Here is a 56,252-nt window from a genome sequence, read left to right as displayed (position 1 = left end):
GATTGTCCGCCGTGCGGAAGTTCTGAGCGTTACCGTCGTGGTTGGCAGGAACGCGCAGCCACCCGGTGTTCGGGTACGTGGAGATCTTCTGCGGCTCGCCGTCCCAGAACAGTTCGGGCAGCGTGGCGGAAGTCGTCGTGTTCATCGCACGCTTTGCGAGTCGGAAGTTCTTGATGCGAAGCGAGCGGAGGCTTGCACGGACCACTTTGTCGCGAGCCTCCGGCTTGAGAAAGCTCTGCATGCTCGTGGGGACCTTGCGCCACGTCGTGAGGATACGCCCTCCGTCGATGATCGCCTTGCCCGGGTTGTCTGCCTTCCAGATGATCGGGGCGGTTGCCGTGCCGCTGTCTTCGACCTTCAGGTCCAAAGAACCGCGAAGGTTGTAGGTCCCATCAAGGATGATGACTTGTGCGCCGTTCGGGCTCAACCTCCCGGCTTGCTTCATCGCGCGGATCGTGGCTTGCGCCTTTTCGAGGTTCCGGAACGGGCCGGTCCGTTCTCGGGCGTTCACGGTTCTGCTCAGACCATCGTAGCGGTCCGACCCCCGTGGAGATACGAAAATTGTGGTTTGTGCACTCGCGAATGCCGAACCGACCAACAAGAGCAATGCGCTCAATCCCATTCCATTCAGTCGTGAAGTTTGCTTCTTCATAGTGATACACCTGCTGAAGGAACTGGTTCCGCGCAGCAGGCGGGAGGGTCTTATGCACGATTGCCGGGGGCAGTGCAAACCTGACACCATCACCGTCAGGAAGAGTGCGGGCTAGTACGTGGACGAGGGAGCATCAGAAATTCTTCAGGCCCCAGGTTTGCAACATGGCGTTCCAGACGAACCGGGGATTGTGCTTGGCATAGCGTGCGAACAGGCGCTTGGGCTCGGCGAGCAGGCGGTACAGCCACTCCAGGCCGTGGTCCTGCATCCAGCGTGGCGCGCGCTCCAGCAAGCCTGCGTGGAAGTCAAAGGCGGCACCTACGCCGAGCATCATCGTCCCGATCCGCTCCGCGTGGGAGTGCATGAAGTTCTCTTGCTTGGGGCAGCCAAGGCCGATGAAGAGGAGGTCCGTCTGCGAACTGCGGATGGTCTCCACGAGTTCGGCGTCTTCCGCGGGCAGAAGCTGGCGGAACGGAGGTGAGTAGGAATACGAAATCTTGAGCCCGCTAAATCGAGCGGTCAACTTTTCGGCGAGCAGTTTCAAGCACTCATCGCTACTGCCGTAGAAACCCACGGTCATGCCACGTCGGGCAGCCTCTTCACACACCGTGAGCGTAAGGTCTGGACCTGGAACGCGGGATTGGTTGGGGAAGCCGCGTCGGCGCAAGGTCTTGGCGACTGGCGCGCCATCGGGCACCACCATGAACGCTTCGTTCAGCACCATTCGGAATTCGGGAGCGTCGTAGGCCTCCATGATGCTGTGGACAGGGGCTGCGCACACGTAACCACTCTGCTTCCTTGCGGCGGCATCGCAGATGATGCGGGTCGCATCCGCTAGCGTGGTAGCGGCTACTTGCACCCCGAGCACGTTGCCCGTCGCAAACTCCTTTGCGGGAAGGTCAGTCGATCCGTCCGAGATAATGCCTCCGTCGCGCTGCTGCGGCAACGCGTAGCGGTCAGTTTACCGAACGGGGAACTCCCACACGCGATAACCGAGTTCGTACGCCGCTCGCTTCACGGCTTCGGCGGCATCGCGGGTGAGTTGCTTGACGGTGTGGTCGGTGCCGACGGCGTCCTCTTCAGTGACTTGAAAGAGGTTCTCGCCCTTCCCCTCGATCGAGTCGATTCCGTACAGCCGGACTTCGTGGACTTTGGGCAGATCATCAAAGAAGGCGTCAAGTCGCTCCTTCGCTTGCTGGGCGCGCTCGGCGGCATTGTCCCCGCGGAACGTGAACAGACTCTGCTTCAAAAATGTGATTGAGACGGACCCGTCGGGTTGAGGGTGCACGGTCGTCGAGAGGGTCTTTGTCACTTCGCTCCGGCGGATCGGAATCTTGGCCGTGACCAGGCGCTCTCGTAGCGATTGTGCACGTTCCATTGAGGGCGGGTGAGTGCGGTAGATTCCAAGGTCCCAATGTGCGCGATACCGGTCGTCAAAGGCAAGACGCTCCATAAACGTGAGCATGCCGACCGGGTTGAAATTGCTTTGCTGGATGTACTGCAGACCTGCGTAGTCGGCGGCCTGCTCGGCCTTGACGCTCCAGCCGCTGCCGGTCGCTTGCTGCAACAGCTGAGCCCCACCTACTGCTTCGACGCTGCCGGTGAGGATGCCTACGAGGATCAGCGGGATGGTGACGATATCGAGTTTGCTGGATTCGCGGCGGAGCGTGGCAATATGCCGAAGGCTGGCATGGGCGATCTCGTGCGCGATGACGCCTGCGAGTTCGTCATCCGACTCGGCGTAGTCGAGCAGCCCTTCGTAAATGTAGATGAAGCCGCCTGGGAGTGAGAACGCGTTCACGTCCTTACCTTCCACGACCTTGAACGTGTAGTTGAATGGGTTCAGCCGCCGGTCGCCCCAACTCACGTTCACGAGGGTCTTGTTGGCGATGTCGGCCATGGTGCGCCCGATCGCTTGCACCCGCTCGATCTCCTCGGTGCGGGTGCTGATCTTCAGCTCCTTCTCGACTTCTTTGGCGTAGCCAGAGCCGAGTGCGACATCGTCCTTCAGTTCTCGGGCGTGGCGCTCATCTTGCGCATCGGTCAATGTGGGTGCGGCCGCTGCTGCCGGTGCTGATGCAGTGGGGTCCTGGGCAAAAGCCGCCCACGCCCGGTCGATCTTCGCTTGTAACCGCGAAGGGCCGTCGCCATGTGCAGACGCACTGACGCTGCACCAGGCAAGCAGGGCCAGAACCGTCCATCGTTTGATCATCTGTCTAATTCAACGCCTCGGCCGGGCTCTCGTTCCCAAGGAGTTCGGGCACATCTCGCTGCCGATCGACGATACACAGAATGCCTAATTGGAAACCGTCATCGGCGGCGAATTGGTGGGGGGTGCCGGAGTGGATGCGGACAAGCGTTTCGGCGCAGATCTCGGACCAGGTGTCGCCAATGCGGACCCGACCGCGGCCACTCAAGATGAGGACGCAGTGCTCGTGCTGGTGACGCTCGTAGCTGGTGTATCCGCCCGGCGCGACCTCGAAAAACCGAACCTCGAACTGGCTGGCATCGGAGCTGAATAGCACCTGCCGGGTGACGTGCATCCACGTACCGGGCTCGTTCTTGTAAGAGGTGACCTCGACGCCTTCCCAGCCAGATCCGGTGCGCGCGCTGATCGGAGCGTTACTGCTCATGGGATCATTGTGACTCAGAAGAAGACCATGGGCTTAAGGATTTCGCCCCGCTTCATGCGCAGATAGGCGTCGGGGAGTTCGTCGAGTGTGATTCGGTGGCTGACGAGCTGGTCGGCACGGACCAGACCCTGCTCGATGCTCTGCATCGCCGCGCGAGTGTCTTCGGGGCCGCACGAGTAGCACGTGATGATCTCCAGATCGCGGAAGTAGAGCGCGTCGAGGTCGAGCGGCATGGGCCGTTTCGGGGGGAGCGGCGCAAACAGGACGATACGCGCTCCGGGTGCCGCCAGCTCGAGCGCTCGCTCGATAGCTGCTTGGGAACCCGGGCAGACGAAAACTACATCGTATTGCCCATCAGACTCCGCAGCGATTCCCAGGGATTCTGCGTGCGATCGGCGGTCTGGGTTTAGCTCGAAGCCGATCGCGCCCGGGCAGAGGAGCGCATGCATGAGCCCCATGACGCCGAGGCCGATGACCGCGGTCCGATCTTCGGGAGCCCAACGCGCTCGGCGTTTCGACTTCTCGACGCATGCAAGTGGCTCGATCAACGCTGCATCGCCGGGCGCGATGTGATTGACTCCGAGCGTGTCGTTGAGATTCTCTGCGCTTACCTGGAATCGCTCAGCCATGCCGCCGGGGACGAGTTTGGTCCGCTTCCACTGCGGGCAGTGAACGGTGTGTCCACGGCGGCAGAGGTCGCAGTTCAAGCAGGGAGCATGGTGGTGGGGAAAGACGCGTGCACCGACGGAGAATCTGTCGTCTTGCGATTCGATGACTCGACCGCAGACTTCGTGCCCGAGCACGTGGGGGACCTTGCGGTCCATGTACCAGTCCATGAGTTCTCCGGAGCAGAGCCCACATGCCTCGGTTTGAATCAGCAGACCACGGGGTGGACAGATCGGTTCCGGCTCATCCTCGATGCGCACGACCCCCGCGCCGTGATACCGTGCGAGCTTCATGGACGGAAGATGTACTTCAGACCGCGGCCCGTGCGCAGTCGCTCAAAGATCTCACCGGCGTCGCTGAGTTCGCACTCACCCGAGAAGATGGGCTCGACGACGAAGTTAGGATCGAGCAGCCAATTGCGGGCTTGTTGCACCGCGCCAGTGCCGAAGTGGAACGGCGAAAGTAGCGTGATCTGATCGTAATGCAATCGGTGGGTGTCGAAGGCAACGTGCGTACCCTTAGGGCAACCTCCGAACAGCACCACTTTTCCGCCACGACGGACGTAGTTGACGGTCGATTCCCACACCTCCACGTTGCCGGTGCACTCAATGACGGCGTCGTAACCCTGCCCGAGCTTCGAATCGATATCGTTCATGCTCACGGTGCGTGCGCCCAGTTGCTCGCCAATCGCCAGACGCTCGCGATTACGCCCTGCGAGCGTGACGTCGTGAATTCCGAGCCCACGCACCGCGGCGACAAAAAGCATGCCGATGGCACCGGGCCCGATGATCAAGACGCGGTCAGTGGGGACTCGCGGTTGGAGTAGCCGAAGAGCCTCGGCGACGCACGCGAGTGGTTCGAGAAGGCTCGCGCGTTCAAAGCTTACGTGCTCCGGCTTGGGGAAAACGTTCAGACGCGCGATGTGGGCGGGGATGCGTAGGTACTGCGCGTACGAGCCCAGAACCTTTGTCGCCATGATGTGCTCGCACAGGTTCTCTTGGCCCACGAGGCACCAGTAACACTGCTGGCAGGGGGCGGAGTGCACACCCATGATGTCGTCTCCCACTGCGAACGGTGCGCCCTCGCCGACACGCACCACGGTGCCGCTGTATTCGTGACCAAATCCGCCAGGCATCGGGATCTGTGGGTGGCCGCGCAGAAAGGCCTTGAGGTCGGTTCCGCAGGTTGTAGCCGCGCGCACTCGGATGAGGAGTTCGCCGGGGCCGAGTGCGGGGACCGGCACTTCGCGCATTGTCATGCTCCCCGGCTGCTCAAGGATGAGCGCTTGCATGGTGGTGGCGATGGCTTCGGTTACGGCTTGAGCTTTTGGCATAACGGGGTTAGTTAAGCCAGAATGTACCCGCTCAAGGGCCGTTGTAGGCTCGAATCAGTCCATCGGCGAATGCCTCTAGTGAGTACTGATCGTGCGCGATCACGCGCGCTGCGCTCCCCATTGCTTCCAGTCCGATCCGCATTTGCAGCGCCCCGGCGAGTGAATCGGCCAACGCCTCCTCGGAGTGGAAGAACAGACCGCTGATCATGTGATCGGCCATGAAATTCAGGTTGCCAGAACGGAAGAGGCACGTGCGGGAAGCCGCCATTGCCTCCAGTGCCAGAACGCTGAATCCCGCGCTTGGCCGATTGATGACGATGACGTCGCTTGCTGCCAGGGCCATCGGGATGGACATATTCTCGTCCGGACCAAGGAGGAGTGCATTCGGGACTCGTTCGCGAACGCGACTCATGGCATCGGCGATGGATGTCAGTTCTGAACCGTCGCGCGAGGGAGCGGCGAATGCGATGGCGGCGTCGGCGGGGAGGCCGAGTTCCTTACGTGCAAAGAGCTTGTCCATCGGCTCGGGTAGCTCAATTCCAGGTGCGAGCCGAGCGACGGGACTTACGCCCGCATCGAAGAGCGCCGCGCGGACCGGGGCGGAAAACGTCATCGTTAGACGACTTCGGTTGAGCCTGTCGATCAGAGCGGGGTGGCGTGTCCGCGGAGGATCGACGACGGTCGTCCACCATCGGGTCCGCTTCGGGAGCGCTTCTGCGCACGCCCAAGCGGGTCGGTATCCCCAGGCGTGGACGAAGTCGTAGCGACTGGCCGTTTCGGTCAGGCGTGCGCTGACCTCTCTATCGACCTGATTACCGGTCTCCTTCGGCATCCAGTGGGCGGCGTCCACGATCTCCGCGCTGACTCCTCGCTCGGCGAGGGTTGGCAGTACGCGCCGCGCACACGCAAGCATGCCCGGCGCGGGCTCTCGCATTAGCCAGAGGAGTCTCACCGATTAGCGACCGTAGGGTCGGCAGAGCGGATCGCCGACGACGACGTCTTTCCACTTGATGACCGGCGAGGCGGCGTAGAAGCTCTCGGCGAGATTCCAGCCTGCGGTGTAGCGATCGAAGATGATCTGAGGTTGGGCAAGCGCAAACGTGTACGGCTCACTCACGTACCCCTTGATGCCCGTCACCCCCTGAGAAATCAGATCGGCGATAAGGCTTTGGCCACCGGTGGCAGGCCGGAACGTGCGGCCGCTCGTACTCACGAACGTCTCGCAGAGCGCTCCGGGTTTGAAGCGAATCTTGCGGTAAGTGTCCAAGTCAAACGCTCCATCGTTGCTGCCCCAGCTGGCATAACCGGCGACCGGAGTGCCGGGGTCAATGAATTTCTCAGACCGGTCAATCACGGCTTGAAAACCCTTCCGCTTGATCACGTCGTAAGCGGCAACGAGCGTTTGCTGCATGCCTCCGTAACCGCCCGTGTTTCGATTGCCCGCGAGGTCGAAGAAGAACGGTCCGGATTCGGGCTTGGCGTTGACCGAGTTGTCCACAAGCTTCTTGGCATCGGCGATGGTGTAGCCATCCAGCCGAGTGACGAGGACCATGTTGTACTTCTTGCGGCTGAATCGCCCAACGGCATTCAGATAGGGATTACGCGCTCCCTCGATGGCTTGCTCCTTGTTCTTAGTCTCCGGCGCGAGCACTTCAGGGATCGGGGTGTTGGAAAGGTACATCGCCGCGATGGCGGCATCGGTGCCGTATCCGTTCGCGTGTGTCATTCGGATCGGCATGCCCTTTGTGAGCACGACGAAGTCGATGTCGGTTCGCTTGCGCAGCAGATCCTGAAGTGGGTACTTGACGGCGTAGTTAAACTCGCTGGCGCTGACTTCTTCAACGGCGCTGATGTCAACGGGGAAGATATTGGTTGCGGGAATGTTGCGTTTAGACGCGTAATACCGCGCGATCTCGATGCTGTCGGGCGATCCGGTGTTGACCACTACGAGAACTCGCTTGGAGTCAGCCGACGCTTTGTTGTCGGCGACACCGATCCCAACGATCTTCTGGGTATTGCCTACCCGGAGCGCGCTGGCAGGGGGCATCCCCGGGGTGTGCTGCTTGGCGCAGCCCATCAGGACAAGTGCCGTCAACACGAGGCTACCGAGCCCTCTTCGGACGTTTTTTTGTGGTCCTTCGGCGTATGCGGACCATGGCGCGTCCGATTTCGGCATACATTTTTGCTCTTGCGGCAGTCCCTTTGACAAGTCCAAGTTTGCGCTCCTTGAGGTTGTTACTGAGTCCGTGCAGCACGACCCGTGCCACTCGGATTTTCTGGCGTCGCGCAAAGGTATTCAATGTGACTTCCACACCGAAGCGGATTTCCGCCAGGTAGGGAATCGACTCGAAGAATTCTCTGCGCAAACACCGCTGGCCACTCAGATAGGGAGAGATCCGCTGGGCAGAGTCGCTGAGGAACGTTCCGCCGCGAAAGACCCCGATGGCCATGTCGCATTTGTTTAGAAGTACAGGCGTAATGATACGTTCAAAATGTTCGGGGCGCAGCCCTTGGAGGTCGGCATCGACGAAGCAGATGACGCCGCAGGAGCAGTTCGCAACTCCCATCGACATTGCGCCGCCCTTACCGATATTGGTTTTCAGGTCAACGACCTTGACTTTCGCGTAGAGGCTGGCGACTTCGGCCGTGTGGTCCGTGCTGCCGTCGCAGACGACAACGATTTCGTCGGCCAAGTTGCAGCGGGTAGCCGCGTCGAGGACGCGGCTGATGCGCGGTTCCTCGTTGTAGGCCGGGATGATGATCGCAACCCTATTGTTGAGCGGGCGGGATCTCATCGAAGCAAGCCCTTGCCTTCAAGCCGCCGTCGGAGAGAGAGCTCAACGCGGGCCTCCCATGAGTTCATTCTTCGGCCCATCTCGCCGCGCACACGGTTTAATCGGCGGAGAATTCGGACGTTTGGCACGACGATTTGGGGTTTCCAGCGGAGTTTGTACGGTTCGTCCCCGCGCAAGAAATTGAACTCGGTACAGCCCTGGTCGATGGCGCATCGGATTGTGTGGGCGATGAGGGTCGTACCGGGATTAAGTCCCTTCGCCTCGGGGTCAAATCCGCTCTGGTAGAAGAACATCGACCGGCCAGCGCGCAGCCCATAGAGCGTGCCAACTGGTCGTCCTTCATGGCGCAAGACGGCCAGGTGAAGCATGCCCGACTCGACCGCGCGCACGACAAAGCGACGGTGGAATTTGCGCGCCCGGGGCAGGCTGAAGGCTCCAGGCATGCCGCGTTTACGCCAGCGACGACCGTGCAAGTCGAAGAAGATTGCGAGGTGCTCGTGCGCCTCTTCCGGTGTGGAGGCCACTTGAATGTCGGGGTTCGAGCGCATGGCCTTGCTAACGTCGTACCGTAGGCTCTTGCTGAGGGTCTTGGTGTACTCCTCGAATGTCTGCGGCAGGGTCAGTACGGGACATGCGGCTTGGACGGCGCCGTCTTCCATGGCGATGGCGAGCGGGTTCTGCTCGGGAACCTGGTGAAGATCAAGCAGATCGACATTTGATTGGCAGAGATGGTCGGCGAGCTCGAGACCGCGGGGCTCGGTCGCCAAAGGCGTGAGATAGTCCGAGTGCCCTGTGCCCATGCTTCGGAGTGCGCGCCAAGGAGCGGCGGTGCGCATCATGGGAAACAGTACATTTAGTTCGTCACCCTGTCGGCCAGTCACGATGTGCGGCTGTCTCACCCCACGATAGACTTCCCACCAAGTTTGAATCCAAGCTGGCGACTGGAAGGGGTTCGCAGACGCCGTCGTCCGAAAGAGCTCTTGCCATTCCGTCTCGATCGTCTGAATCCAGTTTTCGGATTCCAGCACCTCCCACCGCAGCACGTTTCATTATAACGGGGAGGCGTGCAAGTGAGTTTCCAAGAGAGTCATAGAAAAGCCCCATCGGATCTCCGATGGGGCTTTTGGCGCGAGCCGGAGGGCGAGCTTAGCGCGAGCCGAAGATCTTGCGCAGAAGTCGCAGGATTTCGAGGTAGAGCCATACGATGGTCACGGTCATACCGAACGCCGCGTACCACTCCATGTATGCCGGTGCCTGGTTCTTCACTCCGCGTTCGATCAGGTCAAAGTCCAGCAAGAAGTTGAACGCAGCGAGGCCGATGACGAAGATACTGAAGGCGATACCGATCGGCCCGCCGTTGAAGATCGCCAACCCGCCGACAAACGACGGAAAGATGAAGCTGGCGCAGAATGCGAGCACGTAAGTAATCGCGACCGCCGCTGTTGCGCCGATGATAATGCTACGCATCGTGTCTGTGACGACGATGATACGCTTGGCAAAAAGGAACAGCATGACCCCGAGCGTCACGAGCGTGCCCAGGATCGCGATGGGGACACCCATCGAACCGATCGCGCTGTCCTTCAGCATCTCTTGCGAGAAGACCGAGATCGTGCCGACCGCAAGCCCGGAGATCACGGCGTAGAACGGCGCGAGGACCGAGGACTTTTCCGGTTGTCGATACAGCCAGAATGCGAGCCCTAAACCACCGACGAAGGCGAGGATCAGAAAGAACACGTTGGGGATGTTCCATCCGACGACCGCCGCGGCGGTGACGATGGCTAGCATGATCCCAATCTTGTTGATCGTGCCCTTCAGAGTCATCGTGCCGTAGCCAGTCACGTCGGACGGCGAGTACATCGGCCGTTCGAATTTGTCTTCGCGCATGGTCGGATTGCTTTGTGATTTCATGGTGCGGGTACCTACTCCATAGTACGTGGAAACAAGCCAGATCGTAGCGGAGGGCTACTAAGCTGGAGCGATGGTCACGGCAGTCCCGTAAGCAATGACTTCGGTACAGCCTTGCGCGATCTCCGTGGCGTCATAGCGAACAGCCAGCAGGGCATTGGCCCCCACGGCAGCGGCGTGGGCGATCATTCGCTCGTAAGCCTCGGCACGAGCTTGTTCGGCGAGCTCGGTGTAAAGCGTGATGTTCCCACCGAACATGGTTTGGAAGCCCGCGCCGATCTGTCCAAACACGGATCGAGATCGAACCGTGATCCCGCGCACGACGCCGAAGTTTCGCACAACTTTGTAGCCGTCGAAGCTGTTTGCAGTGGTGACCCAAGCATGCATATCACTCATGCTGCGAGGATACACCTTTCGTGCAAAATGCTCGCATGGCCATGACGAAGGAGTTTAGGGCTTACGTAGAGGATCGGCTAGCAGCGGTGGTGGAGATTCGGTCGCGTGCGATGTTTGGCGGGCTCGGGGTCTTCCACAACGACATGATCTTCGCGGTTGCCGATGATGGGGTGGTGTACTTAAAGGTGGATGATTCGAACCGAGCCGACTTTGAGGCGGTCGGCAAAGAAGCGTTCGTCCCGTTTGATGGCGCAAAGCCGATGGGCTACTACGAGATCCCTGATGGTCTTCTGGAAAACCCGGAAGAGCTCAAGGTCTGGGTGGACAAGGCGATCCACGTCGCCGAGACTGCCGCGCTCAAGAAGCCAAAGAAGCGTTAATCGAACTCTTCTTCGCCAGTCGGCTCGTTTTCGGTGCCGAGCATCATGGTGTGTGCATTGAACAGGATGGGACGCTCGAATCGGAGCATGTCCACCATCGCCATGTACGTCGGCTGGCTCAGGCCGGTGAGTGGAGTCTCCGTGCTGGCTTCGCCGGGCAAGTTATGGGTGAGGACGATCTCGCCAATGCCTGCTTGAGTGTCCCAGTAGAGCCGGTAGTAGGAGACGCGAGACCATGCATTCATGGCTACATTGTGGTCGAAGATCTTAGGCGCATGCAGAAACTGCTGCTCTCCCCGCAAGTCTCGCAGTAGAATAGCCGCATTATGTGGCCCAAATCAGCTCTTCGCTCAGTTGGCATCGCGTGCGTGCTGGCGTCCTCGGTGCTCGCAATCGCCGCCGCTCCCTCCATCGGCTCACCTGCACCGGCCCTTAAGGTCTCGTCGTGGGCCAAGGGGACTCCCGTCACCACATTCAAAAAGGGCAGCGTTTACGTCGTCGAGTTCTGGGCGACGTGGTGTGGCCCCTGCAAGCAGAGCATTCCTCACCTGACTGAACTTGCCAAGGAGTTCAAGGGAAAGGTCACGTTCATCGGAGTGAGCGTCTGGGAACGCGGAAATGACATTCCTGGTGTGGTCAAGAAGTTTGTCGACGAGATGGGCGACAAGATGGCCTACAACGTAGCGCTTGACGACGGCACGACGATGGCGGAGACTTGGATGAAGGCATACAGCCAGCGTGGCATTCCCGCCGCGTTCATCGTCAACGGCGAAGGGAAGATCGCGTGGATCGGTCATCCCATGGACGACCTTGGCGAAACGTTGACCGCAGTTCTTGCAGGTAAGCACAACATCGCCGAGCAGAAGGCTCGATTTGAGGAAGAGCGCGCGCGAGAGGCTAAGGAGGCCGCGATCGATGCCGAACTGAAGCAGGCTCGTGACTTCTACGCTGCTGGCAGCACCGACAAGGCGATCGAGATTTGGAATCGTACGATGAAGGACTCACCCGCGCGGACCGCAGACGTGGTCTCCGAGCGACTGGTCGCGGTTCACGATAAGGATCGCGCGTTGGTGCCAGCTGAGATCGCTGGGTTTGCGGGCTCAGACGATGTACGCGTTGCCGAGGGCCTGGCGATGTACAGCTTGATGGTGACAATGAAATCGAAAACGCCAGTCGCAGAAGACCAGCCCCTGATCACCGCGGCTGCCGATGCGGCCGACAAGGTGAACAAGGACCGCGACCCCTACGTGCTGTACTATCTGGCGCAGCTCTCGTACCTGCGCAAAGATTTTGAACAGGCGCAGCGGAAATTGGACAAGGCGATCGAAGTGACGCCGGGCTCGCGGTTCAAGGACGATCCGGGCTTCTTGGACTTCCTGCAGAAAGCTAAGCTGCGCTTCGCGAAGTAACTCTACTTCCGATACGTCAGCCCATCCATCTCGCGAATCTCGACGGTCACGGCACATTCGCCCGCGTCCACGAGGTTCGCGAGATGTTCTTTCATCAGTGCGAAGATCGCGTCGGCCCAGTGTCCGCGGAGATCGGCTGGCCTTCCGGTCATTAGGCAAAAGGTCACGTGGGCAAACCCGCTCGGTGCCCCGGCTCCCATGATGGTGGCGGTGCTGGGGCGGCAGTAGCCTTTCACCGCGGCGGAGTTCACCGTCTCGAAGCTCGATGCCAATGCGACCAGCTTTTGGAGCAGCTCAGTTTGGGCAGGGACGTCCAAAAGGTTGGGTGAAAGCTCGAGCTGGAGGTGGGGCATGTTCAAGAAAATACTTGAATCGAAACGACTTTCACGATTGTCGTTACTAAAAAGCGGCTCAGCCGCACCGAAAACGCCACGGAGACGAGGGGCGACAAAGCCAGGCAACGGCGCCTGATCCGCGCGGAATCTCCGAAGCTTCCTAAGAAAATTAGTTGGGCGCCCGCTAAGCGAGCGCCCGTTTTCTTGTAGGTGAAGTGGCGCATATTATGCGCTTTGGATGGGATGTCCTAGAAAAGCGAGGATGGACTCTTGGTTGCCCTTGTCGGTCGTCGCGATAAACAGCGTATCGTCGCCGGCGAGGGTACCGACCATGCCCTCAAGATCGTTTTCATCAAGGTGAACGCCAACGAGATTGGCCGCGCCCACCGCCGTACGCACTACGATGAGGTGATCTCCAGCCGCGGTCGCACCGAGCACGGCACCCAGCGGGGAGCCGCCGAGACCCAAAGGACCGGCCGGTAATACGTATGCACCACCAGACTTGACGATGCCCAAGCGGTTCAAGTCGCGAGACACGGAACTTTGGGTGACGTTGTAGCCTAGTTCTGAAAGTCGATCCACTACGGATTGTTGACTTTCCAGGCGCTCAGAGCGAACGAGGTGCCGGATGACTCCCCAGCGCTCCTCGCGCGTAGCGTCGTGAGCTGGCATACGGCATTATGCGCTTGCGCGGTTTCAGGCTTGCATGGTTAACGCTGAAAAGCGCGAGATATTTTGCAATCGAAACGGTTTCGCAAACGATTGTTAGGCCGGTAGGACATATCGCCTAATGATCAAAAGACCAGCAAGGTGGGGACGTAGGGGATGGCGTTTGGTGGGCCCAACTGGATTCGAACCGGTGACCTCACCCTTATCAGGGGTGCGCTCTAACCAACTGAGCTATGAGCCCGCGCCGAGGGAAAAGGATACCCAAGGGTCACGGGTCTTCGCAATGGATCGAGAATTCGTGACGAATCGCGGCAGTGGTGCGTCTAACCGGTTGGTGAAGGGCGATAGACAGGCCGCAAGGATGCCCGCTATACTGCATCCAATTGCGGTTCGCCGCTTCCTCGGAGGATCAACCCAGGCATGAGTATTCGTTCAAAGTCGAGCTTGATTGCGGTGTGCGCCGCGTTGGTAAGCGGTGCGTGCGCGCAGTTTAGCGGACCTGCTCCGTTGGCATGGCGGTGGGCACAGCCCACTTCGGTCGCTCCAGGCGGCGCGATGGCCACCGACGGCACTACCCTCTTCGCTGCGGTAGGCAATCGTATCTACGCGATCGACCGGATCACCGGGAATCAGCGATGGCGCTTTCCAACCGCCGAACCGCTCGACTCGAACTTTCGAACGGGCACGGTTCTAGGTGACGGGATTGTTGTCGCTGCGGCGGACAATCGCACGCTTTACGGCATCGATGCGACCACCGGTGCCTCCAAGTGGACGTACAACACGACCGCTACGGTGGTGGGCGCCCCGATCATGGTCGGGAAGTACGTGGTGTTCGCGATGTCGGACAACACGTTGATGGCGATCTACGCCAACGACGGGACCGCAGCATGGATCGCCCCGCAGCGCGTGTTTGACGGGATTCAAGGATTCATCTCCAGCTACCTGGATAACATCATCTTCGTCACGCAGCGCCAGGAGCTTGTGAGCGTGAACGTGGGGTCGCAGAACAAGAACTGGGGCCAAAAGTTTGCCGTGCTGAATGGCGACGTGAAGCCGACCATATTCGGCGACCAGGTGTATCTGAGTTCGAGCACGTTCCTCGTCACGGTCAGTGCGATCGACGGTAGGAAGCGATGGCAAGTCGATGCCCAGATGCCGTTGCTGCGAAATCCTTCAGTGAACTCGACTGGAGTTGCCGTGAGCACTCGCGACGGGCGCTTGATGGTTTTTGATCTCAGTGGACGCCGCGTGCTCAAGCAGCCGTTCAATGTAGGCTCGATTGCGGCCGTGGATCCGCTGATCGTGGGAGACTTTGCCGCGATCGGATCGCAGAATGGCGAACTTTCGATGATCAACGTTAAGACGGGCGAGTTAGTCTGGAACTATCTTGTGCCACCGCTCGTGAAGACCACACCAGCTGCGGCCGAGGGAAGCGCAGCGGCGAAGCCAGAGTTTGTTCAGGCAGCGATTGCACCCTTGCTGATCTCGGATTCGATCTACGTGGTGGGTCGTGACGGAAGCATCCTGAGCTTTGACCGAAAGAATGGTGTGGACCTGACGCCCCCTGAGATCAAGATGCTCTATCCGAACCCGGGCGAAGCGGTCAAGGGCAAGCCGCCGTTCGATGTGTTCTTCCAAATCGACGACATTGCTTCGGGGTTGAATACGCGCACGCTGAAAATTGAGGTTGACGGCACCGTATGCGAGTCAACCAAGACCCGCGAGGGCTACACCCTTGTACGATTCTCACTCGACGGCAAGAATAAACCCCTGCAGAATGGTCGGCGCATGTTCAAGGTCACCGCTTCGGACTGGCTGGGTAACACGGCCGTCAAGGAGTTCGCGTTGATCATCGACGCAAGCATCCCCGATTCGAAGCCGGCTACTAACAATCCGCGCACAGGGCCCGGCCCGGGTCGCGGCGGCCCTAGCGACGGCTCGCGAGGCTAATCGCTGCGCATGCAGCCAGCGTTTTGGCAGTATCTGGCCGCAGCTGAATTGCCAGCGACAAAGGCCCAAGCTCTGCTCGCAGAGCTTGGGCTTTCCTCTTTGCCACCCATCGGCTTCATGCTCGCGTGGAAGTCGCTGTCCGATCGGGAGCGCGGGTTGATGAAGAACTGCGACATGGCGGCATTCGAGAGCGCGCTGGCACGCGGGGTCGAAGTCTGGGAGAATCCCGAGTATCGGGAGGTGGATCCTACGCGATTCTCGCCGGTACTGTTCCGATGGGGGCAGGCAGCGGCCTTCGATGCGCCGATCGTCGCCATTGTGGGGACACGTCGGTCCACGACGTACGGGACGGCGGCCGCGGCTAAATTCGCAGGCGCACTTGCGGGTGCGGGCATCACGGTCGCTAGCGGCGGGGCGCTGGGCATTGACTATGCCGCCCACCGAGGCGCAGTCGATGCTGGGGGTCGGAGCCTGGCCGTACTTCCATGCGGGGTGGATCGCGCCTATCCCGAGCGACATCGCGACTTGTACACCGAGATCCGTCAGCGGGGGTGCCTCGTGAGTCAATACGCCTGCGGCTTCCGAACGAACTCCGATTACAGTTTTCTGCAGCGGAACGCGACGTTGGCTGCGCTTGCCGACCTAGTGTTGGTGATCGAGGCTCCCGAACGCTCGGGAGCGATCTCGACCGCCTCGGCGGCGATTGACCAAAACAAGCCAGTGTTGGTCGTTCCGGGCAACATCACGATGCCTTCGTTTGAAGGCTCACACCAACTCATCCGCGATGGGGCGACCCTGGTGACGCACCCAGCCCACGTGCTGGAGGCCTTGAGCTGGAGCGGCGCGCTACCGGAGTCCACCCGCTCCGAGCCCACGAACGATCTGCAGGTCAAGATCTTGGATGTCCTCGGCGCAGAGTCGCTCTCGGCGGAGAAGATTAGCGAGCTCACGGGAATTGAGAGTGCGGAGGTCCTCGCCGAACTGACTGACCTAGAACTCGACGGTATCGTCCTGCGCGACGGGATCGGATATGCTCTGAATCCGTGAGCGAATCGGCTTATCTCATTGGACCGAACGGGTACGGCGCATATCGATACGAAATGCGCGGCGGAACTGTCCACGTGGGCGAGCCGGTGGAGGCCGCGGATGCGATCCTCGCGCCTGGATTCGTTGACATTCACATCCACGGCGCGTTTGGAACCGATTTCATGAGCGCGACCCGCGCCGAGATGGACGATCTGGGTTCTGCGCTGGGCGACATCGGCTACGAGACTTACTTGCCGACTACGGTGACCGCGTCGCCCGAAGCCGTGTTGGATGCGCTGTCGAACCTGCCCGTCTCGCTCATGGTCGGCGGCTTCCACCTGGAAGGGCCGTTCATCAGCCCCGATTTTCCCGGCGCGCAGCCCCCTAGCGCGATCCTCGATCCGCCGGCGGTCGGCAGCGCATGGGACCCTGTCCTCGAAGACCCTAGGCTACGAGTCATTACCGTGGCCCCCGAGCGGCCAAACGCCTTACCGCTCATCCAGCGGCTGTCCGCGCGCGGAGTGATCGTGAGCATGGGGCACACCAATTGCACGTTCGCGGAGGGTCAGAGGGCGGTCGAGGCCGGAGCGCGCCACACCACCCACACTTACAATGCGATGCGTCCTCTTCACCACCGAGAGGCCGGGATGGTCGGGTTCGCGTTGAGTTCGGCTTCGGTCACTGCAGAACTCATCTACGACCGGGTCCACGTCTGTCCCGAGGCGGCGGGGTTGCTGATCCAGTGCAAGGGTGCCGACGGCGTGATCGCGGTCAGCGACAGTACGTTGGCAAGCGGGTTACCTCCAGGGCAGACGATTGACATGTGGGGTCTGGTGTGCGTGACCTCGCGCGGACAGATCCGGTTGAAATCCAACGGAGCTCTCGCGGGGAGCGCGATCACGCTGCTGGATGCCTTTCGGAACCTGGCCGCCGACTTCGGCCCGGAGTTTGCGATGCGGGCCACGAGCCTGAACCCTCGGAGGGCCTTGCGCATTGCCACCCCTCCAGCGGTGTGGAGCGTGTTTGACCTAGACTTGAACCTCGTCAAGGTTCACCACTTAGCATGCTGACCCTGGTGGACACGAGCCGCCCTGAACCCGCATAATCGAATCGGTCTTGTATGTCCGTATTTACTCAGTTTAAGCGCAGCGTCTTCGGGAAGCCGATCGCCACGAAGCACGCGCACCACGAGCGTTTGCCGAAAAGGATCGCGCTCCCAGTTTTTGCATCCGATGCCCTTTCGAGCGTCGCGTATGCCTCGGAAGAAATCATGCACATCTTTCGAGACCACAAGGCGCTGCACCTTCTGAGCTTCACGCTGAACATCTCGGTGCTGATTTCGGTCCTGATCCTCCTCGTGAGCGTCAGCTACGTTCAGACGATCTACGCCTATCCGGGCGGAGGTGGATCGTACACTGTTGCGCGATCAAACCTGGGTGTCCGTGCGGGGATGGTCGCAGGCGCATCGCTCCTGATCGACTATGTTCTTACGGTTGCGGTGTCGATCTCGGCAGGCGTGGCCGCAATTGTCTCGATGGCTCCTCAGACCCAGCCGTACGTGGTGCACATGTGTGTGGCCGCGATCCTAGTCGTGACGATCGCAAACTTGCGCGGTGCGAAGGAGAGCGGGGCTGTCTTCGCGGTGCCGACTTACGCTTTCATTGTCTTGATGCTCGGGTTGATTTTCGTGGGTATGACCCGTCCCATCGCGCCGATTCCCCAGGTCATTCTGGACTCGAGAGCTGCCGCGCATCCCGATCTCGCCGGGTTTGCATACATCTTTCTGCTCGGTCGAGCCTTCGCTGCTGGGTGTACTGCTCTAACGGGTATCGAGGCGGTCTCGAACGGAACCAGTGCGTTTAAGGAGCCGGTATCGCGCAATGCGTCGATCACCTTGGCGGTTATGTCCCTCACGTTGGGCACACTCTTTATCGGCGTTTCGTACCTAGCCGAGCGGTTCCACGTCTTGCCGATGGAGTTCTCGCAGGACGGGTTTATGACGGTGATCGCCCAAATTGCGGCGCACATCTACGGTCAGAACCACTGGTATTTTTACGCGGTTCAGGTTGCGACGGCGGGGATCCTGCTGCTTGCCGCGAATACGGCCTATGCCGACTTTCCCCGTATTGCCAGCATCCTGGCGCGCGACGGATTCTTGCCTCGGCAGCTCAATGCGCAGGGCGACCGACTGGTCTTCCAGAACGGCATCGTCACGTTGGCGTTTTTGGCGATTGTTCTCGTGATTGGGTTCGGCGGCAACGTGAGTCGGTTGGTACCGCTGTATGCGGTGGGTGTCTTCCTGTGCTTCACCTTGAGCCAGTTCGGCATGGTGGTGTATGAGCGAAAGCACAAACGACCGCTCTGGTCGCAAGCGATGAGCGCGATCGGTGGCACCATCACCGGCGTCGTCACGATTGTTATTTTCACGACAAAGTTTAAAGAGGGGGCCTGGATTGTTCTGATTGCGGCCACCGCGATCATCCTCGTGCTAGCGGCGGTTCGAAGGCACTACACTTACCTGGCAAACGAACTGAACATCGCCCCTGGCGACGTGCTCCCGGAAGTGAAGACGACGGTGCTGCTGCTCGTGCCGCGTGTGCACCGCGGCGTGCTGCATGCGATCGCGTATGCCAAGGCGATGTCGCAAGACGTGCGCGCCGTGCACGTGACCCTCGACCAAAAGAGCGCGGAGCGAATCAAGGGCGATTGGAACACCTTCGGTGCGGACATTCCGCTGGTGATCCTTGAGTCGCCGTACCGGTCACTCATTGAACCCGTGACGGACTACATCGATGAAACGCTCAATGAGGATCCCACGTGTATGGTCACGGTGATTGTCCCGCAAGCCGTACCGAAGCGCTGGTACCACAGCCTCCTCCACAACAACGCCGCCGTCGCCCTGAAGTACGCGCTGGGTGCGCGAAAGAACGTCGTGATTACCAACGTGAGGTACTTCCTTCAATGATCGTCGAGTCGTACGATGACCTGATCGTCCTTTCGGGGGCGCTGCGCTCGAACTTTTGGCACACGGTGCACACGGCGATCTCGCTGGCCCTGCGTCGCTCTCCAGAAGGGGTTGTCATCGATTGCAGCGGCATCACCGAGTGCAACGCCGCCGGGGCGGATACGTTCAGGGACATTCAGGGATTCATCGAGCGGCAAAATGCGCGGGTCATCGTGGCTGCGGTGCCCGAAAACGTCATGCTCGTACTTCGACAGGTGGAGGAGGTTCGCTCCCAGCTTCCGATTGCGTCCTCGGTGGAAGAGGCGCGCACCTCGCTGTACCGCTTGAGCGATGCCGATGAGCACGATGGCAAGGCGAAAAAGAAGCGACCCACCAAGGCGATCTCTACACGGTATTTGGTGTGTCTGCTGCAGAGTTCGAGCGACGGTTATGCACTGAAGCTGGCGTGCGAGCACGCAGAGATGAACCATGCCGCGCTGACCCTCTTGGCACCGGTGCTTGTGCCGCGCGACTTGCCCCTTCAGTCCCCGCTCCCGGACGAGGAGCAGGCCGCGGTGAGCAGTCTGGAGAAGGCAGAAACCGTCTGTGAGGAACGCGACATCGTGAGCGAGAAGGTCATGGAGCGAGGGCGCGACATCGCGACGATGATCTTGGACGCGGTCACGGAGACCGGGGTGAGCCAAGTGTTCTTGCCCTTGCCGGGCTCGACCGATGGATTCGATGTGGACTCAAAGCTTGTGAAGTCCGTACTTGGGAAAGTGTCTTTGCCGCTGCATTTTGTGCGCGATCAGGTTTAACGCATGTCCTTTGATTGGATAAGTTCGCCGCAGGCGCTTGTGGGTTTGCTGACGCTCGTCATCCTTGAGATCGTCCTCGGGATCGACAACGTTATCTTCGTGTCGATCCTGTCCGGGCGATTGCCTGAAGAGCAGCGTCCGCGTGCCCGGAAACTGTGGGTCGGTATCGCGATCATCACGCGCTCTCTGTTGCTTCTGTCGATCACTTGGATCATGGGTCTGACCAAGCCACTCTTCGGGATCCTGAATCACGAATTCACGGGGCGCGACCTGGTGCTTCTCGTCGGGGGCGGGTTCCTCATCTACAAGTCGGTGACGGAGATCCATCACAAGCTGGAGGGGGCTCAGCACGTCGAGACGGGGACCGTCAAGCAAGTCGCCTTTGGAGCGATCATGGCGCAGATCGTCATGATGGACCTGATCTTCTCGTTCGACTCGGTGATAACCGCTATCGGGATGGTGAAGCAGGTCGAGATCATGATCATCTCCGTGGTGATCGCCTTGGCGTTCATGCTCGTCTTCTCGGGACGACTGAGTGCGTTCGTGGAAAAGCACCCAACGATCAAGATGCTTGCACTATCGTTCCTGGTGCTCATAGGCGCAAACCTGATGGCCGAGGGAATGGGGCAGCACATCGAGAAGGCTTACACGTACTTTGCGATGGCGTTCGCGACCGGCGTAGAGTTCCTAAACATGCGGTTGCGCAAGAAGTCCGACAGCCCCGTGCAGTTGCACGAAACGCCTCATCTGCCGCCAGGTTCGTAGCTAGCTCGGTTCAGACGGTCCCAGACGGCGTCCCACTCAGGGGTCGTTGGGGGTCTCTGGACCAGGATGTGTGGTTCACCGGCTCGGTCCAGCGAGGCAAGGGCAGCGTACAACGCCTGAGCGTATCCACTCGGATCGCTGGGCATCAGCCGTTGAGCGCTGCTCGCACTCTCAAAAACGAGTCCCGGTTCGTTGTGATGGCCCTCAACGAATGTGATGGTTGCGCGGGGAGCGTAATGCCGCGGATGTTGGCCCGGCGAATTTGGCGCGGGCTCCGAAGATGCTTCCGCCACCCGCTCACCGAGGACTCCAGAAAGGGTGGCCGCTGAAAGCACCCCCCGGCGTAGGACTCGAGGCACGTCGGTGGTGAGGTCGAGGACGGTGGATTCGATCCCGACTTGGCACGGACCGCCGTCCAGGATTCCTGCGGTGTGCGCACGAATCTCCAGAGATACATCTTGGGCACGCGTGGGGGAGAGCGTGGTGAAGATGTTTGCGCTCGGGGCCGCCAGCGGCTGGCCAAGTTCGGACAGTACACGTAGAAAGAGCGGGTGGGCGGGGATACGAACCGCGACGGTGTCCCCCCCAGCGGTGACGATCCCCGGAACGGAGTCGTGTTTGGGCAGTACGAGCGTTAGTGGGCCGGGCCATAGCGCATCGGCCAGACGCTGCCAGCGATCGTTCGCGGGCACGGCGACGCGAACGACATCGCTCACTTGGCCGAGATGCACGATAAGTGGGTTGTGAGACGGTCGCCCTTTTGCGGTGAAGATCTTTGCGACAGCCACTTCGGAGAGCGCGAGCCCGGCCAGCCCGTAGACCGTCTCGGTGGGGAGCACGACGAGGCTCTCGTCCGCCAGCGCAGACACCGCCAGCTTCACTCCATCCTCACCCATCCAATCTGCGCCCATGTGCCCTAAGATTATGCCGGACGGCTACGGATCGGGCTCCCACACGGGGGTGCTTAGCGTCTAAGCTATTAGCTATGGCGTCCATCGATACCACTCTGCTGATCCACGCGCCGATTGATCGCGTACTCCAAATTGCGCGTGACAATCGGTCGTTTCCAGACTTTATGGATGATGTGAAGTCGCTCACGGTCGTGCAAGACGAAGGTGATCGGGTTGTGAGCGAGTGGATCGGCGTGATCTCGGCGTTCAATGTGAAAGTCCGTTGGACTCAAGAGGATAAATGGCATGGAAACCGCTGCGATTTTGTCCAGCTCAAGGGGGATTACGACTCGATGTCCGGCTACTGGGAGTTCAAAGATGAGGGACAAGGGCATACGCGCTTCACCTCTCACGTGGACTACGAGTACAACGTCCCCGCGCTCGGGGCTTTGGTGAAAAAGGTGATCCACTCACTGGCCACGAAGAACATCGAAGCGCTGATGGCGGCGATCAAGCACCGCGCTGAGGCTAACTAACCGAACGCATGGGGGCCGTTCTATCCCTGATCCGGGTGCGCCAGTGGACGAAGAACCTATTGGTCTTCGCCGCGTGGTTGTTTACGGCGGGTTGGAACACTCCCGGGGCGACTCAAGCCGCGTTTCTTAGCTTTATCGCACTGTGCGCGTTGAGCTCGGCCGTCTACGTGACCAACGATCTCCTGGACATCGAGTCAGATCGTCGCCACCCGAAGAAGCGGTTCCGGGCGATCGCGAGCGGAAAGATTTCGACCGATGCGGCCACGATCCTGGCGATCCTCTTACTCGCGATTGGAATCGGAGTGGGCTGGTTGCTGCCGATCCACACGATGCTCGCTGTGTTCATGGGTTTGCAAGTGGCGTACAACGTTGCGCTGAAGCATTTGGCAGGGGTCGATGTGATGACCATAGCGATGGCGTTTGTGGTCCGTGCGGCGATCGGCGCGGTTGCGATCCAGGTCACGATCTCGCCGTGGCTGCTGTACTGCACGGGCACGTTGGCCTTGTTTTTGGCGGTGGCCAAGCGGCGACACGAATTCATAACCCTCGGAACCGACGGGGCCACGCGGGCGAGTCTGCAAGGCTACACGCGCTCGGCTCTGGACGCGCTAATGCTGCTGAGTGCGACGATCGCCGCCATATCGTATGGGCTCTACTCCATTGAGAGCGAAACGGCGCGCGCCCATCCGACTTTGCTCATGACGGTTCCGGTGGTTGTCTTCACGATCATCCGGTACTTGCTGTTAGCGCACGGCTCGGAGGAGACCGACGAGCCCGAGCTCCTACTCTTCCGGGACCGGCAACTGATGGTGAGCTTCGTACTCTTCGTGGTGCTCGCGGTGGCGGCCATGGCAGGCTGGAGGATCGGATTTTTGCAGGTGGCTTCATGAGCGCGTGGAACTCCGCGATCGTGGTCGGTGCGAGCTCGGGGATCGGCCGCGAGCTGGTGAAGCAACTCGCTGCGCAAGGCTGCCGGGTGACGGCACTTGCCCGACGTGAGGAACTGCTCGCCGAACTCGCTTCGGACCTCGTGCGGGTTTACCAGCACGACGTCCACGCGGTGGGTGAAGTCGAGGCGCTGTTCGAGCAGATTGAGGCCGATCAGGGACCAGTTGATCTCGTGGTCTATTCGACGGGGATTCTGGTTCGGCCGGGACTCGACGTCTACGATACCGCCGCAGATGCCGAATCGGTAGCGGTGAACTTGACGGGTGCGATGGCGTGGATGAATGCTGCTGCGCCAAAGTTTCAGGCCAGGGGCACGGGGACGTTGGTGGCGATCGGCAGCGTCGCGGGAGACCGGGGTCGTCGTGCGGTGCCCGCTTATCACGCGAGCAAAGCAGGCCTCGCGACCTTCATGGAATCCATGCGCAATCGGTTAGTCCGGCATGGTGTGACGGTCGTCACGGTCAAGCCCGGCCCGGTGGACACCGACATGACGCGAGGTCTGGGACTGAAGCGTATGATGCCGGTCGAGAAGGCGGCGGCTATCATTTTGAAGAAAGCGCGGCGTTCGGGAGAATTCTATCTTTCGCCAGTCCATGCGGTGATGTTCGCGGTCATCCGCGCGATCCCCAGTCCGATCTTCCGGCGGCTGAATGTCTGATCCCATCGTCGAACTTGGGGGTTTTGGAGGGCGCGAGAGGGAGACGGTCCTCGGCCGGTCGGTGGGAGATTTAAGCCAGATTCGCGCCGCACTGGAGGAGGGAGGCACGTGGGCACTGCGCGGCGCGGGAAAGAGCTATGGCGATGCCTGCTATGGCCCCCGAGTCTTGATGCTGGATGGATTGCACCAGATTACGAACTGGGATCCAGCCAGCGGTGTGGTCGAGTGCGATGCCGGAGTGACGCTGGCGCAACTGTGGCGAGCCGTTATCAGTGACGGATGGTGGTTGCCTGTCGTGACCGGTACGGCGAAGATCACAGTCGGCGGCGCATTCGCGATGAACGTGCACGGGAAGAACCACTGGAAAGCGGGCTGTTTCGCGGAGCACGTGCTTTCTGTCCGGTGGCTGACGCCCGATGGGGAGCTGCGCGAACTGCACCGGGGTACGCCCGAGTTTGACGCGGCGAGTGGGTCGGCGGGGCTGCTTGGCGTTGCGGTGTCATTGACGATTCAACTCAAAAAGGTGGCAACCCATCAGTTGCACGTTTTCTGCCTGCGGACCGACAGTCTTGAGGAGAGCCTGGCGCAGGTGGATGCCGAGGCGCATTCGAAAGACTACTCCGTCGGCTGGCTCGACTTGTATCGACGCGGTCGAGGCGTCGTGCATGCCGCCGAGTACACCCAAGCGCGGCCAGACACCGTTCTGCAAGTCCTCGAGCCAGCCACTCGCATCCTGGGGGTCTCGAAGAGCGAACTCTGGAAGCCGATGCGTTGGTTTGCCCGGGGGCGGAGAATGTCCTTGGTAAACCTCGCCAAGTACACCATGACCCGAGACGATGTCTTCGATCAGTATTTGGCAGACTTCTCGTTCTTGCTCGATTCGGCTCCGGGTTGGGAGCAGGCGTACCAGCAGGGCGGTGGTTTTGTACAGTTCCAGCCGTTTGTCCCTAAGGAAGCCGCATTGGGGGTCTTCGAGCAGCTGATTCGCATGCAGGGCAGCGCGGGGCTGGTCAGCCATCTGGCGGTGCTCAAGAGGCATCGCGCGGCAGGAGGGCTTTTCCCGTACTGTGTTGACGGATTCTCACTCGCGATGGACTTCCAGTGGCGCGAAGGGCTTGACGCGTTGTTACGCGAGATGACGAAGATCGTGCTCGATGCCGGTGGCAAGTTCTACTTGGCGAAGGACTCCATCATGACTCCTGCCGAGGCGCGGCGATCCTACGGAGAGGAATCCCTGGAGCGGTACCGAGAGTTCAAATCACGCTGGGATCCGACGGGGGTGTTAGCGACAGCCCAGTCGGACCGCCTGGGGCTCACGGTCCCGACGGCGGTATAGTCTTCTTGTTGGAACCGAACCTTGCGAGCCTTGCTGAGCGATTCGACGCCGTCGTTGCGGGCGCAAAGTCGGTACTAGTGGGCACCCACTTGAACCCGGATGGCGATGCTTTGGGGTCCGCACTGGCGGTCTGCCACCTGCTGGATTCGCGCGGAATTCCCAACGAGCTCATCTGCAACAATCTCGCTCCCTACAACCTCGGTTTCTTGCCCGGTCTCGATCGACTGAAGCTGGAAGCTGAGCGCTCTCACGACGTGGGGATCGTTCTGGATTTGGATGCCTTGCACCGGTTGGGCCGTACGCAGCCGAGCTTCGAGCAGTGCCGTGAACTAGTCATCATCGACCATCACGTCCCCCATGAGGAGCCCGGGACGTTGCGAATCGTGGACGTGGCCGCCCCCGCAACGGCGGTGGTGCTGTACCGGATCATCAAGCAACTCGGCGCACCGATCAGCCCCGCTATGGCGACCTGCTTGATGACCGGGATCGTGACGGACACCGGGAGCTTTCGTTATCGCAACACGACTGAGGAGTCGCTCCACACCGTTGCCGACTTGCTCGCCGCGGGCGGAGATATCGTGCGCATCGGCGAGGAGGTGTACGGCAAACGACCCCTGGCGAGCCTGCAACTCCTGAATCGCTGCCTAGATCGTATGAAGATCAGCGAGGACGGTTCGATCGCCTGGAGCGTGCTGGAAGCCGCTGATTTTGCCTCGACCGGCGCACTGGAGCAGCACACGGAAGGGCTCGTCAATGAACTTCTCAGCATCGATACAGTGCGGGTGGCGGCGATCTTGCGACAACCTGCGCCGGACAAGATGGTCCGCGCTAGCTTACGTTCGCGTGGACTGGTCGATGTCGCGACCGTTGCGCAGAAATTTGGCGGCGGAGGTCATCGCAACGCCGCTGGCATTACTTTTGATGGGTCACTAGCTCGGGCGGAAGCCGATCTCATTGCCGCCGTGCGTCTATGCTTGGAATCCTCGTAGTCCATAAGCAGCAGGGCATCACGTCTCACGACGCGGTGAACGCAGCGCGACGCAAGCTCGGCACGCGCCGAGTGGGGCATTCGGGGACCTTGGACCCCATGGCGACAGGCGTATTGGTATTGGCCGTTGGCGCGGCGACGCGTTTCCTGCAGTACTTGCCTCTGGAACCCAAGGTGTACGAAGGCGAGATCACGTTTGGCGCCTCCACAGATACGCTCGACGCAGAGGGGGAGATTGTCAAGACGTGCGCAGTCCCGAGAAACCTCCGCGATCTCATCTTGCTTGAGAGGATCCAGTTCCTTGGCCAGATTCAGCAGGTGCCGCCCATGTTCAGTGCGATTAAGCAGAACGGTCAGCCGCTGTACGCCCTGGCGCGGGAGGGCAAGGAAGTAGTGCGAGAGCCACGCACCGTTTTCATTGACTCCTTCGACCTGAGCGAATTCGGCGAGCAAACCGCACAATTCCGGGTGGTGTGCAGCGGCGGCACGTATGTCCGGACGCTTGCGAACGATCTGGGCGAGGCGGTTGGCTGCGGTGCTCACTTGAGCGCGCTGCGACGAACGAGTGTCGGATCGTTCACGCTAGACGATGCGGTCTCGCTGGAGGATATCGTCCCCGATCGACTGATCCCACTTCGGTCCGCGCTGCGGGGGATTCCGATGGTGGAACTCAACGACCTGGAGGTGCGGCGCGTCCGGGATGGAAACTACATCACCGCTCCGTACCCCGTGGCGGGTAGATTTGCGGCATTGTTGGATGAACAGGGCGATGTTTTCAGCATGGCCCGAGTCCAAGAGAACCGACTTCAGCCGGATTGCGTTATTCCAAGAGAGCTTCTCCATGGTCCGCTTTGAGCCCGCTCCCGATCGGAGATCGATCCTCGGACACCTTTATTGGTTCCTGAGTTGGGTTTTCGTGGTTGTCGTCGCTCTTTGGCTGCGACCAAGCCACTTCGGCCACGGAACGCACCAGCAGTTGGGTTTGCCACCTTGCCCCAGCGTCCTGCTGTACGGGCGCCCGTGTCCAGGTTGCGGCCTGACGACGAGCTTCACCCATGTGGCACACGGCAATTTTGCCATGGCGTTTCAAACTCATCCACTAGGCCCGCTCCTCTTTCTGGCTTGGGGCGTGACCGCGCTCATGTGCCTCTACGGGTTCGTGCGCAAGAAGCGGTTCATCACCGATACTCCGGGTTTCAACCGGGGGATGGTCGCCACAGCGTGGGTCTTTTTCTTGTTTGGGGCAGTCCGTTTCGCGGCGATCGACTACCGCTCGGAGAATCCCGTCGCCTGGCTCCACCAAGTGACCAGTCGCTAGCAGAACGCCCAGAGCGCGGGGATCCCGCCAGTGTGCCAGAAAACGACGGTTTCGCCGTTGAAATCGCCTCTCTTTGCCATGTCGAGCAGGCCCGCGAAGGCCTTGGCGGAGTAGATGGGGTCGAGCAGTATCCCTTCGGTCTGGGCCAGCCAGCGGAGGGCCGCATCGCCCTCTGCGCTGGGCACCCCGTAACCAGGCCCCACGAACTCACGCCTTAGATCGAAAGTGCTGGCATCGACCTCTGGCAACTCAAGCAGCGCGCGGAGTTCGTTCGCCACGCGCAAAACATCGTCCTTGAGAGCGGGCTCGGGATCGGCGGCGATGCCGATCACACGCGTGGCGAACCCCTCGAAGGCCAACTGGAGCCCAGCCAGGGTGCTGCCGCTGCTGGTGGGGCAAACGATAACGTCGCACGCTGGTAGTTCGTCGGCGGCCTGCAGGAAGGCGTAAGCTCCGAGTCCTGAACTACCGCCGATGGGGATCGTGTGAACGTTGGCCCCGCCACGCTGGAGTTCCGCCGACTTGGCATCCATCGCCGCGAAAAGGGCGTCCCAGGTGCCGTTCGGGAGTACGTGGATATCCGCGCCAAAGAGCTGGGTGATGGTCGGATTGCCAATGCCCGTGTGGGGGGTGGTCGGCGGGGCAAATCCGTCTTCGTAAGGGGTCTCCATGACGACGGCCACGCACCGGATTCCACACACCGCGCAGGCGGCGGCCAGTTGCCGGATAAAGTTCGACTCGGTTGCACCGCAGGTCACGATGGTGTCGCAGCCATCCGCCATGGCTTGGGCCATCAAGTACTCCAGTTTGCGGCCCTTGTTGCCGCCGAGGGCAAAACCGGTGAGATCGTCTCGCTTGATCCAGAGGTCGATGCCCAACTGCTGGCTCGCCCGTTCCAGTCGGTGGCACGGGGTCGGTTTGACGATGAGTGGGATCGGCGAGACCATCCTCCGAGTGTATCCGCCCCAGGTCAGAGGCGCGACGCGAATGAAGGTAAGATCATCGTCAACGCTATGGCAGCCCGCGAAAGCTATTTCTGGCACAAGCTCCATTCGCTGACCGGTATTGTCCCCGTCGGCTTTTATCTGGTTCAGCACTTGACTCTCAACAGCTTCGCGCTGGCCGGTCCCGACGCATACAATTCTGTGATCCACTTCTTTGAAGGGATGCCCAAGCACGTGTTGCTCGTGCTCAAGTACGGCTTGGTGTGGATTCCGCTGATTTTTCACGCGGTCTATGGTCTGTTCATCGTCAACCGGATGTCGCCGTACACCGCTCCCAAGGCCAAGGGATTCCGCGAGAATCGCTACTACAACCTTCAGCGCTGGTCGGGCATCTTCGCGTTCATTTTCCTGTGTTATCACATGGCGACGACTTCGGTCGCGGGTTCGCTTTACGGCGTCGAAAAGACGATCCTGTACGACAACTGGGCGGCGCACCTCTCCGCTGGCTTTTACTCGGTCTTGGCCTTCTACGTGCTCGGGATCACCGCCAGCGCTTACCACTTCAGCTACGGGATCTGGAATTTCTGCATCCGGTGGGGGATCACGATCAGCGAAGCAGCCCAACAGCGGATGGCTCGGTTTGCGCAGGGTGCGTTCCTAGCTCTGACGGTGCTGGGTGTGCTCGCGTTGGTCGGATTCTTTTACGCCCCGCTCGCGCCGAAGGGCGACACCATGCAGGCTGACAGTGCCCCTGCGCAGTCCAACTTCCAGACCACATAGTCATTGATGGACGAACCGGCACAAGAAGGGAAGCCCGCACGCAAAGCAATTGACCGTGCCATCATCCGGCGTGTGTTGGGCCTCTTCAAGCCCCACCGTCAGATCGTTCTTGGAATCCTTGGTTCGGTAGCCATCGCGGTCCTTTTGGGGTTACTGCCGCCATTCTTACTCCAGCAGATCATAGACAAAGGGCTGGCCAAGGGTGACTTTGCCCTGGTCACTCGGCTCTCAATTTGGACGATCATCTTGGTGCTCGCGGGCGCAGGGATGACTCTGCTGTACGGTTGGCTCGGCGCGATCATGGGTCAGCGGATCATGTGCGACATGCGCCGCAAGCTGTTCACCCACTTGCAGGGGATGTCGCTTCGCTTCTTCAGCAGTACGCGGACTGGCGACATTCAGACTCGTTTGATCAGCGACGTGGGCGGTGTGCAAAACGTCGTGAGCAGCACGATCACCGACGCGCTCTCGAACGTGGCGATCTGTGTTTCTGCGCTGATTGCCATGTTCCTGATGGACTGGCGACTGACCTTGGTGGCCATTGGCTTGACGCCAATCTTCATGGGTTTAGGGAACAAGGTCGGCGATTTTGCACGGAAGGTCCGCAAGGGGACGCAGGAGCAAACCAGCGAACTCAATTCGATGATGCAAGAGAATCTGTCGGTCTCGGGGGTCTTGCTCGCCAAGACGCTGGGGCGGGCGGATTTGGTCGCCGAGCGGTTCGAGGTTGAGAATCAGAATCTGGCCGGTTGGCAGATCAAATCGGTCGTGTTGCAATACGCCTTCTTTGGCATGATCCGGATGATCACGCAGATGATTCCGGCAGTCGTGTACTGGTTTGCCGGGTGGCTGCTTGGCCGCGGAGATATGAATATCACTGTCGGGACGCTGGTGGCCTTCACCGCGCTCCAAAACAGGCTGTTCTTCCCGCTGACCGGCATCGTTGGGCTCCAGGTCGAGTTGCTCGGGTCGATCGCGCTATTCGAGAGGATCTTCGAGTACCTGGATCTGCCGCACGACATCACCGAGCGGCCTAACGCCCGCTCGCTCCGGTCTCAGGACGTCAAGGGCGAAGTGCGGTTCGAGCACGTGAGTTTTTCGTACGACGCTCAATCACAGGATCGGACGCTGCGGGACATCTCGTTTGAGGCCAAGCCTGGGCAACTGATCGCCTTGGTGGGGCCGAGCGGGGCGGGCAAGACGACCCTGAACTATTTGGTGCCCCGACTATACGATGTGGACTCTGGTGCGATCACGATCGATGGGATCGACCTCCGGGACATCAAGCTGGCCGACCTCGGGCAGATCGTAGGCGCGGTGACACAGGAGACGTACCTCCTGCACACGTCCATCAGCCAGAACCTGCGCATTAGCAAGCCCGATGCGACCCAAGAAGAGATGGTGGCCGCGTGCGAGGCGGCAGCGATTCATGACCACATCATGTCGCTCCCCGAGGGGTACGAGACCATAGCGGGTGAGCGGGGTTACAAGCTCAGCGGCGGGGAGAAACAGCGACTCGCGATCGCGCGGGCGATCCTGAAGAACCCTCGCATTCTGATCTTGGATGAGGCGACCAGCGCTCTCGATACAAAGAGCGAGCGCCTGATTCAGCAGTCGCTGGATTCACTCATGGAAGGACGCACGACGTTTGCGATCGCGCACCGGCTCTCGACCATCTTGCATGCCGACCTCATCTTGGTCTTGAAAGATGGCGTGATCGTCGAGCGGGGCAAGTACGAAGAACTGCTCCAGCTAGACGGGCTGTTTGCGCAGTTGTACAAAGAGCAGCACCGGGGCCTGACGCCAGACCCCGCCTAAAGACTTCTTAGTAGTGCCAGTCGACTTGCATCGCTTCGCGAGCATGTCGTTCGATGAACTCGCGTCGAGGTTCCACCTTATCGCCCATCAGCCGTGAGAACATCATCTCGACTTCCATCTCAAACTCGGGATCGAGCTTGAGCTGTACGAGGCGTCGATTGTTGATGTCCATAGTGGTCACGCCCAAGTCGTCGGCGTTCATTTCGCCGAGACCCTTGAAGCGCGTGATCTGCGGCTCTTTCTTTCGCTTCTTCTTGAGCTCTGCGACAATTGAATCGCGCTCGGGCTCGTTCTGACAGTAGATGCGGTTGGTGGGGCCGTCGCGGACAACGAACAGGGGCGGCTGGGCCAGGTACAGGAAGCCGCCCTCGACGAGCGGACGCATGTAGCGGTAGAAGAAGGTGAGTAGAAGCGTGCGAATGTGCTCGCCGTCCACGTCCGCGTCGGTCATGATGATGACCTTGTGGTAGCGGAGCTTGGCGAGGTCAAACATGCGCTCGTCCTTGTTCTTGCCGTTCCCGTTACCTTCGACTGCCATCGGGTCGTCTTCTTGCTTTCGCGAAATTTGGACGTCGATCCCGACACCCAGAGCGGCGATGAGCGATTTGATTTCCTCGTTATCCAGCGCCTTGTCCAATCGAGCGCGCTCGACGTTGAGGATCTTGCCACGGAGGGGCAAAATGGCCTGGGTCGTTCGGTCGCGAGCGGCTTTGGCGCTTCCTCCGGCCGAGTCGCCCTCTACAAGGAAGATCTCGCACTTCTCGGCGTCCTTGCTCTGGCAGTCGGCGAGCTTGCCGGGTAGGCCGAAGCTGTCCATCGCGCTCGACCGTTTGACGCTCTCCATGGCCTTCCGGGCGGCCTCACGCGCCCGCTGTTCCATGATCGCCTTGTCGACGATCCTCCTTGCAATCTGTGGGTTCTCGTCAAGGAACGTGATGAGACCGTCGCCTACGAGCGAGTTCGCGATCCCCTGAACTTCGGGGGTGACCAGCTTGACCTTATCCTGAGAGTTGTACTGCGGGTTCTCAAGCTTGAGTGAGATGACCAGGGTCAGGCCCGAGGCAACGTCTTCGCTGGAGAAGTTCTTTTCCTTCTCCTTGAGCAAGTTCATCTTGCGCGCGTAGCTGTTGATGACTCGGGTGAGGGCCGCGCTCGCGCCGGAGACGTGAGTGCCTCCGTCGGGCTGATGAATATTGTTGGAGAAGGCCAGGATCGTCGTGGCGTAGTCAACGTGGTATTGGAGCGCGACTTCGAGCTCATAGCTCTCCTTCACGCGCTTGAAGTAGACGACCTTGTGAATGACGCTCTTGGAGTCGTTGACGTCTTCGACGAGTTGCTGGATACCGCGCTGGTAGAAGAACTCTTCGTTGTCTTCGGCGTTGCGCTCGTTGACGAAGGTGAACCGCACCGTGGGGTTGAGGTAAGCGAGTTCTTTGATGCGACCTTTGAGGATGTGGAGGTCGTAAGTAGTCTCGTTCAGCACGGTCCCGTCGGCGAGCCAGCGCTGGGTGGTGCCGGTCTCTTCACTCTTGACCTTGCCGATGACTTCGACTTCGCCGATTGGGATACCGGCCTCGAACCGCTGCTGATAAACCTTGCCCTCGCGGCGGACGGTGGTGAGCATCCACTCGGAGAGAGCGTTGGTACAGGAAACGCCAACGCCGTGCAGACCGCCCGAGACCTTATATCCGCCGCCTTCGCCAAACTTACCGCCCGCGTGGAGGACGGTCATGACGACGGTCAGCGTGGAGATCCCCATCTTTTCGTGGATCCCAACTGGGATACCGCGCCCGTTGTCGGAGACGCTCATCGAGTTGTCTGAGTGGAGCACGACGTCGATCTGGTTCGCATGTCCGGCGAGCGCTTCGTCGACGGAGTTGTCGATGACCTCGCGAAACATCTGATGCAGACCCTTTCGACCGTTGTCGCCAACGTACATGCCGGGGCGTTTGCGAACGGCTTCCAAGCCCTCAAGGACCTGAATCGAGTGTTCGTCATACGCCGTCTCGATACGATTCGCAATGGTCTCGTCGGTGTTGGTGGCGTCGTGGGAGTCCATCTTCTCCTGTGTGAGCTCGGGCTCGTCGGAGGGGTTCTCGTTCTTATCCATTTCAGACATAGGCGCAAATCTCAATGCAGATTCAAATGAACCTGCATTTACTCCAGTATTGTACCTAAGCGGGGCCGGTCCGCAGGGGCAGGGCGAACCCCGGTGTAGAATCTGCCACGGGATCAACCGATGACTCATTCGATGGACGTGAAACTGGACAAAACTCGACTGCGAGAGTTGGAGCGGACGATCGCGGAGATGCGGCATGAGCGGTTTGAAAACTTGCCAGAGAAGTACGTCTGCTTCTCGCCGGAGTACGTCGGTTTTCACTCCCGGCGTTTCGCATGCCTGGTACTGATGTTGGAGCGGCTGGGGTTGACGGCCGAGTCGCGGCTGCTGGACGTCGGCCCGACGTTCACTTCGATCCTTTTCCATCGCACTTTCAAATGCCGAGTGGACTCTCTGAGCTTCTCACCCGACGAGGAGACCCCCTACGGGCAGAACTTTCAGTTCGATCTGAATCTCGCACAGCGTAAGCAAGATTGGCGGGAGGATCTGGGAGATTACGACGCCATCACGTTTGCTGAGGTGATTGAGCACCTGTACACGTCACCGCGGATCGTGCTGGAGTACCTTGCTTCGCGTCTGAAGCCAGGGGGAGTTCTGCTGATCCAGACGCCGAATGCAGTTGGGATCAAGCAACGGATCCAGTTGCTGCTGGGCAAGCACCCGTACGAAGAGATCAGTGACGATCCGGAGAGCCCAAACCACTATCGGGAGTGCACTCTGGCGGAATTGGTTCGGTACGCGCAGAAGGCGGGGCTGGAGGTGATCCACGCGGATACGTACAATTACTTCAACCCGACGTACCGGCAGAAGAATAAGCGGATCAAGCCGTGGATGGGGTCGCTTTTCTACCGCATCTCGGATTTCTTGCCCCGGGGCATGAAGCGCGGGATGATGGTCGTGTGTCGGCGACCCGGATGATTCTTGGCAATTGGCACGAAGCGTGATAGGTTAAGGGCGTAGGAACCCGCCATGATCATCACCCTTGGACTCTTTTTGCTCGCTTCACCCGCTCCCACGCTCTCCGTCGAGAGCGTTCAGGAGCGCATCACCTTTGCTGGCCGGTTGGGCCAGCGCGTGTCGCAAACGTTGGTGGTCCGCTCGGGCGAGCACCGTACGACGGTGCACATCCATCCGTACCACACGGCTAACTCGGGCCGACATTCCTTCCATGCGGGTCAAACCGTGCGCATCCAGTCGGTTGACCTCAAGAAGGGCACGGTGAACGTGACCATCGACGCGATCTCGGGCGACTAGAATCGGAAGTTGTACGTGAGAGACGCAGAATGCTGTGTCCCATCACCCGAAGTGTTCGGCCGTGCCGCTCCGACCCACACGGAAAGTCCAGGCACGGCGGCGATGTTGTAGCTCAGGCCCACCCAAGTGAATCCGTTGACCGAACTCGTGTGATCGAGCATGAGGACCGTGTCGCGCATGATTTCCTGATCCCATCCGAGGAGTGCGCGGTGGCGGCCACCCGAATGGGCGTAGCCGCACGTGAGGCGTCCGCAGGCGACGGGGTGCGAGAAGACGACGTACGGCTCGGCGGCGAGGCCGTCATGGTTCGCGTAACCGGCGCACAGGGCGAGTCCCGGCAGCCGCTTGACATCTCCGGGCATGGCCAGGCCGACCTTTAGGTTGAGCGGGGTGAACCCATCGAAGTCGTTGTCGAATCCGAACTCAAGCCGGTCGAACAATCCCAATTGAAGCGAGTTTGCATGGCTGTACCGCTTACTGATCTTCCGTTCGGTTCCCGCGAGGGTGTACACCAAGCTCGCTTCGCGATGGCCAAGCACATCGGTGGACGGGATGGAGTTAAGTGCGGTGGGCGCGGCAAAGCTGGACGCACACAGTGACGCACAGACCGCAAGCAGACCCGCTGGGCGGAGAGAAGAACGCGGTGACATGCGCGTTGTATTCCGCAGACCTCAACTTTGCTTGCAGGCAATGTTGCGGGTTCGGGACTTCGGAACCAAGAATCGCGCCAAAGCGTCCATAATAAAGAACAAGTGGGGGCGAACGGGCTCGACAGGGCTGGTTCGACTTACAGTTGCGAGCCGAGGAGCCGATGGCCTCGTTAAAATCGGCAAAACAATAACTGCCAATAACAGTTACGCCTACGCTGCTTAATTAACGCAGCGCGTTTGATCAGTGCCGAGCCGGTAGGCTTGATTCAGACGTCGCGAAATCCGGATCGTCGGGGTCTCTTCCGTCTGTAGAGACACCGCCTAAAACAACCAGACTAGGTGGAAAGCTAGGTTGCCCTGCGCTAGGCCTCCACCGAACATAATCGTGGGGAGACGCTCGTGGTAACTTTGAGGCCGACAGTTTTGGAAGGGAGTTCAATTCTCCCCGCCTCCACCAAGTTTTTCCTACTCGCCAAGCCCTGAAAGGGACGCTCCCCGTCGATCTTGGACTAGGGTGTTGCCGGCTTTTCCTTCGGCTTCAGAGCGGGATCGTCCCACTGTCGCTCGATCACGAACGGTCCGCTACGCATCCGCAGGACGTTTCCGTCGCCGCCCATGAAGACCTCGCCGTCCTCACCCGCCCGGGTCGTGATGGTCATGTGGCCCTCTACTTCGCGGCCATCAATGGTCAGCGTGCGTGGTCCTACGTAAGAAGTCTCGACCAAGCTCCAGCGCCGGGCATCCAGGTCGAAATGGTAGAAGGTAACGCGGTCGCCCACCTCCGGTCGAACTGTCCGGAACCAGAAAATTGACGGATCGGCGACGGGCAGCGAGGGATCCAGCTGCTCGTTGACCTTCCGCACCTTGCGGTCCGTCGTAATCGTGCCCGTCGCAAGTCCCTTGGTCAGAGTGACCTCTGCGCGGTCCGTCCTCTTCATGGCAGGGTACTCCGTTTCGAGCAGTTTGTAGGTTGGGAGCCCTTCGGAACTGTACACCGCCTCGTTGCGAACGCGGATGTCCAGTCCCCCGGACTTCAGAAAGAGCGTCCAGATGAGCCGCCGACCGCCGTCCGGCTCAGGCAAGTGCTTGAAGTACGCCTTGCCGACCACCGCTCCACCGCTCGACACCCGGTAGAGAAGGTGCGGCTGCGCGGTCGCGGCTACCGACCACGTGCATAATGCGATCGTAAGCGGGATTCTCATGCTTCCTCCATCAGTCGCAGGGCTGCACGCAATCCGCTGTCGTAAGCCAACTCCGCACGGCCGCCATTCATGCCGTCACCGGCGACGAGGACACGTGTCCCGGGCGGGTTCGCGGAGTCGAACGAGATGCTCAATTCGGGCTGGCTGTACTTCCAACGCTTGACTTCGGAGACCTGTGGATGATCGAACTCGTGGCCGAGCAGACGTCGTACCTGGGCGACCGCTTCGCTGACGATCTCTGCATCCGGAGCCGCAAAGTACTCGGCGCTGTAGGCGGCGTTCAACTGGGCAACCATGGCGCATGCGCCCTCTGGCGCGCGGCCAGGGACCTTGACCGACTCCAGGCTGAGCCAAACAAGCGGGTTGCGCTGCTCTGGGTCAATCAGCGCAAAGTACGGGACGTCGGGATCGGGTGTGCCGTAGCCGAGCAGGACGCTGAGGCAACTGCGGTAGCGGACGGAATCGAGTGCCCGGCGCTCGCCGACGGTCTGGAGCAGGAACTGGGTTTGAGGCGTGGGCGAAGTGATGATCACCCGATCAAAGAGCTCTCCATGCAGTTCGTATCGGTTGGCGACCTCGTTGATGCATTCGACCGGAGTCGAGAGCCGGATTTCAAGCCCCTCGGCGAGTAGTTTTGCGATAGTGGTGACGCCGTTGCGGTAGCCATACCGGACACCCTTGTTCGCGGTCGACGAGCCGGGTGAGATGCGGCCGTACTCGTGGACATCGATGCGGCGATGGATCTCAATGAGGTCCGTCGTATCGAGTTTCTCGGTCATTTCGATGCCGAGCGCCGAGGTGCCGGGGGAGAGAGAAGTGACGCCTGTGTCGAAGGTGAACTCGTCTATCCGCCGAGTCGCAAGCCGACCGCCGAGGCCCTTGGATTTTTCGAAAACGACGCAGGCGTGACCAGCTTCCTGCAATCGTCGCGCCGCTGCCAAGCCTGCCATGCCAGCGCCGATAATGCCCACCCTCATCGTCGAGGTGTCCATGGGGCGAGATTCGTCACCTCATGGTTGTACCCGTGCGCACGAGAATGAAGCATCGTAGCGGCCTAACACCGTAGACTCAATTCATGCAGTCGGTTTGGATAAGAATCGTCGCCATCATCGCCGGGGGAGTCGCGGTCCTCGGCTTTACCCAATGCACCTCCATGCCTCGTCAGGCCGCAACCGGTGTCGTCGCAGTGTCGACGCAGAACGGACCGGCAACACTGCCTGCGTTCCTCGACGCGCCGGATCGAGTTCGGTTTGCTTTTGACGGGCCAGTGAAGCCGGGCGATCCGAAGGACTATGAGGTCGTGGTTGGCAGCAAGATCATCAACGCGGTGCGCGTGGAAGGCGTTGGCAAGCCGATTCGGCCGCGCGTGGCTCCGCGGCGCGAGGGCCGGGTGGTGCTCCCTGGCACGCTGCAGTCGGCGCTGGGCGAAGGCGAGTGGGATCCAGACGGCGAATCGACCCTGATGACCGAGGTCTCGCCGGGGATCCACGAACTGGTGGTGGCGCTGCCGAAGGGGCGATATGAGTTCAAGATCGCCCGGAACGGGTCCTGGTCCGAGAACTACGGGCGGGGATTCGAGCCAGGCGGGACCAACATGTCGATTGTCGTTCCGGCGGACGGTACGATCGTCAAATTCGTCGTCGATTTCAAGGCGAAGACGATTCTGGATTCGATCAACAACTCGGACAAGGTGACCCCGCCGAAAACGGTAGGCAAGAAGACCGAGGGTCCGCGAGAGGCGGACTCCTTTGCCTCTTTGGAAGTGACGCTGGAGCGGGCAGTGCCGCTGAACCAACTTCACGCTGAACTTGAGTTTCGGGTGAAGGGTGAGGCGCGGCGGCTGTACGCGCGCGACGTGCTGAACCACCCGGACTTGCAGTACGACGAGACCGATCTGGGTTCGCGATGGACGAAGACCAGCACGACGTTTAGGGTTTGGAGTCCGGTTTCTTCGCGTGCGGACGTACTGCTATACGATGCCGCGACCGGTGGGACGGCGCGGGTGGTGCCCATGGAGCGGTCCGAGCGAGGGACTTGGAAGGCGACCATGGAGGGCGACCTTCACGGCAAGTACTATCTGTACCGTTTCCAATCCTATGGCGAGGAGCGGATCACGCAGGACATCGAGTCACGCGCCGCAAACAAGGACTCCACGCGTTCCATGGTCATCGATCTGACCCGGACTCAACCAAATGGTTGGCCGAGCCGTCCGAAGCTGACGCACAAGAATCCGACGGACGCTATCCTGTACGAAATCAGCGTCCGCGACTTCACTTCGTTGCCCGGTTCGGGGGTGCGCCCGGAATGGATGGGCAAGTACCTGGGATTGGCTCAAGAAGGCACGAAGGATCCGGTTACCGGTGAGGCTACGGGCCTTAACCATTTGGTTAAACTGGGTGTCACCGATATCCATGTTCTCCCAGCGCAGAACTTTTTGTTGAGCCACGAAGGGGATTACTCGTGGGGCTACGCGACGAACCTGTTCAACGTGCCCGAGGAGAGCTACTCCACGAACCCGAACGACCCGATCACGGTCATTCGTGAGTTCAAGACCATGGTGGCAGCGCTCCACAAGAACGGCCTCCGACTGGTGATGGATGTGGTGTACAACCACACGTGGCCTCCGCAAGGCAAGGACAGCGCTTTTTGGCAAACGGTCCCGTACTACTATTTCAGGACGAACGATCTCGGTGCCGTCCTTAACGAGTCGGGGGTCGGAAATGCATGGGCCGACGAGCGGCCCATGGCGCGGAAGTACGTACGCGATTCGCTGGTCTATTGGGCGCAGGAGTACGGCGTGGACGGCTTCCGGTTTGACTTGGTGGGCATGCACCAGCCACAGAGCGTGCGAGACTGGGTGAAGGCGATTCGCGCGGTGCGACCGGATGCCGTGCTGTACGGCGAGCCATGGACTGGCGGCGGCCCGACCTACTTCCCCAAAGGTGCGCAGCGTGGCACTGGCATGGCGGTCTTCAATGACCACTTCCGCAACGTGTTTCGCGGCGAGCTAGACGGACCCGGCAAGGGGTTCGCGACTGGCGGTTCGGTTTCGGTAGACGCCTTGCGCGCCGCGATCGAGGGTTCGACTTCGGACTTCACCGATGCACCGGTCGAGACGATCAACTACGTCTCCGCGCACGATAACATGACTCTGCTGGACAAAGTTGCGCTGACCATGCCGAAGGCGACCAAAGATGCGCAGCAGTCGGCAGTTCGACTCGCGACGGCGGCAGTACTACTCTCCCAAGGTGTGGCGTTCCTTGAAGGCGGAGTCGAAATTGGCCGTACGAAAGGTGGTAACCGCAACTCTTACGACGCGGGCGACCGAGTGAACGGCTATGACTGGAAGCGGGCGCGCGAATTCACCCGATTGAACCGGTACGTGCAGGGACTGGTCGCCATTCGGCGCGCGCATCCCGCGTTCCGAATGGCGGACCGTCAGACGGTGAGCTCTGCGCTGAAGTTCCTACCGGGAACGAACGAGAATCAGGCTGTCTTTGAATTGGATGGGAGCAGGGTCGGCGACTCTTGGGGGCGGATCGTGGTGATCTTGAACGGCTCTGAGTCGACCTCGGCGGTGGAATTGGCGAGTGGCGATTGGAACGTGGCGGTCGAAGGCGACAAGGCGCAGAACGGGGTGATCCGGAGCGTGCGTGGCGGGGTCAATGTTGCGCCGCTGAGCGTCATGGTCCTGTGGCGACGCTAGCCAGGAGCGCTTTCACGGCTTGACTGTCAAGTTCGGGGCCGCGCTCGGTCGTGGTCAGCAGGCCCGCGTGGAGGCGATGTACACCGGAGCGGCGGACGATCTCGGCGGCGTTCGCGGGTCGGACCTTGCCCCCGGCCAGGACCTGGATGCGGCCCGCAGCGCGCGATTGAAGATTGCGTAGTTTTTCCGCACCTTCGAGTGCGCTGGGGGCGTGGCCAGACGTGAGGATACGGGTGCAACCGACCTCGACGCAGACGTCCAGCGCCGCCAACGCATCGGGGGTGGAATCAAAGGCACGGTGAAAAACTGTCTCCCGTCCCTCTGCCGCTGCTACGAGCCGCCGCGCGCGTCCGAAATCGATGGTCCCGGAGGCATTGAGGACTCCAAAGGCGAACCCATCGGCCCCTGCCTCACGGAGCGAATCCACATCGGCGAGCATGACTTCAAACTCGGCCGCGCTCACTTCGAAACAGCCTGCCCGATTGCGGATCATGGCGATGAGCGGGAGACCGCACGCCGCTTTGACTGCACGCACGAGCCCGACGCTGGGAGTAAGGCCGCCGAGCTCGATTGCTTGGACGAGCTCAATGCGGTGCGCACCTGCGCTCTGTGCCTGGACGGCATCTTGGACGCTGGTAGCGATCACCTCGAGTTCGATGATCATGATCGATTGGGGCTGAGCGCGCGCCGGCTGGTTCCGTCAAATTCGGTCCAACCCAATTCGTCAAAGTATTCCAAGATGGGGACCGCGGTCCGTCGTGAGCCCAGCGTCGCATCGCGAAACTCGCCAACCGAGAATCCTCCGCCGGTATCGAGCTTTTGCGCCACCTCGCGCAGCTTGGCGAGCGTGCTGGGGACGAACCAGAGTTCGTCGCCCAAGGGGATGATCCGGCCCGCGAGGATGCCGAGTCGGACGATCTCGCGGACGGCTTGGATCGGGATAACAAGTTCGCGCGCCAGGGCCATGGCATCGGGCGCGCTGATGCCCTCCATCGCCAGGCGCTGCTCGACTCGGGTGAGCAGTCGGTCCTGCTTCGGATTCAATTTGATGGGCTCAGAGCTCAATCGCGGCGACCTCTTCCATCCATATCTCGCCGTCGCGGCAGACCCACAACTCGAACTCGCCGCCCACGACGGAGGCAGCGTACTCTCCGCGCAAGTTCATGGCGAGCACGACGCTGGGCAGAACAAGCATGTGCGGCTGGCGGCGGGCAAGATGACGAATCGTCGCGTCGCAAGCCTCCTTGGGCGAGAGCCCGGCGCGCATGTGCTCGAGTGTGCGGAAGCTGGCAACCGAGCGCCAAAGCGCTTCGCCGTTGCCCGTGGCTCCGGCGCACCCGATCTCGTCGTCCGCGTAGATGCCCGCTCCGACGATGGGTGAATCGCCGACACGGCCCGGGAGCTTGAACGGCATACCGCTGGTCGAGCTGGCGGCGACGCAGTGGGGGCCAGTCTCTAGGCCGAGCATGGTGACGGTGTCTCCCATCTTGTCGTCGCTTGCGTGGACGTAAGTCGGGATATCAGGCCGATTCTGGAGCCACTCGGCGTAACGCTGCCTCGAGTTCGCGGTGTCCAGCGAGACCTTGGAGTATCCGTGCTGGAGGGCGAATTCTTGGGCCGCTTGACCGACGATCATACAATGGTCCGTGTCTTCCATGACCCGACGGGCAACGGAGATGGCGGGCATGATCTCGCGCAGGCCGCCGACCGCGCCGGACCGATAGTCGCGGCCATCCATGATGGCGGCATCGAGCTCGATTTCGCCTTCGGAATTGGGCACGCTGCCGCAGCCGATGGCGATGAGATCGGGATCAAGCTCGGCGGTGGCGAGTCCGCGCTCGATGGCAGTGAGCAGGTCTGCGCCCGCGCTCCGTTCGCGCCAAGAAGCCCGTATGGCGACCTCGCCCGGGCGTCGCCACGTAGAAAGCAGCATAGTCATCTGTGCCTAGATCGTACTCCCTAAAGAAAGCCGTTGCACGTGACGATGATGAGAGGTATCATTCGTGAACGCGTTGCCGCATAGCTCAGTCGGTAGAGCAGCTGACTGTTAATCAGCGGGTCATAGGTTCGAGTCCTATTGCGGCAGCCAATTTTTTTGGGAAACCTGCACAGATTGTGCGGGTTTTTTGTGTTTGTGGAGGGGCACCGATCGGCCCTCAGAACTGGGAGCATCCAACATGAAATGGTGTTGGGGACTCACGCGAAGAACGGACGCAGTTTGCGAGGGCGTACAGTTGAGGCTGCGCCAGGTAGATGTGAAGCCGAAGTGGTTCGTCGATGAGCGCGAGCAATGTGCTGTGCATTAGCCTCGCGACGATGAGGTCGGTCCCCGCGGGGTGCGGGGGCTGGCGAAGCCGCCATACCAATCGGATCAGGTTCCACGCATTAGGGTGCGGATGGCGAGTGTTCACACGAAGAATGCCGCGAGCACGGGCCACGAGTTCCCAAAGTACATCCGGTGCAAAAGCACGCGCGGCGTCGCAACGACCCACGCCCTAAGCCTCTTGCGCAGTTCTGTGCTGACGATATTCGAGCGTCGATTGGGTATGCAGCCTGGCGAAATCACTGCATGCGGCTCATGATCGCGCGGTCGCCCAACCAGTCGCGGATCGCCACCATGAATCGCGCGTACTGCCAGGCTTGCAGCTTGTACGGGACCATTGGTACCGCAATCGCCTCGGAGCAGTGTTTAGCGCGTATCCTACATCCATTCGAGTCTGGTGAAGAACGATGCTGAATTCCAAGTCGTGTGCGATAAAATTAGTCTCGATGAATTGGCGGCGAGCAACAAATGCGAAGGTGTGTGCCCGCGTCACGTGCGGCATGGCAACTCTGGTCCTCACGATGGTGTCTCAATCCACACCATTCTTCAGCAATCCCAGCTTTGAGTACATCTCGCAAGGAGAGGAGGGTCGCCTCGGCGAGGGCTTCCTGCCGGAGTGGTGGTTCGAGTCTGGCAATATCCTGCCGGGTGCTGATACTTACAGTCTGGACAATACCTTTGGGCTGCATCCATCCAGCTCCGGTAACTTTCCAGGCGTCGTTCCCAAGCACGGGAATCGGTTCATCGCGCTCCGCAAGACATCAGCTGGAACGGAATCGGCCGGGAGTCCCCTCTGGGATTGCCAGCCCAACCGAATCTACCGTCTCGGAGCATGGATCCACTTGAGCGCCCGAGCGGGCCAGAACTACCCTGTCAACGTGACTGCGACAGTAGACGGTGCTGATCGAGGAGTCCTTGCCTCCGCTCAATCAGCAAGCCAAGGTTGGGTGTACGGCTACTTGGACTTTCCGCATGCTGACTTCTCTAACCCCTTCGTCAAGCTGGAACCGGCGGCCCCGCTTGGAGGCACGCCTTACGTTGCCATTGACCAGCTAACGGTGTCCGATGTTACAAGTTTGTACGGACCTGTTGCTCGAAATGACGCCATTCGACTTGAATCGGGCAAGACAAGCGAGATATCAATCTCGGAACTCATCGGCAACGACACTCTCGGTCAAGTCCCGTCGTTCCATGTCTACGTGAATTCACGGTCCGACTGCACTGTACAGGTACTCGATGACAATACGGTTGTCATCTCACCAAACCCGCAGTTCGTATCCAGCGCCTATTTCACGTACATACTCGAAACCCAGTATGGCTCTGCTCAGGGAAGGGTCGACATTGAATATAACTTGCCAGCGTACTATTTTGAAAAGACCAGTTTTGTCGAATACGCCGACGTGAACGGGTTTGGAACAGTCGCGGGAACCTACCTGACGCAAAACGGGTCCACCCACGCTGGCGTGATTGGATTTTCCTACCTGACCGACCCGCAGGGCGGCGAGGTTTTCGTCACGGCTCTCAACAATCCGGGTACCGGAGTTGGCTATGTTCGACGGAGTGGCCGAGACCTCCCGTTCACGTATGCTACGAACTACAACTGGCTGCCGACAGTAGGTAATCGGTCCGCCCAGGCGCTTGACATCAATGATGCCGGAACCGTCGCAGGTTGGTATGAAAACACCTCGGGAGCTCGTCAGGCTTGCATTTGGAAGAACGGGAAACTGATTCCCGTTGGGCCTGCTTCGAACTCAAGCCGTGCCACTGCCGTCGGCGCAGACGGCTTGGTCTTCGGTGAGTTCACACAAGGCGCACGTCAGCGCGTCTTCACGTGGAAGGATGGCATTTCGACCGTGCTGGCAATTCCTAACGGCACGAACGCAGTCGCGAACGATCTCCTGAGTGGAACGATCTTGGGATGGCCCACGGCGTCTTCATCGACTGGCGTGACCTGGAATCCATCCACGGGCGATTGGACTGCACTCGGAACTTCGACCAACCCAACCGAGGCGTTCAGTGGAAAGGCTGGAAGCGAGATTGTGAATGGAGTACCTCAGCCTTACCCGCTGATTTACCGCAACGTGCTCGCGTGGAACCGGTGGACTCGCAAGGATATTGATCTCCCGCCTCGACGAATTGTCCGCCAAGACGATGGTCGTGAGCACTTGATCATGGAGGCAGGTTCGGGCGGAACCACTGCGCTCTACGTGTACCGTCGCCGCACGCCGCAAGACTGGGAGCGCACGCGCGGGATTGGTGAAGTGGCAATTTCAACACCCTCTGTCGTGGGAGGCACGTTACTCAAAGTCGGCTATGTAGGGGATCCCTATGAGTCGATTACTGTGCAGTCGAATGCTGCAGATGTCGTTCCCACCCAGACGGTCGTGCCGGATGCGAGCGGTGCCCTTTGGATAAACACCAACCCGACGGGCGTCAATCGAGACGTCGCCCTAAGTTTTAGTCCGTCATATTCGTACCCACCCGCGGATAATCCGTACCCCATTCAAGTCCTAGCGTCATCGAGCCAGACCATCACGGGAACCTGGGATTCCAGGCTATCGGGCATGCCTGCTTCGGTAGTACAGGTACAGGCTCTGCTCATTCCGCGGTTTTCTGCCTCGCCCATTTCGGCGGCCGTCGTCCTTACCGGCAGCAGTTATCGAATCGACGCGAATGTGATTCCTGGGAACTACGATCTCGTGGTTCAGGGGACACGAATGCTCTCTGCGCGGATTAACAACTTGGCGCTAGCTGGCGGAACGCTTGTCCGAAATCTGGTCCTGCGCACAGGAGATGCTGACGGAGATGACTCCGTATCTTTCTTTGACTACCTAATCCTGAGTGATGCCTTTGACACGGCGAATGGTGACGCGAGATTCGCGGCGTTGGCCGACTTCAACGGTGATGGGGAGGTCAATCTGTTCGATTACCTACTTTTCTCTGTTTTCTATGACGAAGTCGGCGAGGCATAGACCGTGCCCAGCACCCGCACCTATTTGTTCACGGATGTGGAAGGCAGTACTCGGTTGTGGGCCGAGTGCGAGCCCGAAATGCGTCGCGCCATGGCCCGACATGATGAAATAGCGGCCGAGGTCCTTGGCCGACATGATTCAACGCTCCACAAGAAACGAGGAGAAGGCGACAGCTTGTTCGTCACGTTCAATGACCCCGTTTCTGCGGTGGCGGGCGCTGTCGACCTTGTCAAGGCGCTGGAATCTGAGCCCTGGGCCCTGCCTCGTCCCATCCGAATCCGCGCTGCGATTCATACCGGGACAAGCGAATACCGGGACGACGATTACTATGGGAGCGATATCAACTTATGTGCTCGCATACGCGGTTTGGGCCACGGTGGACAAATCTTGGTGAGTCGAGAGTTCCTGGAGGCCTGTGGGCATCCGCTGCCGGTCCTGGATCTCGGCCTTCATCGTATGAAGGATATCGATGGACCGCGCCAGATCTACCAGGTCCTTGATCCCGAGCTTCAGCGCGACTTCCCTCCGCTACGCGGCCTCGCGGAGGTGCCGAAGAACCTACCAGCCTACGCGACCCATTTCTTTTCACGAACTGATCTTGAGTTCGAATTCACGGCTTCCACACCCGAGCATCGTCTTATCACATTAGCCGGGCCAGCCGGTTGCGGCAAGACTCGGTTGGCAGTGGAAGCTGCGGGCCGACTTTGCGAGGGTTATCCGCATGGCGCGTGGTTCGTGGATTGCGGCAGCGCTCACTCGCGGCCAGACATCGAACTGGCCATCCGCTCCGCCATCAATCTCCCGGAAATCGGCGATGTTCGGCTCGTGGAACAGTTGCGCCGGCACTGGACTCAAGAGGCAGTTCTGATTGTCTTCGATAATCTAGAGCAGTGTATCGACGAATCAGCCCTTCTCATTGAGGAACTCCTGATCGCAGTTCCAAGCGCTAGCATTTGGACAACTTCGCGCGAGACACTCGGGCTGGTCGGCGAAAAGGTAGTCCGCGTCGAACCACTGCCCACGCCCACCGTCCACGATCAAGCCGCGATGGTGATGGGGAACGTTGCAGTCCGGATGTTCTTCGACCGTGCCGGACTCGTGGAATCGGACGCTGCTCCCGATCCAGTGTCACTCGAACGGGTGCGGTCGATCGTGACCGAGCTAGACGGAATTCCGCTCGCGATTGAGCTCGCGGCGGCGCGGCTGAAGACCTTGGATCTCGCGGAAATCGAGGATCAGCTCCGCAATCGAATGGAGCTTTTATCACGAGACCGCAGGACTGCTATCAGTCGACAGAGAACAATCGAAAACGCAATCGCTTGGAGCTTCGACTTACTCAGCCCGCAGGCTCAGACCGATCTTATGTATCTTTCGGTCCTGCCTGGGCCCATTGATGAACCGGTAGCCAGGGCTGTCCTCGCACGGGAGGACGCCCTCACGGCAGTGAGCAGCTTGGCCGAGGCATCGCTCTTGCAGGCAGGCGGCGAGTCGAAGTTTCGATTCTTGAAGACGATTCGCGAGTTTGCCAATCGGCAGCTTGATGGCGTCCCGTCCGTTCAGGTTCCATCCGCTAGACTTTGCGGTCACTTTGAGCAGTGGTGCCCAGAGATTGATGCTCGCTACGAGCGTGGCGAGCAAGCGGAAGCCTTGCGTGATTTGGCTGAGCACTACGACAATGCGCGGGAGGCGATCCACGGTGCTGTCTCCTTGCCAGACCGAGAACTCGATGCGGCCTGTTCCATGGTTCGTGTTCTTGTTCGACATTGGCGGGCGAAGGGGCTGTTTTCTGAGGGTATGGCCGTAGTAGAAGCGCTGAATCGACAGCCGTCCCGAACCACCTCGCGCGGTAAGAGCGACATTGCGAACGCGGCGGGAACCATCTCCTGGCGTCAGGGTCACCTGACCGCTGCCGAGGCTTGGTTCGGCCGGGCGCTTGATCTCAGCATTCAACGCTCGGACGTCGCGGCTGAGGCGCAAGCCCGCAACAATCTTGGTCTGGTAGCCCAAGACCGTGCCGACTTCGCCACTGCCGAAAATCACCACCTTGAAGCACTACGGTTACGTTGCGAACTTGGGTTACGGGATGGGCAAGCGTCTTCCTGCAACAACTTAGGGTTGGTCGCTTGGCAACGTGGGCGTCTCGGCGCTGCTGCCGACTACTTCGCTCAAGGATTGTCAATCCGCCGAGAACTCCCGGGAAAGCTGGGCCTCGCGAATACTCTCACAAACTTAGCTCTTGTGCAGATCGACCTCGGTGACTACCAATCGGCGGAGCATTCTACTGACGAGGCGATCACAATTTTTCAGGAGTTAGGCGATCTGGGTGCCCTCTTGCAAGCCCGGTTCGTCAAGGCCGATGCTCACTATGCGCTCGGCCAAATCCCCGTCGCCCAGGCAGAGTATCGCGCTCTGCTCACCGAGTACGAAAAACTGGGCGACGATTGGTCGGTGATCGCATGTCGGCTCAGCCTTGCCGATGCCAGTTGGAAGACCGATGATCGCGCTGCCGCGTGTGCTTTATACGTCTCTGTGATCGAAGAAGCGGGCCGACTCGCTCAATGGGGGCACGTTGCACATGCCTGTGTTCCTTTAGCCCGAAGCTCACTCGAGGCCGGAAGAACTTCGGACGCGCAGACATACTGCGCGCTCTACGACGGCATCGCGCACGCCGAAAATCTTCATGCTTCATGGCACTGCCCCGTCCAACGAGGTGAGCTCCCGGAATGGCCAGTTGCGCAAGAGAGTCGCGAAGCACTTTTTGCCATGGCCGCCAGGATTGTTCAGGTCAGCGCTGGGCAACCAGCGCGCGACTAGCCACCTGTGAACGCAACGAAACCACAGGACTTTTCCGAGCTTTCAGCCGCAAGCAGCCGAGCAAGAATCAGCTCCCGCGGACGCCCGAGTTACCTTGAACACTTGCAAACATTTCGGGGTGCGAGCCCTCAGAGCGTACCGACTGAACTCTCCGTTGCAACACTGAATCTAGGTTGTCCTAGTAACTATGTACGATTAACTGTTTTCACGTAAGTTTACCGTTATCAAATTGTTGCGCTCGGCACAAAAATGGCCCAAGCGCAACTGTGCGCGGCACGCCCTTTAGGAGAGGACATGAAAACTTATAAAATCGCTTTGCCAGTTCTGGCTATTGCCGGAGCTGCAGTTTCTGCGAACGCTTTGGTCTTTGACACTGGCTACGAGTACACGGGTGGGACGAACCCTGCAGGAACGCCTCCTTGGAATCGCGTCACGATCACCGACGTGGTGCCGGGAACGGTCACGATTAAGCTCGCGAACATCAATCTCGTGGGTACCGAGTTCGTATCGGAAGCAAGTATCAACTTCAATCCGTTGAAGAACGTGACGAGCTTAACCTTTGGGTCGCCCGTTTCGGTTGGAACGTTTGATCTTCCTTCGATAAGCAAGAGTGCAAACGCTTACAAGGCGGGTGGCGGCGGTTACTACGATATCAAGTTCGATTTTGCCACCGCGAACTCCAAGCGTTTTGGGGTTGGCGAGAGCTTGACCTACACGGTTTCGGGCATCGCGGGGCTGATGGCGAGCGATTTCAACTTCGTGAGCATCAACGCTCCGACAGGCGTTGCCAACGCAGCGACCGCGTGGCACGTGCAGAGCATCGGCCCGAACGGGAGCCAGAGTGGCTGGGTTGCACCGGTCCCTGAGCCGTCCGCGATCTTCGCGGTGGCCCTTGGGAGCTTGGTTGTCTTGCGGCGCAAGCGCAAGTAAGTTCACGCCTCATCGAACGGGCTCAGTCTTTCCGGCTGAGCCCGTTTTGTTGTTCGTGAGACTTTCGCCGGTTCGACAGAGGCTCACGCCTTGACCAAAGGGGGGCCAGTAATTTTGCGTGATTTTCCGAAGAATTATGGATGAAGTGTCACGAATGTCTTGGCGGTCAGTACTGCAATTAATACACTAGTACTATTCTTTGCAATGGAGAGAGGGAAATGAAAGCTCTATATGTACTTGGTGTTCTGTCGGTTGCGGGCCTAAGCGTGGCTCAGACGATCGACCCCGTTTTCTCAGGCCAGTATTCGTTCACCGACCTGGGATCCGTGATCGATGTCCCGGTCAACTATGGCGGACTTACGTTCGTGGCTGGCGATCCCAACAAGATCTTGCTGGGCGGCGCGGCGAACGGATCGTCTGGAAAGCTGTACCAAGTTCCAGTCATTCGCGATGGGGCGGGTCACATCACCGGATTCTCGGGGCCCGGCGTCGCGGTGATCGATGCGCCCTACAATGATGGCGGCGTTACCTACGGACCGGGCGGAGTTCTCTTCGCCTCGCGATGGCCAGTGAACGAGCTCGGGCAGTACAAGCCAGGATCGACGACTCCCGACAAGATCATCAATATGGGTGCCCTCGGGGTGGCGAGCTCTCACAGCGCGGTGATGTTCGGTCCTTCTGGCCGGTCGTATGCGGGCAGGATGAAGGTTTCCAGTTATGGCGGCGGGCAGTTTTACGATGCTACCTACGCCCCGGATGGCCTCGGCACGTACGATATCACGTCCGTCACTTACATCGGCAACCTCCAGGGAGGGCCCGAAGGCTTCGCCTATGTGCCCCTAGGATCGCCCTTGTTCGGCGATGCCATGCTCGTGTCGGAATTTGGCGCGGGCGTCGTCAGTACGTACGACGTCGATTCTCTTGGTAACCCGATCTTTTCGTCTCGCCGCGTGTTCATGTCGGGTCTTAGTGGCGCAGAGGGCGCCGTGATCGATCCAGTGACCGGTGATTTCCTGTTCTCGACGTTTGGTGGCGGAAACCGCATCATCGTCGTTAAGGGCTTTGCAGTTCCCGAGCCGTCCGCGATCTTTGCGCTGAGCCTCGGAGCCGCGGTTCTCCTACGCAGAAAGCGAACGTAACGCAAACCTCCCACAAACGGGCTTAGCCAGTACGGCTAAGTCCGTTTTTTATGCATTTTCCCCCTCGACTTCGCGACGAGTTCAACATAATCGCCGTAAACTGCCAGTTAGTCCACGTAGTTTCCGTTCGAACTGTCAAATGAGGAAAAAGCTTGCCGACTTCGCGCCGATTGAGATCCTAGGGGCAGAGGACGCCTTCAAGGTATTGCAGCCTTATGCCATGCTGCCCGCCATTCATGTCGTCGTCGGATGCGTCGATGGGCGATCGCAGTTGTTCTCTCTGGAGATCGTGCACATCGGCAGCGAAGAGGAGTACGTTTTCAGCCCCGCGCTCATTTATGCCCACGTCACAGAACGGCGCGCGTTCGGGTTTTTTGTCGGGATTTCGCATCCGTCCGGCTCGCCGGTCGCGACTCCGTCCGACATCTTCAATGCCCGTCGACTGAAAGAGCAATCGGACTTCGTGGGGGCACCGCTCATGGACGTGATCACATTCGGCGTGGACGAGTTTGTCTCGCTCAAGGAGAATGAATTCGCCTGATGAGCCTGCTCCCTCCCTCGAATCCGGAACCCAACCGCCTGAAGCTGAACCAACTCATTCGTGCAGCGACGATCGTGTCTGGCACCGCGTCGAAGGCGGATGCTGCCCAGTGCGCGCGCGAGACGCTTCAGCTTGCCGAGTTGGCCGTCAACCTCGAGGATTCGTCTCTGCTGGTCGATATCACTGACCATCTCCTACCGTACATTTCTCAATGGGCTCCCTCCGGGACCTTCATAAGGAGCGCGCAGCGTTGCGGAGAGTTCCTCCTGCGAGCCGGAGAGTCCGAGGACTCTGCAACCTGGTACCAGTACGCTGCCATCCGTTTCCGACACTTGCGTCGGTACAAACCGGCCAAGCAGTGCGTCCAGAAGGCGATTCGTGCGCTGGACCCTGATCTGCACACGCATCGCCTCGCTTACTGTCTCCTCACGAGCGCGTCCCTCGATACCCGCACGAAGCGATTCCTGGAAGCCCAGCAGTCGATTCAGCGCGTCCGAGATCTTTTTCCGATCAGCGACTCCACTTTGAGCCTCCACGCGCAAGCCGATATGGAGCTGACGCGACTTTACGCTGCGATCGAGCGCGGCGAAACGGCACTCTTTCACGCGGAGCAGAGCTCATTTCGATTTCATTCCGCAGTCCGTACGAAATTCGCAGATCCGGTGATTCAAGGATTCATGGCCGAGGCGTACTACTTGTGCGGGCGCTACGATCGCGCCTACATCAGCGGGATTCGCGCCGTGACCCCAATGCTTCTTTCTGTCGCAGTGCGGCACCTTCGCGAAGTCAGCGGCCCCGTTTGCCTCTTGGCGAGCTCCGGCATTTATGGGTTCAAAGAGGAGTGGGACCTCGCGGCTGGTCTTGAGAAAGTTCTGACCGGAGGTCCGATGAGTGCAGAGAGCTTTGCCGAAACCCAGCGCGCAGCCTCGAAACTCTACTTGTTCTATTTGGACCATCTCGCGGGACCCGTAGAAAGGTACGACTCGACGCTGGAGGTCGAGTGCGTTCGTGCATTGGGTGCATAAGAGTAGTTGACAAACTGACTGGACATTGGTAATAAAGTGTCTATGGCCACTTTTGAAATACTCAATCTCAACAACGTTCCTCACCTCCACATCGAGCTCGACTGGGAAGAGACGACGCAACTCATCCAGAATCCCTTCACGTTCCTCGCTTCCAGTGGCGACCCCACTATTGCCGGACTTTTGAACCCGAATATGCCCGTGAACTTCCGGATTTTCACCTACGGCCCGGGATCGGGTGTCCGCAACCGCCCTAACGTCTGCGACCCCGAAGACAAACCGATCGAAGGGAACATCAACTTCAATGAGGGCAACATGAACTGTGCGTGCATTACACTCGGCGTCGTCGAATCGTCGAATACACTGCAGTTGTACACGACTCTGTATCCTTAACACTCACGCATAAAATGGGCGGGCCCGTAGAAAATGGGCCCGCCCATGCGGAACTTAGGCCGCAGATTCGAGAGTGGGCTCTTGCTCACCTAAGTTATCGTAGACGGTGGCGACGTTGCTGTATCCACTTTCCAGATCGCGACGTTTGGCAATCACGCGATAACTGGCTTTCTGCCCCACAACCGCGTCGTATTGCGTATAGCTCGTCGCACTGACGACATCCAAAAGCTCCCACCCCGTATCTCCCTCATTGATCTCGATGAAGTAACGGGTGCCTTGGATGTTTCCGCCAGAATTCCACTTCAAACGGGTTCGCCCGTCGCTAAAGCCCAGCGCGGTAAGCGCTGTCGGGGTTTTCGGGGTGGTCCTGGTAGGTGCGGCGGGATCGGGAATGCCCAATTGTCGCTTCACATCCAGCGGAATGTTCGGATTTGCGCTAAAAGTTCGCGTCCATCGTGACAGCAGGTCAGTCACCGTCCCTTTGGTCTCGTCCTTCACGCTCACGGCAGCCTTCGCCGCAGCTTTTGATGCGTCAACGCTATCCAGGTTGGACGTGAAATCCTGGCTCGCTGCGTTGATCTGACTCAATTGCGCAGGAGTCAGCCCCAGCAGCCCTGTATAGTTCGTGCAACCTTGCGCAAAGGTCACCATTGCTTGTCGAATATCCTGATCTTTCGTTCCCCACCAGCCCATAAGTTGCCTCCTGTTGCGTGTGGCGCGGGATTTCTCCCGAAAGTGATGACTCTTGGAAGCTGCCAACCGGCAACTAGTTCACTCTTACCGTTGGCAAAGTGTAGTAAAAACTATAGGACTGTCACAAAGATCGCAAGCCTCAGGTTCAAAAAGCTTGAACGAATTGCATGGTACGTCACAAACTGCTTCTTTTCGATCAAAACTTGACCACATCGCGATTCTGGTGGCCATTTCTTGAACGTAGAAACGTGCAAATCGATGGTTGACGGATAGAATTACTTTCGTCACGCTCGCAGATCGGCAGGAAATCTACGAAACCACGCGGATGACCTATCTGTTCTTGCGGCAGTTACAAATATTGTGGCGACAATTGTACGACGTACAAAGATTAGCGTCCATTTTTTGGCGGTTGATTGCCGCGACAGGGCACGAGATGGACGAAAGGTATCCTCTTTTCCGGCATGAGCGCGGAGTTTCTTACATTTCCCATTCGATCCGATAAGCTGACAATGACGGTGAAGGTGCGCTCGCACCTTTATTCGCGAAAGAGCGAGTTCCAGCAGATCGATATCTACGACACCGAGGTTTTCGGCCGAATGTTGTTCTTGGATGGTCACGTGCAGCTCAGCGAACTCGACGAGTGCTCGTATCACGAAGCGCTTGTTCATATCCCTTTGCTGGCCCAGAGAGCACCGAAGCGCGCGTTGGTGATCGGAGGCGGCGACGGCGGTGTGCTGCGCGAGCTCTGCAAGCATCAAACCATCGAGCACATCGATATGGTGGAGATCGACCGGGCCGTGGTCGAGGCCGCGCGCGAGTTTCTTCCTCAGGTAAGCGCAGGAGCGTTCGAGGATCGTCGCGTGCATCTGCATATTGCCGATGCGTTCCCGTATGTGAAAGCGCCGCACGAAGTTTACGACCTCATCATCATCGATGCGACGGATACTTATGAAGATGAGCAAGGTGAATTGAGCGAAATGCTCTTCACAGACGCATTTTATGCGGATTGTCTGCGGTTGCTCTCGGACCAAGGCTTTGTGGTGACGCAGGCAGACAACATTCTGTTCTGCCCTTACTCTTATGAAGAGATCGAAGCGAACTTCCGGCGGACTTTTCCCGAGGTCGGCGGCTATTGGGCGCTGGTCCCGAGCTTTGGGGGTCCTTCGGGTTATGCATGGGCCGGGCGGCGCAGGCTCGAAATTATGCGTTCGCCCTCGGAGATTCCGGGATTGAGGACGCTGAACGACCAGACCCTGGCGATGGCGTTCACTTCATATGGGTTTTCACAAAACTTCTGAGTGCGGGGAGCTCGGCGATCAGCGCTTTTCCTGGACAATCGGTCTTGGCATAGTCCCCGTGGCCTTTGATCTCCTCGACGGGTACGTGAAACTTCTTGGCGGCCCATAGGACCATCTGCCGGAGCGTGACGAGCTCGGCATCGGTGGGTTTTTCGATCTCGAAGTTCCCCTCGACCACGATGAGAAGGTGGCCGGTCGGGTCATATTCGGTGTTGGTATCGCCGGTGTAACGCCAGCGCCGTCCTTCTCCGACCCTTCCATCGATGCTGATGTAGTAATGGTAGGGAATATCGACCCAGGCAGGTTTTGTTCGGCCGTCTGCGAGCTTATCTTCGCGCTGCGAGAACGCTTGCAAGCCGCGAAGTTTGTCTTCCAGGGACCGAAGAGGGGCGCTCGCGACGCCAGTGTGGTGAATAGTGATCTTGGAAATACGTTGAAGCTGTGCTCCTGGTCTTCTAATCTTTGCGCCCCACTCTTCTCGGGTGACGATGGTGGGTTCAACGTTGGGCAGCATGGCGGTCAATAGTACGGCAGCGATCATTCTGGCTTTGTTTCCTTGGCTCGCTCGATAGACTTGGTGCGAAGCGCCTCAGGCAACTTAGGGTTTGGCTCGCTCATGGGTCCGATCATGGACAACGCTCCGTAATCCGTGCTGAGATTGAAGACTCTTTCGGCCTGCGCGGCATCTTCAGTGAAGAAGACGTCGCCCAGCGGAGCCAGGATTCCGATTCCTCCCATGCGGGGGCGTTGTGCTTTGGGGATGTGCTTTTCCAGAAGGTCGTACATCGCGGCACGGAGCTTGGGGTTGCTGCTGATTGCCATCGAACGAACAACATTCACAAGGTGCTTGGCATCATTTTCATTTGTGCTTTCGGAGAGCTTGCCAAGCGTGGGGAGTTCTTTCATGAAACCGTCGATTAGTTCTTTTGCCTCGGGCCGTTCCAGCTGCGCGAAGAACCATTCAACGGCATCGCGCGTGGACGAATCGGAAATGAGCTTGGGTTCCAAACACGCCTTGAAAGGTGATTTGAAAGGATTGACATTTGCCAGGGTCGCGACATCGCTGAGCGCCCGCAAATAGGTTCCCGGAGTGGGCCCGGGAATGAGCCGCTTGCGAATCTGATCGTACGTCGCCTTGTCCGCGGCGATCCACATCTTCGCCTGGTCGGTTGGTCCGATGAAACGCTGCTTCGAGATGGATTGAGCGAGTCGCGTAAGCAACGGATTACGAGGCATCGCGATGCGGAACTTGGTTTTTCGGCTCGGCTCGTGCTTTTTGATCTCCGTACACATGGTTTTGAAGGAGAGCTTGTGGGCGAGCAGGTTCTCGAAGGCTGTTGAAGCGTACAAGGAATCTTCTGGAGCGGATGCGACAGGGAGAATGAGGACGAGAACCTGAACTGCTGGATCATCGGGCACGAATTCTAGTCCGGGATTGAACTGACAATCGAACCCCTGGTCGAATGGTGGATTGAGGGTGCCGTCCAGACCGTTCATGTTGTCGCCCGAAAGGTCGTGCAAGAGATTTGCTGGGCCGAACGGATAAGGAAGCTCCGCGTCGCCGTCGGGTTTCATCTCCAAGGGAGGATCTCCGAAGAAGAGGGCGTCTTGGGCGGACCCATCGCCTGGAATTGCTTCCTTACTGCAATAACACTGTTCGTTGTATAAGTAGCTCAGTCCGTCTTTGGGGATCGTGACTGCCCCAAGGTTGATGTCTCCTTCGGCGATGGACTTACCTTTCTCGGTGACCACGACCGTTGCTTCGGCATCGTAGAGATCGATCTTGATGTAACACGTAGCTCGCGTACAGGGCGAAGGCACAAAATGCTGCCTTGGCCCAGAAACAGCGGTCGCCGCGGTGGCCAGCGCCAGTTCCGGTTCAATAGCTCCGGGCCGGAACGCAGCTTTCACGCGATCCTCCATGGCTCGCAGTAGAGCATCAGTCTCTTCTCGCCCCGCCTGCTCGCTTAGTGCCCGTATGGTAGAACTTGGTGCCCCGAAACCGCGAGAAAATTTGGGTTCGAGAACGACTGCGTGCTCAGACTCGCAATGCGTGTCGCACGAATTGTCGCACTTCTCGTGCGCCGGATGAACCAGTCCGTTGCACGAGTTCGAACACATGTCGATATAGTGGATTGACTCGCGCTTATTGACGAGGTGTATCTCGTAGGTGACGCGAACCCTCGTTCCGGGAATAGTTGTTCTGGTTTCCTCGACAACTGGAATGCTTGGCGGGGCTACTTGCGCCGCTAACATCAAGAATGAAAGGGTGAGGCCCGTAAACATATGGGGAGTATAGGACAC

The 56,252-nt window shown here is 59.5% G+C and carries 56 protein-coding genes, 2 tRNA genes and 1 other RNA gene (1 of these 59 only partly in view); 30 read left to right on the top strand and 29 right to left on the bottom strand.

Annotation, left to right across the window (positions count from 1 at the left end; genetic code table 11):
• The 12 genes from JNM85_03160 to JNM85_03105 all read right to left on the bottom strand — a co-directional run.
• Positions 1–652, bottom strand: partial view of a right-handed parallel beta-helix repeat-containing protein gene (locus JNM85_03160; protein ID MBL8087054.1) — the beginning only. The gene continues 1,469 nt to the left of window position 1, outside the view; 652 of the gene's 2,121 nt are visible here — the first part of the coding sequence; it begins with the start codon at positions 650–652; its stop codon lies off the left edge, out of view.
• Positions 653–785: 133 nt separating this feature from the next.
• A complete protein-coding gene (locus JNM85_03155; protein MBL8087053.1) occupies positions 786–1,598 on the bottom strand; it encodes a WecB/TagA/CpsF family glycosyltransferase in 813 nt (270 codons plus the stop codon).
• A gap of 15 nt (positions 1,599–1,613) precedes the next feature.
• The gene (locus JNM85_03150; GenBank protein MBL8087052.1) at positions 1,614–2,864 is read right to left on the bottom strand and encodes a M48 family metalloprotease; all 1,251 of its coding nucleotides are present in this window, start codon (positions 2,862–2,864) and stop codon (positions 1,614–1,616) included.
• Between the two features lie 4 nt (positions 2,865–2,868).
• Positions 2,869–3,285: a cupin domain-containing protein gene (locus tag JNM85_03145; GenBank protein MBL8087051.1), complete on the bottom strand. Its 417-nt coding sequence runs from the start codon at positions 3,283–3,285 to the stop codon at positions 2,869–2,871.
• Between the two features lie 14 nt (positions 3,286–3,299).
• Entirely contained in the window at positions 3,300–4,244 is a 945-nt protein-coding gene (locus JNM85_03140) for an alcohol dehydrogenase catalytic domain-containing protein (GenBank protein ID MBL8087050.1), read from the bottom strand.
• On the bottom strand, positions 4,241–5,284 hold the full coding sequence (locus JNM85_03135; protein MBL8087049.1) for an alcohol dehydrogenase catalytic domain-containing protein: 1,044 nt from the start codon (positions 5,282–5,284) through the stop codon (positions 4,241–4,243). The genes JNM85_03140 and JNM85_03135 overlap by 4 nt, the downstream gene beginning before the upstream one ends.
• Before the next feature lie 31 nt (positions 5,285–5,315).
• A complete protein-coding gene (locus JNM85_03130) occupies positions 5,316–6,236 on the bottom strand; it encodes a hypothetical protein (protein MBL8087048.1) in 921 nt (306 codons plus the stop codon).
• A 3-nt stretch (positions 6,237–6,239) separates the two neighbouring features.
• Positions 6,240–7,382 carry a TIGR03790 family protein gene (locus tag JNM85_03125; protein MBL8087047.1) on the bottom strand — a complete coding sequence of 381 codons (1,143 nt, stop codon included), beginning with the start codon at positions 7,380–7,382 and terminating at the stop codon, positions 6,240–6,242.
• A gap of 4 nt (positions 7,383–7,386) precedes the next feature.
• The gene (locus tag JNM85_03120; GenBank protein MBL8087046.1) at positions 7,387–8,079 is read right to left on the bottom strand and encodes a glycosyltransferase family 2 protein; all 693 of its coding nucleotides are present in this window, start codon (positions 8,077–8,079) and stop codon (positions 7,387–7,389) included.
• A complete protein-coding gene (locus JNM85_03115; protein ID MBL8087045.1) occupies positions 8,076–9,122 on the bottom strand; it encodes a GNAT family N-acetyltransferase in 1,047 nt (348 codons plus the stop codon). The genes JNM85_03120 and JNM85_03115 overlap by 4 nt, the downstream gene beginning before the upstream one ends.
• Positions 9,123–9,225: 103 nt before the next feature.
• Positions 9,226–9,987, bottom strand: a complete 762-nt coding sequence (locus JNM85_03110; GenBank protein ID MBL8087044.1) for a Bax inhibitor-1/YccA family protein — start codon at positions 9,985–9,987, stop codon at positions 9,226–9,228.
• A 57-nt stretch (positions 9,988–10,044) separates the two neighbouring features.
• Positions 10,045–10,380: a heavy metal-binding domain-containing protein gene (locus tag JNM85_03105; protein ID MBL8087043.1), complete on the bottom strand. Its 336-nt coding sequence runs from the start codon at positions 10,378–10,380 to the stop codon at positions 10,045–10,047.
• 20 nt (positions 10,381–10,400) lie between these two features.
• Here JNM85_03105 and JNM85_03100 point away from each other — a divergent pair, with 20 nt between their 5' ends.
• Positions 10,401–10,760: a TfoX/Sxy family protein gene (locus JNM85_03100; GenBank protein ID MBL8087042.1), complete on the top strand. Its 360-nt coding sequence runs from the start codon at positions 10,401–10,403 to the stop codon at positions 10,758–10,760.
• On the opposite strand, the gene JNM85_03095 is transcribed toward JNM85_03100, so the two are convergent.
• Positions 10,757–11,005: a hypothetical protein gene (locus tag JNM85_03095; GenBank protein MBL8087041.1), complete on the bottom strand. Its 249-nt coding sequence runs from the start codon at positions 11,003–11,005 to the stop codon at positions 10,757–10,759. The two genes, JNM85_03100 and JNM85_03095, sit on opposite strands and share 4 nt — an antisense overlap.
• 81 nt (positions 11,006–11,086) lie before the next feature.
• Between JNM85_03095 and JNM85_03090 the strand changes: the two genes are divergently transcribed.
• A complete protein-coding gene (locus tag JNM85_03090) occupies positions 11,087–12,169 on the top strand; it encodes a redoxin family protein (GenBank protein ID MBL8087040.1) in 1,083 nt (360 codons plus the stop codon).
• 2 nt (positions 12,170–12,171) lie between these two features.
• On the opposite strand, the gene JNM85_03085 is transcribed toward JNM85_03090, so the two are convergent.
• The 3 genes from JNM85_03085 to JNM85_03075 form a co-directional block, all read right to left on the bottom strand.
• Entirely contained in the window at positions 12,172–12,522 is a 351-nt protein-coding gene (locus JNM85_03085; GenBank protein ID MBL8087039.1) for a hypothetical protein, read from the bottom strand.
• Between the two features lie 207 nt (positions 12,523–12,729).
• Positions 12,730–13,176: a hypothetical protein gene (locus JNM85_03080; GenBank protein MBL8087038.1), complete on the bottom strand. Its 447-nt coding sequence runs from the start codon at positions 13,174–13,176 to the stop codon at positions 12,730–12,732.
• Between the two features lie 161 nt (positions 13,177–13,337).
• Positions 13,338–13,414 (bottom strand) — tRNA-Ile (locus tag JNM85_03075).
• Between the two features lie 179 nt (positions 13,415–13,593).
• Here JNM85_03075 and JNM85_03070 point away from each other — a divergent pair.
• Genes JNM85_03070 through JNM85_03045 form a run of 6 tightly spaced genes read left to right on the top strand, consistent with a single transcriptional unit; the run spans position 13,594 to position 20,676 of the window.
• Positions 13,594–15,123 carry a PQQ-like beta-propeller repeat protein gene (locus tag JNM85_03070; protein ID MBL8087037.1) on the top strand — a complete coding sequence of 510 codons (1,530 nt, stop codon included), beginning with the start codon at positions 13,594–13,596 and terminating at the stop codon, positions 15,121–15,123.
• 9 nt (positions 15,124–15,132) lie between these two features.
• Positions 15,133–16,170 carry a DNA-protecting protein DprA gene (locus JNM85_03065; GenBank protein ID MBL8087036.1) on the top strand — a complete coding sequence of 346 codons (1,038 nt, stop codon included), beginning with the start codon at positions 15,133–15,135 and terminating at the stop codon, positions 16,168–16,170.
• On the top strand, positions 16,167–17,219 hold the full coding sequence (locus tag JNM85_03060; protein ID MBL8087035.1) for an amidohydrolase family protein: 1,053 nt from the start codon (positions 16,167–16,169) through the stop codon (positions 17,217–17,219). Before JNM85_03065 ends, JNM85_03060 begins: the two co-directional genes overlap by 4 nt.
• 50 nt (positions 17,220–17,269) lie before the next feature.
• Positions 17,270–19,114: an APC family permease gene (locus tag JNM85_03055; GenBank protein MBL8087034.1), complete on the top strand. Its 1,845-nt coding sequence runs from the start codon at positions 17,270–17,272 to the stop codon at positions 19,112–19,114.
• On the top strand, positions 19,111–19,911 hold the full coding sequence (locus JNM85_03050) for a universal stress protein (protein ID MBL8087033.1): 801 nt from the start codon (positions 19,111–19,113) through the stop codon (positions 19,909–19,911). Before JNM85_03055 ends, JNM85_03050 begins: the two co-directional genes overlap by 4 nt.
• Before the next feature lie 3 nt (positions 19,912–19,914).
• Entirely contained in the window at positions 19,915–20,676 is a 762-nt protein-coding gene (locus JNM85_03045) for a TerC family protein (protein MBL8087032.1), read from the top strand.
• Here the strand turns inward: JNM85_03045 and JNM85_03040 are convergent.
• Positions 20,655–21,587: a threonylcarbamoyl-AMP synthase gene (locus JNM85_03040; GenBank protein MBL8087031.1), complete on the bottom strand. Its 933-nt coding sequence runs from the start codon at positions 21,585–21,587 to the stop codon at positions 20,655–20,657. The genes JNM85_03045 and JNM85_03040 overlap by 22 nt on opposite strands.
• Before the next feature lie 74 nt (positions 21,588–21,661).
• Here JNM85_03040 and JNM85_03035 point away from each other — a divergent pair, with 74 nt between their 5' ends.
• From JNM85_03035 to JNM85_03005, 7 genes are read left to right on the top strand one after another with little or no spacing between them, the layout of a single operon-like run.
• Entirely contained in the window at positions 21,662–22,102 is a 441-nt protein-coding gene (locus JNM85_03035) for an SRPBCC family protein (GenBank protein ID MBL8087030.1), read from the top strand.
• Positions 22,103–22,110: 8 nt separating this feature from the next.
• On the top strand, positions 22,111–22,992 hold the full coding sequence (locus JNM85_03030) for a UbiA prenyltransferase family protein (GenBank protein MBL8087029.1): 882 nt from the start codon (positions 22,111–22,113) through the stop codon (positions 22,990–22,992).
• Positions 22,989–23,708 (top strand): SDR family NAD(P)-dependent oxidoreductase, encoded by a 720-nt coding sequence (locus JNM85_03025; GenBank protein MBL8087028.1) that lies wholly within the window; start codon positions 22,989–22,991, stop codon positions 23,706–23,708. Before JNM85_03030 ends, JNM85_03025 begins: the two co-directional genes overlap by 4 nt.
• On the top strand, positions 23,701–25,044 hold the full coding sequence (locus JNM85_03020; GenBank protein ID MBL8087027.1) for an FAD-binding oxidoreductase: 1,344 nt from the start codon (positions 23,701–23,703) through the stop codon (positions 25,042–25,044). Before JNM85_03025 ends, JNM85_03020 begins: the two co-directional genes overlap by 8 nt.
• Positions 25,045–25,052: 8 nt before the next feature.
• The gene (locus JNM85_03015) at positions 25,053–26,033 is read left to right on the top strand and encodes a bifunctional oligoribonuclease/PAP phosphatase NrnA (protein ID MBL8087026.1); all 981 of its coding nucleotides are present in this window, start codon (positions 25,053–25,055) and stop codon (positions 26,031–26,033) included.
• Complete coding sequence (truB, locus tag JNM85_03010; protein MBL8087025.1) at positions 26,015–26,887, top strand: tRNA pseudouridine(55) synthase TruB; 873 nt, start codon at positions 26,015–26,017, stop codon at positions 26,885–26,887. The genes JNM85_03015 and truB overlap by 19 nt, the downstream gene beginning before the upstream one ends.
• The gene (locus JNM85_03005; GenBank protein MBL8087024.1) at positions 26,874–27,350 is read left to right on the top strand and encodes a DUF2752 domain-containing protein; all 477 of its coding nucleotides are present in this window, start codon (positions 26,874–26,876) and stop codon (positions 27,348–27,350) included. Before truB ends, JNM85_03005 begins: the two co-directional genes overlap by 14 nt.
• On the opposite strand, the gene JNM85_03000 is transcribed toward JNM85_03005, so the two are convergent.
• Complete coding sequence (locus tag JNM85_03000) at positions 27,347–28,297, bottom strand: D-cysteine desulfhydrase family protein (protein ID MBL8087023.1); 951 nt, start codon at positions 28,295–28,297, stop codon at positions 27,347–27,349. The genes JNM85_03005 and JNM85_03000 overlap by 4 nt on opposite strands.
• Before the next feature lie 66 nt (positions 28,298–28,363).
• Here JNM85_03000 and JNM85_02995 point away from each other — a divergent pair, with 66 nt between their 5' ends.
• Entirely contained in the window at positions 28,364–29,074 is a 711-nt protein-coding gene (locus JNM85_02995) for a hypothetical protein (GenBank protein MBL8087022.1), read from the top strand.
• Between the two features lie 6 nt (positions 29,075–29,080).
• On the top strand, positions 29,081–30,892 hold the full coding sequence (locus tag JNM85_02990) for an ABC transporter ATP-binding protein (GenBank protein ID MBL8087021.1): 1,812 nt from the start codon (positions 29,081–29,083) through the stop codon (positions 30,890–30,892).
• Between the two features lie 7 nt (positions 30,893–30,899).
• Here JNM85_02990 and JNM85_02985 read toward each other — a convergent pair whose 3' ends face one another.
• Complete coding sequence (locus JNM85_02985) at positions 30,900–32,951, bottom strand: DNA gyrase subunit B (protein ID MBL8087020.1); 2,052 nt, start codon at positions 32,949–32,951, stop codon at positions 30,900–30,902.
• A gap of 192 nt (positions 32,952–33,143) precedes the next feature.
• On the opposite strand from JNM85_02985, the gene JNM85_02980 reads away from it, so the two are divergent.
• Together JNM85_02980 and JNM85_02975 are read left to right on the top strand one after the other, a co-directional pair.
• A complete protein-coding gene (locus JNM85_02980) occupies positions 33,144–33,929 on the top strand; it encodes a class I SAM-dependent methyltransferase (GenBank protein ID MBL8087019.1) in 786 nt (261 codons plus the stop codon).
• Positions 33,930–33,980: 51 nt separating this feature from the next.
• On the top strand, positions 33,981–34,265 hold the full coding sequence (locus JNM85_02975; GenBank protein ID MBL8087018.1) for a hypothetical protein: 285 nt from the start codon (positions 33,981–33,983) through the stop codon (positions 34,263–34,265).
• Here the strand turns inward: JNM85_02975 and JNM85_02970 are convergent.
• Positions 34,262–34,915 (bottom strand): hypothetical protein, encoded by a 654-nt coding sequence (locus JNM85_02970; GenBank protein ID MBL8087017.1) that lies wholly within the window; start codon positions 34,913–34,915, stop codon positions 34,262–34,264. The genes JNM85_02975 and JNM85_02970 overlap by 4 nt on opposite strands.
• A 104-nt stretch (positions 34,916–35,019) precedes the next feature.
• On the opposite strand from JNM85_02970, the gene ssrA reads away from it, so the two are divergent.
• Positions 35,020–35,372, top strand: a transfer-messenger RNA (tmRNA) gene (gene ssrA / locus JNM85_02965).
• A gap of 52 nt (positions 35,373–35,424) precedes the next feature.
• Here ssrA and JNM85_02960 read toward each other — a convergent pair.
• Positions 35,425–36,117, bottom strand: a complete 693-nt coding sequence (locus tag JNM85_02960) for a hypothetical protein (protein MBL8087016.1) — start codon at positions 36,115–36,117, stop codon at positions 35,425–35,427.
• Positions 36,114–37,094 (bottom strand): FAD-dependent oxidoreductase, encoded by a 981-nt coding sequence (locus JNM85_02955; GenBank protein ID MBL8087015.1) that lies wholly within the window; start codon positions 37,092–37,094, stop codon positions 36,114–36,116. The genes JNM85_02960 and JNM85_02955 overlap by 4 nt, the downstream gene beginning before the upstream one ends.
• A 98-nt stretch (positions 37,095–37,192) precedes the next feature.
• Between JNM85_02955 and pulA the strand changes: the two genes are divergently transcribed.
• Complete coding sequence (gene pulA, locus JNM85_02950) at positions 37,193–39,823, top strand: type I pullulanase (GenBank protein ID MBL8087014.1); 2,631 nt, start codon at positions 37,193–37,195, stop codon at positions 39,821–39,823.
• On the opposite strand, the gene JNM85_02945 is transcribed toward pulA, so the two are convergent.
• The 3 genes from JNM85_02945 to JNM85_02935 are packed head-to-tail and all read right to left on the bottom strand — an operon-like array spanning position 39,801 to position 41,756.
• Positions 39,801–40,487, bottom strand: a complete 687-nt coding sequence (locus tag JNM85_02945) for a copper homeostasis protein CutC (protein MBL8087013.1) — start codon at positions 40,485–40,487, stop codon at positions 39,801–39,803. The two genes, pulA and JNM85_02945, sit on opposite strands and share 23 nt — an antisense overlap.
• On the bottom strand, positions 40,484–40,867 hold the full coding sequence (locus tag JNM85_02940; protein ID MBL8087012.1) for a SelB C-terminal domain-containing protein: 384 nt from the start codon (positions 40,865–40,867) through the stop codon (positions 40,484–40,486). The genes JNM85_02945 and JNM85_02940 overlap by 4 nt, the downstream gene beginning before the upstream one ends.
• A gap of 10 nt (positions 40,868–40,877) precedes the next feature.
• Complete coding sequence (locus JNM85_02935; GenBank protein MBL8087011.1) at positions 40,878–41,756, bottom strand: N(4)-(beta-N-acetylglucosaminyl)-L-asparaginase; 879 nt, start codon at positions 41,754–41,756, stop codon at positions 40,878–40,880.
• A gap of 80 nt (positions 41,757–41,836) precedes the next feature.
• On the opposite strand from JNM85_02935, the gene JNM85_02930 reads away from it, so the two are divergent.
• Positions 41,837–41,912: transfer RNA gene (locus JNM85_02930), tRNA-Asn, on the top strand.
• Positions 41,913–41,979: 67 nt separating this feature from the next.
• Here the strand turns inward: JNM85_02930 and JNM85_02925 are convergent.
• Positions 41,980–42,315 (bottom strand): hypothetical protein, encoded by a 336-nt coding sequence (locus JNM85_02925; protein MBL8087010.1) that lies wholly within the window; start codon positions 42,313–42,315, stop codon positions 41,980–41,982.
• A gap of 331 nt (positions 42,316–42,646) precedes the next feature.
• Here JNM85_02925 and JNM85_02920 point away from each other — a divergent pair, with 331 nt between their 5' ends.
• The 7 genes from JNM85_02920 to JNM85_02890 all read left to right on the top strand — a co-directional run bounded on the left by JNM85_02920 (position 42,647) and on the right by JNM85_02890 (position 51,957).
• Positions 42,647–45,118 (top strand): hypothetical protein, encoded by a 2,472-nt coding sequence (locus tag JNM85_02920; GenBank protein MBL8087009.1) that lies wholly within the window; start codon positions 42,647–42,649, stop codon positions 45,116–45,118.
• A gap of 3 nt (positions 45,119–45,121) precedes the next feature.
• Entirely contained in the window at positions 45,122–47,932 is a 2,811-nt protein-coding gene (locus JNM85_02915) for a tetratricopeptide repeat protein (GenBank protein MBL8087008.1), read from the top strand.
• Positions 47,933–48,226: 294 nt separating this feature from the next.
• A complete protein-coding gene (locus JNM85_02910) occupies positions 48,227–48,862 on the top strand; it encodes a PEP-CTERM sorting domain-containing protein (GenBank protein ID MBL8087007.1) in 636 nt (211 codons plus the stop codon).
• A 218-nt stretch (positions 48,863–49,080) separates the two neighbouring features.
• The gene (locus tag JNM85_02905) at positions 49,081–50,001 is read left to right on the top strand and encodes a PEP-CTERM sorting domain-containing protein (GenBank protein MBL8087006.1); all 921 of its coding nucleotides are present in this window, start codon (positions 49,081–49,083) and stop codon (positions 49,999–50,001) included.
• A gap of 139 nt (positions 50,002–50,140) precedes the next feature.
• On the top strand, positions 50,141–50,542 hold the full coding sequence (locus tag JNM85_02900) for a hypothetical protein (GenBank protein MBL8087005.1): 402 nt from the start codon (positions 50,141–50,143) through the stop codon (positions 50,540–50,542).
• Entirely contained in the window at positions 50,542–51,567 is a 1,026-nt protein-coding gene (locus JNM85_02895; GenBank protein MBL8087004.1) for a hypothetical protein, read from the top strand. Before JNM85_02900 ends, JNM85_02895 begins: the two co-directional genes overlap by 1 nt.
• A gap of 42 nt (positions 51,568–51,609) precedes the next feature.
• The gene (locus tag JNM85_02890; GenBank protein ID MBL8087003.1) at positions 51,610–51,957 is read left to right on the top strand and encodes a hypothetical protein; all 348 of its coding nucleotides are present in this window, start codon (positions 51,610–51,612) and stop codon (positions 51,955–51,957) included.
• Between the two features lie 54 nt (positions 51,958–52,011).
• Here the strand turns inward: JNM85_02890 and JNM85_02885 are convergent, their stop codons facing one another.
• The gene (locus JNM85_02885; protein MBL8087002.1) at positions 52,012–52,650 is read right to left on the bottom strand and encodes a hypothetical protein; all 639 of its coding nucleotides are present in this window, start codon (positions 52,648–52,650) and stop codon (positions 52,012–52,014) included.
• 461 nt (positions 52,651–53,111) lie between these two features.
• Between JNM85_02885 and JNM85_02880 the strand changes: the two genes are divergently transcribed.
• A complete protein-coding gene (locus JNM85_02880) occupies positions 53,112–53,948 on the top strand; it encodes a hypothetical protein (GenBank protein MBL8087001.1) in 837 nt (278 codons plus the stop codon).
• On the opposite strand, the gene JNM85_02875 is transcribed toward JNM85_02880, so the two are convergent.
• Positions 53,917–54,489, bottom strand: coding sequence for an N-acetylmuramoyl-L-alanine amidase (locus tag JNM85_02875; protein ID MBL8087000.1), 573 nt, complete (start codon positions 54,487–54,489; stop codon positions 53,917–53,919). The genes JNM85_02880 and JNM85_02875 overlap by 32 nt on opposite strands.
• Positions 54,486–55,859, bottom strand: coding sequence for a hypothetical protein (locus JNM85_02870; protein MBL8086999.1), 1,374 nt, complete (start codon positions 55,857–55,859; stop codon positions 54,486–54,488). The genes JNM85_02875 and JNM85_02870 overlap by 4 nt, the downstream gene beginning before the upstream one ends.
• Positions 55,860–56,252 lie beyond the last annotated feature (393 nt).

The sequence above is a fragment of the Chthonomonas sp. genome (genome assembly GCA_016788115.1).
In the GTDB taxonomy this organism is placed as follows: domain Bacteria; phylum Armatimonadota; class Fimbriimonadia; order Fimbriimonadales; family Fimbriimonadaceae; genus UBA2391.
The sequence above is the reverse complement of the archived record's forward strand: the minus strand, read 5'-3'. Positions and strand labels throughout refer to the sequence as shown.

Excerpts from the sequence above, each read along its gene's own strand:
- JNM85_03150 (MBL8087052.1), bottom strand. The coding sequence starts at position 2,864 with ATGATCAAACGATGGACGGTTCTGGCCCTGCTTGCCTGGTGCAGCGTC.
- JNM85_03145 (MBL8087051.1), bottom strand. The coding sequence starts at position 3,285 with ATGAGCAGTAACGCTCCGATCAGCGCGCGCACCGGATCTGGCTGGGAA.
- JNM85_03140 (MBL8087050.1), bottom strand. The coding sequence starts at position 4,244 with ATGAAGCTCGCACGGTATCACGGCGCGGGGGTCGTGCGCATCGAGGAT.
- JNM85_03135 (MBL8087049.1), bottom strand. The coding sequence starts at position 5,284 with ATGCCAAAAGCTCAAGCCGTAACCGAAGCCATCGCCACCACCATGCAA.
- JNM85_03120 (MBL8087046.1), bottom strand. The coding sequence starts at position 8,079 with ATGAGATCCCGCCCGCTCAACAATAGGGTTGCGATCATCATCCCGGCC.
- JNM85_03110 (MBL8087044.1), bottom strand. The coding sequence starts at position 9,987 with ATGAAATCACAAAGCAATCCGACCATGCGCGAAGACAAATTCGAACGG.
- JNM85_03105 (MBL8087043.1), bottom strand. The coding sequence starts at position 10,380 with ATGAGTGATATGCATGCTTGGGTCACCACTGCAAACAGCTTCGACGGC.
- JNM85_03095 (MBL8087041.1), bottom strand. The coding sequence starts at position 11,005 with ATGAATGCATGGTCTCGCGTCTCCTACTACCGGCTCTACTGGGACACT.
- JNM85_03090 (MBL8087040.1), top strand. The coding sequence starts at position 11,087 with ATGTGGCCCAAATCAGCTCTTCGCTCAGTTGGCATCGCGTGCGTGCTG.
- JNM85_03085 (MBL8087039.1), bottom strand. The coding sequence starts at position 12,522 with ATGCCCCACCTCCAGCTCGAGCTTTCACCCAACCTTTTGGACGTCCCT.
- JNM85_03080 (MBL8087038.1), bottom strand. The coding sequence starts at position 13,176 with ATGCCAGCTCACGACGCTACGCGCGAGGAGCGCTGGGGAGTCATCCGG.
- JNM85_03070 (MBL8087037.1), top strand. The coding sequence starts at position 13,594 with ATGAGTATTCGTTCAAAGTCGAGCTTGATTGCGGTGTGCGCCGCGTTG.
- JNM85_03065 (MBL8087036.1), top strand. The coding sequence starts at position 15,133 with ATGCAGCCAGCGTTTTGGCAGTATCTGGCCGCAGCTGAATTGCCAGCG.
- JNM85_03055 (MBL8087034.1), top strand. The coding sequence starts at position 17,270 with ATGTCCGTATTTACTCAGTTTAAGCGCAGCGTCTTCGGGAAGCCGATC.
- JNM85_03050 (MBL8087033.1), top strand. The coding sequence starts at position 19,111 with ATGATCGTCGAGTCGTACGATGACCTGATCGTCCTTTCGGGGGCGCTG.
- JNM85_03045 (MBL8087032.1), top strand. The coding sequence starts at position 19,915 with ATGTCCTTTGATTGGATAAGTTCGCCGCAGGCGCTTGTGGGTTTGCTG.
- JNM85_03040 (MBL8087031.1), bottom strand. The coding sequence starts at position 21,587 with ATGGGCGCAGATTGGATGGGTGAGGATGGAGTGAAGCTGGCGGTGTCT.
- JNM85_03035 (MBL8087030.1), top strand. The coding sequence starts at position 21,662 with ATGGCGTCCATCGATACCACTCTGCTGATCCACGCGCCGATTGATCGC.
- JNM85_03030 (MBL8087029.1), top strand. The coding sequence starts at position 22,111 with ATGGGGGCCGTTCTATCCCTGATCCGGGTGCGCCAGTGGACGAAGAAC.
- JNM85_03025 (MBL8087028.1), top strand. The coding sequence starts at position 22,989 with ATGAGCGCGTGGAACTCCGCGATCGTGGTCGGTGCGAGCTCGGGGATC.
- JNM85_03020 (MBL8087027.1), top strand. The coding sequence starts at position 23,701 with ATGTCTGATCCCATCGTCGAACTTGGGGGTTTTGGAGGGCGCGAGAGG.
- truB (MBL8087025.1), top strand. The coding sequence starts at position 26,015 with ATGCTTGGAATCCTCGTAGTCCATAAGCAGCAGGGCATCACGTCTCAC.
- JNM85_03005 (MBL8087024.1), top strand. The coding sequence starts at position 26,874 with ATGGTCCGCTTTGAGCCCGCTCCCGATCGGAGATCGATCCTCGGACAC.
- JNM85_03000 (MBL8087023.1), bottom strand. The coding sequence starts at position 28,297 with ATGGTCTCGCCGATCCCACTCATCGTCAAACCGACCCCGTGCCACCGA.
- JNM85_02995 (MBL8087022.1), top strand. The coding sequence starts at position 28,364 with ATGGCAGCCCGCGAAAGCTATTTCTGGCACAAGCTCCATTCGCTGACC.
- JNM85_02990 (MBL8087021.1), top strand. The coding sequence starts at position 29,081 with ATGGACGAACCGGCACAAGAAGGGAAGCCCGCACGCAAAGCAATTGAC.
- JNM85_02985 (MBL8087020.1), bottom strand. The coding sequence starts at position 32,951 with ATGGACTCCCACGACGCCACCAACACCGACGAGACCATTGCGAATCGT.
- JNM85_02980 (MBL8087019.1), top strand. The coding sequence starts at position 33,144 with ATGGACGTGAAACTGGACAAAACTCGACTGCGAGAGTTGGAGCGGACG.
- JNM85_02975 (MBL8087018.1), top strand. The coding sequence starts at position 33,981 with ATGATCATCACCCTTGGACTCTTTTTGCTCGCTTCACCCGCTCCCACG.
- JNM85_02970 (MBL8087017.1), bottom strand. The coding sequence starts at position 34,915 with ATGTCACCGCGTTCTTCTCTCCGCCCAGCGGGTCTGCTTGCGGTCTGT.
- JNM85_02960 (MBL8087016.1), bottom strand. The coding sequence starts at position 36,117 with ATGAGAATCCCGCTTACGATCGCATTATGCACGTGGTCGGTAGCCGCG.
- JNM85_02955 (MBL8087015.1), bottom strand. The coding sequence starts at position 37,094 with ATGAGGGTGGGCATTATCGGCGCTGGCATGGCAGGCTTGGCAGCGGCG.
- pulA (MBL8087014.1), top strand. The coding sequence starts at position 37,193 with ATGCAGTCGGTTTGGATAAGAATCGTCGCCATCATCGCCGGGGGAGTC.
- JNM85_02945 (MBL8087013.1), bottom strand. The coding sequence starts at position 40,487 with ATGATCATCGAACTCGAGGTGATCGCTACCAGCGTCCAAGATGCCGTC.
- JNM85_02935 (MBL8087011.1), bottom strand. The coding sequence starts at position 41,756 with ATGCTGCTTTCTACGTGGCGACGCCCGGGCGAGGTCGCCATACGGGCT.
- JNM85_02920 (MBL8087009.1), top strand. The coding sequence starts at position 42,647 with ATGGCAACTCTGGTCCTCACGATGGTGTCTCAATCCACACCATTCTTC.
- JNM85_02910 (MBL8087007.1), top strand. The coding sequence starts at position 48,227 with ATGAAAACTTATAAAATCGCTTTGCCAGTTCTGGCTATTGCCGGAGCT.
- JNM85_02905 (MBL8087006.1), top strand. The coding sequence starts at position 49,081 with ATGAAAGCTCTATATGTACTTGGTGTTCTGTCGGTTGCGGGCCTAAGC.
- JNM85_02900 (MBL8087005.1), top strand. The coding sequence starts at position 50,141 with ATGAGGAAAAAGCTTGCCGACTTCGCGCCGATTGAGATCCTAGGGGCA.
- JNM85_02895 (MBL8087004.1), top strand. The coding sequence starts at position 50,542 with ATGAGCCTGCTCCCTCCCTCGAATCCGGAACCCAACCGCCTGAAGCTG.
- JNM85_02890 (MBL8087003.1), top strand. The coding sequence starts at position 51,610 with ATGGCCACTTTTGAAATACTCAATCTCAACAACGTTCCTCACCTCCAC.
- JNM85_02885 (MBL8087002.1), bottom strand. The coding sequence starts at position 52,650 with ATGGGCTGGTGGGGAACGAAAGATCAGGATATTCGACAAGCAATGGTG.
- JNM85_02880 (MBL8087001.1), top strand. The coding sequence starts at position 53,112 with ATGAGCGCGGAGTTTCTTACATTTCCCATTCGATCCGATAAGCTGACA.
- JNM85_02875 (MBL8087000.1), bottom strand. The coding sequence starts at position 54,489 with ATGATCGCTGCCGTACTATTGACCGCCATGCTGCCCAACGTTGAACCC.